Genomic DNA, 57,362 nt, shown 5'->3' on the forward strand with positions numbered 1-57,362 from the left:
CGATCAAACCTGTTCAGGTTTCAATCGAAGGTCTGGCTCGACATGCGTTGCACTGCATGCCCAGCAAGCCGGAAGTGTGAACTTCGTAATGACGACTTGCTGAACGTCTGGCGGCGGGAGGGTCCCGATGCGGCCGGACGAGGGAGTTACTCCCCTTCGGAAGCGCATATTTGACAACAAATTGCAAGTTTTTGCAAAAGTTGGCGCGGCGCGGCCCGAAAAAAGCCCGGTGCACGGGATGGGCGCAGGCTTGGCCTATCATTCATGGCCCAGCCGGAAATGGCTTTCCCCGTCACCAGCGGCGGCCCGGTTTCTGCCCCTTTTTCTTTTCCGAATCGCAAAGCCCGCATGCCTGGCATCCACATCACCGACATTGAAGCCGCCATCAACTACTGGCGCGAGAAAAAACCGTCGCCCGATGGCGTCACGCTGGCGCCGGAGCTGCGGGCGCTGGCCGAGGTCTATGCGCTGATGGTTTTCTACCATGAGGACGAGGCCGACGAGGCGGGTTTTCCGATCAAGGCCATGGCGGCCTGGCGCGCCTGGTACGACAGCACCGCCGACACCCCCTGCATTGCGATCTGCTCGACCAGCCAGGGCGATGACCTGTGCAAGGGCTGTGGCCGCACCTTTGAAGAGGTGCAGCACTGGCCCGAGATGAGCCCGGCCGCCAAGCGCAGCACCTGGCGGCGTATCACCCAGGAAGACACGGCCTGGCGTTTTGGCCGTTACGCCGACCGCGCGCTGGAGAAAAAGGATGCGCCGCCAGATTCGGCTTGACCGTCAGACTTCCAAGCCTTTTCGGCCTTCGGCCCATATCAGGCGGGCGTATGCAGCTATCAATTCAGGAGTAAACTGGACGTATGCTCCGACTTGCCCGCGCGCCCAACATCGCGATTGCCGCACTGTGGGCTGATGCCTTGCAGCAGGCCGGCTTCTCGGCCAGCGTGCAGCGCTACTTCCTCGGCAGCGTTGCCGGCGAGTTGCCGCCCGACCAGTGTCAGCCAGAAATCTGGCTGGCCCATGACCATGAAAAACCGCGCGCGGAACTGCTACTGAGCAGCCTGCAGAACCCGCCGCAGCGGCACTGGTTATGCGCCTGCGGCGAAATGGTCGAAGGCGGTTTCGAAGAGTGCTGGGCCTGCGGCGCCGGCATGCCGGCGCCAGCCTGAAAGCGTTCGCTCATACGGCGGACCTCTTAATCAAGCCGGGGCCGCGGATCTGGCTCTGCCAGTCCGCACGCGCAGCGCCCCCTCGGGGGGCAGAGAGCGACACGCAGTGCGCGAACGTGGGGGCTAAATCCTCTTGGCCAGTTCGGCCGCCTTACCGGTGTAACTGCCCGGCGTCATCGCCAGCAGCCGGTCCTTCTCGGTCTGGGGAATCTCCAGCGAGCGGATCAGCCCGTGCAGGGCCTCGGCTGTCACGGTTTTGCCGCGCGTAACTTCCTTGAGCTTTTCATAGGCGCCCTGCACGCCATAACGCCGCATCACGGTCTGTATCGGCTCGGCCAGCACTTCCCAGGCGCTGTCGAGGTCATCGTCCAGCGCTTCGCTGTTGAGCTCCAACTTGCCCAGGCCCACGCTCAGCGAGCTGTAGGCCAGCACGGCATAACCGAAGGCCACGCCCATGTTGCGCAGCACGGTGCTGTCGGTCAGGTCGCGTTGCCAGCGGCTGATCGGCAGCTTTTCGCTGAGGTGGCGCAGCAGCGCATTGGCCAGGCCGAGGTTGCCTTCGGCGTTTTCAAAGTCAATCGGGTTGACCTTGTGCGGCATGGTGCTCGATCCAATCTCACCGGCCTTCAGGCGCTGCTTGAAGTAGCCGACGCTGACATAACCCCAGACGTCGCGCGCAAAGTCGATCAGGATGGTGTTGGTGCGGGCGACCGCGTCGAACAGCTCGGCCATGTAGTCGTGCGGCTCGATCTGGATGCTGTAGGGCTGAAAAGTCAGGCCCAGGCCCAGCGGTTCGGGCGACTCGATCACGCGCCGGCTCAGCGCTTCCCAGTCGAAGTCGGGCCAGGCCGACAGATGCGCGTTGTAGTTGCCAACGGCGCCGTTCATCTTGGCCATCAGCTGCACACCGGCGATACGTTCACGCGCCACCACCAGGCGGGCCACCACATTGGCGATTTCCTTTCCGACGGTGGTCGGGCTGGCGGTCTGGCCGTGGGTGCGGCTCAGCATGGGCTGCTCGGCATACCGGTGCGCCATCTCGCGTAACTGGCTGATGACCTTGTCGAGCGCTGGCAACAGCACCTGCTCGCGGCTGCTTTTGAGCTGTAGCGCATGGCTGGTGTTGTTGATGTCCTCGCTGGTGCAGGCGAAATGCACGAACTCGCTGGCGCCTTCGAGCTCGGGCCTGGCCTCGAACTTCGACTTGATCCAGTACTCCACGGCCTTGACGTCGTGGTTGGTGGTTTTTTCGATCTCTTTGATGGCCGCCGCGTCGGTTTCGGAAAAATGTTTGACCAGGCCCAGCAAGTAAGTGCGTGCTCCGGGCGTGAGCGGTTTGAATTCTGCAAAACCGGCGTCCGACAGCGCGATGAACCAGGCCACTTCGACCTGGACGCGGCGGTGCATGTAACCGAGCTCCGACATCAGCGGCCGCAGGGGTGCCAGTTTGGCGGCATAACGCCCGTCAAGCGGGGACAGGGCGGTGATGGTGAAGCTGGTGGACGGGTTCATGCCCCAATTGTAGGCGGCTCGCTTGTGCATCTACGCGACGGTTTGGCCAGTTTCAGCGGCTAACGCTTACCGGCTGGGGCTTACTCGATAGAATGCAAAAGACGCCAGAATTCGGCCCCACGCTTGGAAAATCACATCTATGAAACTCATCGGATCCAACGGCAGTCCCTATGTGCGCAAGGTGCGCATTGTGATGGCCGAAAAAAAACTCGACTACCAGTTCGTCATTGAAGACGTCTGGGCGGCCGGCACCGGCATGTCCGAGTCCAACCCGCTGGGCAAGGTGCCCTGCCTGGTAATGGAAGGCTCCAACGGCTCCGAGGAAGCGGTGTTCGACTCGCGCGTGATCGTCGAGTACCTCGACACCCTGTCGCCGGTCGGCAAGCTGATCCCGGTGCAGGGCCGCGAACGCGCCGAAGTGAAAACCTGGGAGGCGCTTGCCGATGGCCTGATGGACGCGGCCATTCTGGCGCGGCTGGAAGCCACCTGGTCCGGCCGCAACGACAAGCAGCGCAGCCAGGCCTGGATCGACCGCCAGATGAAAAAAATTGACGACACCGTGCAGGCCATGAGCACCGGCCTGGGCGACAAGCCGTTTTGCAGCGGCATCCACCTGAGCCTGTCCGACATCGCCGTCGGATGTGCGCTCGGCTACCTGGATTTCCGTTTTGCCCAGATCGACTGGCGCACGCCGCACCCGAACCTGGCCCGGCTGTATGACAAGCTGGCGCAACGCCCCAGCTTCGTCGACACCCTGCCATCCTGAGTTTCAGGGGTCAAAACGCGCCCTGGCCCATGCCTGATGGGCGCAGGCAGCTATCAAATCAGTAGTGACTGCGCTGAAATACCCGGCCCATCGGGGAGTGTGCAAGTTATGATCCAGCTCGTTTTTTGAGCCAGCGCATCACACTGCCCACCAGCGGCAATTTTTCGTAGAGTTCTTCCGCTGCGTCCCAGTAGTCGCGGTGGTAGTTGACCAGGCCCGCCTCGTTGAACTTCAGGTGAGAGCTGCCGCGAATGGTCTGCATCGCAGCCGGCTGCTTCTTGAAGTAAAACTCGAAGTCCCAGGTCAGGAAACATTGCCCTCCCTCAGACACCTGGCTGGTCACCACAAAACGCGGCTTGTCCAGCGCGACGTACATGTGGCTGAAAATCTGCTGCACCTGCGCCAGCGTGTACACTTCATTGAACGGGTCCTTGAAGTACACGTCGCTGGTGTACACCTCGCCCAGCCGCGCAACGTTTCCCGGATCCAGGGCTTCAAAAAAATCCACAAAACGGGTGATGGCGGGTGTCATGGCGGGTGGTGGGGCGGGCTCACAGACCGGTGAATTTGCGGACCGCCGGAAAGTACAGCGCATACGGCAGCACGCGCAAGGTTTTCATCCAGAGGGTAAAGCGTTTGGGGAAATGGATTTCAAATTCCCCGCGCGCCCAGCCGCCCAGAATTTCGGTGGCCGCCTGCGCCGGGCTGATCAGCGCCGGCATGCTGAATTCGTTTTGCGCGGTCAGCGGTGTTTCCACAAAACCCGGGTTCACGATGCTCACGCCGACGCCGCTGGGCTTCAGGTCCACATGCAGGGTTTCGGCCAGATTGATCAATGCGGCTTTGGTCGGGCCATAGGCCAGGCTTTTTGGCAAGCCGCGGTAGCCGGCGACGCTGCCGACCAGACTGATGTGACCGCTGCCGCACTGCAGCAGTGCTGGCAGCACCGCATCGATCAGGTAGAGCGCGCCGGTGTAATTGACCTGCTGGTGCTTGAGCATCTCCGTCAGGTCAAACTCGGTGGCGCGCAACTCGCGGTAATAAGCTGCGCAGTACATCAGCAGGTCAAGAGGACCGAGGGCCAGCACGGTTTGCGCGGCTGCTTTTACCGCCGCTGGATCGGACGCATCCAGCGGCACGGCCAGTGCCCCGCTGTGGTCGCGCACAAAGTCGTCAAGTGCCTGTGCATTGCGGGCCGACACCACCACCCGCGCGCCGCGCGCATGCAGCGCGTGGGCGGTGGCCTGGCCGATGCCGCTGGAAGCGCCGACCAGCCACACGGTTTTGCCGTGCCAGTCTTTCTGGGGTGGGTTGTGGGACATGGTGTATTTGTTATAAAAATGATAGCTGCTTGCGCTTGCTCGATAAGGGCTACAGACCTTTTTGCTTGGAAATCGACGGTGCAGTGTCAGCGCTTGACGAAAGACAGCGTGACCTCGCCGAGCTTGAAGCCGAACTTGCTCATGACCGCCTTGTTGAGCATGACTTTTTCGTTCATCAAATACATCCAGTCGTCGAACTGCACCTCGATCACCCGGCCATCGACGGGCAGCTTGAGTGTGTAGCCCCAGCGGAAGGTGTTGCCTTTTTCCTCGCCGAGGGCCTGTCCTGCCACGTCGGCGGCGGTGCCGGTGTATTTGCCGTCGGGCGTGCGCTTGAGCGTCCAGATCCGGCGATCGGTGGTTCCGTCCGAGTAGCTGAACACTTCATCGAGCACGCCGGTCTCTGCGCCTGCCGGGCCCTGCCAGTTGCAGGTCATGACCACGGTAAAACGCTTGACCACCTTGCCGGAGCGGTCGGTGAACACGCCGTACGCGTCGACGGTGCCGTTGAAATACTGGCGCATGTCGAGCACCGGCTTTTCGGCAGCGTAGTCGCTGATTTGCGGACCGGCGCAGCCCGCCAGCAGGCCGGTGCACAGCGCCAGGGCAGCGGCGCTCTTGAGGAGAAAATGATTCACGGCTGGACCTTTTGCGGCTGTTTGATGATCAGAAAATAAAGGCAGGCGGCGGCCGCCAGCTTGAGCAGGCAGGGCAAGACGCAATACGCCACCAGCAAGGCGTCCAGGGCCTGGGCGTCGCGCGCGCCGGGGGCGTAACCGAACAGGGCCAGCGCCGGCAGCGCCAGCCCGGCGGCCAGCGCCAGATTGAGCTTGATCGCAAAATTCCACCAGCCGAAGTAGGCGCCCTCGGCGCGCCCTGACTGACCATTGGCCTGGATCACGCCGGCCAGGAGCGCGCCCGGCAGCGCCAGGTCGGTGCCCAGCGCGATGCCCGACAGCGCGCAGACGATCACAAAGGCGGTGGTCTGGCCGGCGCCCACTTGCGTGGCCCAGCCGAAGGTGGCAATCGCCAGCCCCATGCCCAGCAGCCAGGCCGGCGCCAGGCCGACGCGTTTGACCACCGCCAGCCACAGCGGAATCGACAGCGCGGCGCACAGAAAGTAGCTGCCCAGGAACAGCGGCTCCATCTTCTGTGGCGCCTGCAGCCGGTCCTGGATAAAAAACAGCACCAGCGTGGCCGGCACGGCGCTGGCGGTGCCGTTGAGCATGAAAACGGTCAACAGGCGGCGAAAGCCCGCATGCTGAAACGGCAGCCAGATCGACGTGCCTTGGCCGGCGTGCAGAGCGGGTTGTGGCAAGGGGCGCTCAGCGCGTGTCCAGGCCAGCCAGCCCAGCGCCAGCGCGCCAAAAAACAGCGCGGTGGTAACCGGCAGGCCGAAAGCCACCGGCGTGACCGAGGCCAGCACCACGCCGATCAGGCCCAGGCCTTCGCGCCAGGCCACGATGCGGCTGCGCTGGCGCTCGTCGCCGCCCAGCATCGCGCCCCAGGACTGGTGTGACACGCTCAGCGCGCTGTAGCCGGCATAAGTCAGCATCAGCATCAGGCTGGCCCAGAGCACCAGCGCAGACGGGGTGCTCACCAGAGGGAAGAACAGCAGCGCAAAACCGACCGCCAGCAGCAGCGCTGCGATCGCGCCCATGCCAAGCACGGCGCTGGGTGAGCGTGCAAACAAGCGGTCACTGAGGCGGCCCAGCAGCGGATCGATCAGCGCATCGAACAGTCGTGCGCCCAGCAGCACCGCGCCCAATGTGGCCAGCGGCACGCCGAACTCGCGCGCATAGTGGTTGGGCAAAATCACATAGAGCGGCAGCGCCACGAAAGCCAGCGGCAGGCCCAGCAAGCCGTAAGCCAGTCCGTTGCGCGTGCCAAACGGATTGCGGGCACCAGGTTTCAAGGGGCTGCCCCGGCCAGCAGCGCGGTGCGCAGGCGGGGCTCCGACGTGGTGGGTGCCAGCCAGATGCCGAAAAACAGGCGCGCAAATTCGGTATCGCGGATCTCGCCGAGGGGCTTGCCGTTCATCCAGAACGAGGCGCCCACGCCAGGGCGGTGCACGCCCATCACGCGGTCGCCTTTTTTGACATCCGGCAGCACCCGCGCCATGGCGGCCATCCATTTGTCGGCCTGCTCGTCGCTGATGGTGGCAGACCGCCGCATTTCGGTGATTGAACGCTCGGCCACAGCCTGGCTCTCAAAACCGCGCAGGTAGGCAAGCTCCAGTGCCAGCGGCTGGGCCGTGAAGCTGCTGGCCCCAAAACCGGGGTTGGCCCAGAGGCGGGCGTCATACACCTGGAAACCCCAGACCGTCAGACGCCCCTTGCCGACGAGCTGCGCCTGCGGAAGGACTTGCTGCAATTCAGCGCGCGTGTCGTCGGCCGCAGGCTGCGCCAAGGCCGCACCAGCGATGCACAGGCAAATCGCCAGCGCCGTGGTCAGGGTTTGCGCAGCGTGTACTGCACGACGTCGGTATTGGCCTGGGTAAAAGCCGCTTCGCAGTAGGCCAGATAGAACTCCCATATGCGCATAAACCTTTTGTCAAACCCGAGTTGGAGCACCCGTGACTCTTGTGCCATGAATTCTTCGCGCCACAATTGAAGGGTGCGGGCGTAATCCTGGCCGAACGAAAACTCATCAACCACTTCCAGCCCGGCAGCAAGCGCCTGGGCCCGGAATTCTTTCGGGCACGGCAGGCAACCGCCCGGAAAGATGTACTGCTGGATGAAGTCGGTCGACGCGATGTAGCGCTCAAACAGGTTGTCGGCAATGACGATGCTCTGGATGCAGGCGCGCCCGCCCGGCTTGAGCAGGCGTGCGACGGTCTGAAAGTACTCGGGCCAATACTCGCGTCCCACGGCCTCGACCATCTCGATCGAGCAAATCGCGTCAAAGGTTTCGCCGTTGCCGGTTTTGCCGATGTCGCGGTAGTCCTGCAGACGCAAGTCTGCTTTGTCGGCTGCGCCCAGGCGGGCCAGGCGCTGCTGGGCCCAGGCCAGTTGTTCGGTGCTCAGCGTGACACCGACGATGGAAGCGTCGAATTCGGTGGCGGCCATTTCGGCCAGCGCGCCCCAGCCGCAGCCGATCTCAAGCACGCGGTCGCCGGCCTTCGCACCGGCCTGCTGCAGCGCGCGGCGCACCTTGGCATCCTGCGCGTCCTTCATCGAGGTCTCGGGCGTGGCAAAAATCGCCGACGAATAGTTCATCGTGCCGTCCAGCCACAGCGCATAAAAAGCATTGCCCAGGTCGTAATGCGCGTGGATGTTTTTCTGGCTGTTGGTTTTGGTGTTGCGGTTCAGCAGGTGCTTGATGCGGTAGGCAAAACGTCCGAGCCAGGTGCCGTAAATCACGTCCTCGACTTCCTGGCGGTTGCGGATCAGCACACTGAGCAGGTCACTGAGGTTGTGCGTGGTCCAGTCCCCGGCGATGAAACTTTCGGCAAACCCGATGTCGCCCGACTTCAAGGCCGCGCCGCAGACGTTCCAGTTGTGCAGGCGCAAGCTGGCTACCGGGGCTTCGCCCGAGCCGAAATGCCGGGTCGAGCCGTCCGGCAGCTGCACATGCAGCGTCCCGTGTTTCAGGCGCGTCAGCAACTGCAGCACGGTGCGTGCGGCGGCCGGGGCGCCGCCCGGCAGGGCCAGCGACGACAGCGTTGAGGACACACACGAAGCGGTGGAGGAAGAAGGGTTGCTGGCTGTATTCATCGGGTGACAAAGCGTTGGGGGGGCTCGGGTTTTCGGACAAAGGGGACACGCTTGCACCACAGCCTGAAGGCCTGCCAGTGAATGCGCGCGACGACGCCGAAGGTCATGGCCGGGTGGCGCCACAGGGCACGGCGCAGGCTTTCGGCGCTGACCGGAACCAGCGTGCCGCTGACGCTGGTTTCCAGCAGGGGTCCGTCAGCGTCGTCATAGTCGATGCGGGCAACGGTTTTCTGCAGGCCGTCGCTGTTGATGCGCATGAAACGAAAGCGGTAACGTCCTTCAAGTGTGCAGAAGGGCGAGACATGAAACACCTTGTCGGCGCTGAGTTCCTGGCCATAGTGCGGACGGTCCAGCAAATAACAGTGGCGCTCGCCAAAGGTGTTGTTGACCTCCACCACGATGGCGCGCAAGCTGCCGTCGATGTGGTGGCAGTACCAGAAGCTCACCGGCTTGAAGGTGTGACCGAAAATGCGCGGATAGGTGTGCAGCCAGAGCTCGCCATCGGCATCGCTGATGCCTTCCTTGTGCAGCAGCTCGTCGAGCCAGCTCACGCAGTCGGCGCGGCCATCGCCGTGGTCGCTGTCAAAAAAACTCAGTGCGCTGCGCCGATTACGCGCCAGCGTGCCATTGCCGTGGGCCTGCATGCTGCGCAGCGGCAGCATCAAAAAATAGGTGGGGTAGGCAAAGGCGTTGCGGGCTGGCTTCAAGCGCGTGTGACGCACCTGGCCGAACCCAATGAGTGGTGCCCCCACGCTTTTCACTTCGTGTAATGCGCTGCCCCTTGCACGAGAGGTGGGGGCTGTGCTTGCCAGCGTGTTCATGCGGCGATCCCTGCGCAGTCGCCCAGCACCAGGCGCGCTGCTGCGAGACCGGACTTGAGGCCATCCTCATGAAAACCGTAGCCGGCCCAGGCGCCGCAAAAATAACTGTGCTGCCGGCCTTGCAAGCCGGGCAGAGCCTGCTGGGCGCGTATGGCGGCGGCGTCAAACACCGGATGTGCGTAATCAAATTCACCCATCACCAGATTACGCGCTATCGCCTGCACCGGATTCAGTGACACCACCACCGGTTGCTCGAAGGGCAGGGGTTGCAGCATGTTGAGCAGGTAGTGCAGGCAGACCTGCGTCGATTCGCGCCGGCCATCCCGCGCACGTTCGTAGTTCCATGCCGCCCAGGCCAGCTTGTTGGCCGGAAGCACCGAGGTGTCGGTGTGCAGCACCGCGCGGTTGGGCTGGTAGCTGATCGCGCCCAGCACGGCGCGTTCGTCCGGGGCGGCATCGGCCAGCAGCGCCAGCGACTGGTCAGCGTGCGCCGCCAGCACCACCTTGTCAAAGGTTTCGGCCTGACCCTTGGCGACAATCCGCACGCCGCCGCGCAGCAGGCCGGCATCGCGCTCAATGCGTTCCACGGGCGTGTTCAGGCGTTTGTCGGCGATGTTGGCGATGATTTTCTCAACGTAATTTCGCGCGCCACCGGTCACTGTCCACCACTGCGGCCGGTTGGCCACCTGGATCAGCCCGTGGTTGTGGCAAAAGCGGATCATGGTGGCAACCGGAAACTGCAGCATCTGGTCGGTCGGGCAGGACCAGATGCAACCCAGCATGGGCAGGAAGTACCAGTCGCGAAATTCGTCTGAAAACCTGCCTTCCCTGAGAAAGTCCCCCAGCGGCTGCAACATGGCGGCCTCGGCGTGGTTTTCGGCCAGTGCACTGGCCTGGCGGTTGAAGCGCATGATGTCGCGCAACATGCGCAAGAATTTCCAGCTCAGCAGATTGCCGCGCTGTGCGAACACCGTGTTGAGGCTGGAGCCGCTCCATTCGAGTGCGCGTCCCCCGCGGGCACCCGGCACCTTGACCGAAAACGACATGTCCGATTTGGCGGTCGCCACGCCCAGCTCTGTAAACAGGCGAATCAGGTTGGGGTAGGTGCGTTCGTTGAACACCAGAAAGCCGGTGTCCACGCCATGGGTGACCAGGCCTTGTGATGTGGGCAGGGTGACATCGACCGTGTGGGTGTGGCCGCCGAAATAGTCGCCGGCTTCAAACAGGGTGATGTCAGCCTGGCCCTGAAGGGCATGGGCCACCGCCAGGCCAGAGATACCGGAACCGACGATGGCGACCCGTGGGCGGGCGGGAGAAGAGACGCCGGTCAAAGCCATCTCAGTCGCCTGAAGATAAAAATGCTGCGAAGCGCCCCGACGCGAACAAGGGAGGGAGGGAGGAGGAGGAGAACCGCCCCGGGATTGCATCCTGGCCGCAAGGGCCTGGAAGTCTTCGCAACAAAAAAACGGTGAGGTCAGAACGGCCTTGTTGGCGCAGTCCCGATGTCAGTCTGAGCTGTTTCATATGTGCACGGTTCCCCAACAATGCAAACAGCATCGCGTAAAGATTTGTTAAGGAAAGCGTTGGCACGGCGTAAAAACAGCTGGGTAAAAAGAAGTCGGAACTCCGAAATAAAGGGAAAACGATACCTGTTGGTCGAATTATTACCGATTAGTAATTATTTTGCCAGCAACTTTTTCTCGATGTCCCTCAAAAAGGCGGAATTGCCGGGATCGACGCTGGTGGCGAAGCTGCTGACTTCCTGACCATCGCGGGAGATCAGGTATTTATGGAAATTCCAGCGCGGCGCGCTGCCCGTCCACTCGGCCAGCTGTTTGAACAGGGGGTTGGCGGTTTTGCCGCTGACGCTGGACTTGGTAAACATCGGGAATTTCACGCCGAAGGTGTTTTCGCAAAAATCAGCGATTTCCTTGTTGCTGCCGGTTTCCTGGGAGAAGTCGTTGGAAGGAAAACCCAGCACCACCAGGCCTTTGTCGCGGTATTTGGCATGCAGCGCTTCCAGGCCCTTGTATTGGGCGGTGAAGCCGCAGAAGCTCGCGGTGTTGACCACCAGCAGTACTTTGCCGCTGTATTGACACAGGGTTTGGGGCTTTTCATCCTGAAGCCGCAAAAAGTTGTGCTGCAGCAGAGGCGCACAGGGGGCTGCCGCTGCGGCGCCCGGCTTGGGTGAAGCCGTCGCTGCATGCGCCGGTGTCAAAAAGGCACACCCCAGCACGGCCGTGCCCAGCATGGATTTGAATGAAGCAGTGTTCATGGCGTTGTCACCGTTGAAAAGGCGCGGCGTAGATAAAGGAAGCGAGTAAAAAATACGCGGCGTTCGCCTGATCAGATTCACCGGGCACGTGGCCTGCGTGAGCGGGAAGTTGGCTGATACCCAAGCCGCCGCAAACCGTGTAAAACAATTAAAGAGGCTAAACAGCGATCAATCCGCAGGAAGTGGCAGCAAAAACCATTTTGGGCGATTTGTCATATTCACCGCCTAAAATCGGCCTGAATCTAAGTCGGCGAGTGCCGCGTAAAGGAGTCTTATGCTTTACCCAGAACTTTTCAAACAGCTTGAGTCCGTTCGTTGGGACATGGACAAGGATATTCCCTGGGCCAGTTTTGACGCGTCCAAGCTCACCGACGAACAGGCGCAGACGATCAAGATGAACGCCATCACCGAGTGGTCGGCCTTGCCCGCCACCGAGATGTTTTTGCGCGACAACAAGGACGACAGCGATTTTTCCGCCTTCATGTCGATCTGGTTTTTTGAAGAGCAAAAACATTCGCTGGTGCTGATGGAATACCTGCGGCGCTTCCGTCCCGATCTGGCGCCGACTGAAAAGGAATTGCACGAAGTGCGTTTCGAGTTTGAACCGGCCCCGGCGCTGGAAACCCTGATGCTGCATTTCTGCGGAGAGATCCGGCTCAACCACTGGTACCGGCGCGCCAGCGAGTGGCACACCGAGCCCGTCATCAAGCAGATTTACACCCAGCTCAGCCAGGACGAGGCGCGCCACGGCGGCGCCTATCTGCGCTACATGAAACGCGCCATCAACAACTTCGGCAACGATGCCCGAGCCGCTTTCACCAAGGTGGGTGTGCTGATGGCCAGCGCGCGCCGTACCGCGCAGGCCTTGCACCCGACCAATTTGCACGTCAACAAGGACCTGTTCCCGCGCGACACCATCCAGTCGCGCCTGCCCAACCCCGAGTGGCTGGAACACTGGCTGGACAAGCAGATCAACTTTGACGCCGTCTGGGAAGGCAAGGTGGTTGAACGTATCCTGCACAACATGAGCCTGCTGATGAACCAGAGTTTCAAGACGGTGCAGGAGCTCAACCGCTACCGCAAGGAGTTGAGCCGGGAAATCGCTACGACCATCGCGGCCAAGGCGGCACCCACGGTTATTTGATGCAACACACCCGCTGGCCAGGTGATCTGGCCCCGGGGGTGGCCATCTCCTTCCGTTAAAGTGGCGTGATGCCCAGCGCACCTTCCCCTCCGCCAGCCCTTTCCCATTTCACCGAAAAAATAGTCGCGCGGGCGCAAGCCGCCCAGCGACTCGCCGCCTTGCCACGTCCGCTGGTGTTTACCAACGGCGTGTTCGACGTGCTGCACCGCGGCCATGCCACCTACCTGGCGGCTGCGCGCGCGCTGGGCGCCAGCCTGGTGGTCGGCCTGAACACCGACGCCTCGGCCCGGCGCCTGGGCAAGGGGCCGAATCGGCCGCTGAACAATCAGGAAGATCGCGCCGTGATGATGGCTTCCATGGAAGCGGTGAGCCTGGTGACCTGGTTTGACGAGGACACGCCGCTGGCGCTTGTCGACGAACTGCGGCCCGACATCCTGGTCAAGGGCGGTGACTACGACATGCGCACGCTGGCCGAGACAGCGCTGGTGGAAAGTTATGGCGGCAAGGCGCTGGCGCTGGCCTTTGTTGATGGTTACTCGACGACGGCACTGGTGCAGAAGATCCGGCAGGCCCCCTGAGTCGAGGCGACCACCGCATCGTCAGACGGACGTACGCTATTAAATCAGTAGCTGCATACGCAATAACGACTTGGGCTGAGGGCGTATTTCTCCCTTAAACCGGACGAACGTCCGTCTCCATCCGCAAGTCTGGCTCCGCACTTGAAACGGGTGTCTTGTGCCGACGCAGCCTGGCCAGCGCCCGTTTGAAGCCCTGCTCCAGATCATCCACATAGGTAAACACCGCCGGAATGACCAGCAGGCTCAGGAAGGTGGATGTGATCAGGCCGCCAATCACGGCCACTGCCATCGGTGAACGAAAGCTGCTGTCGGCCGAGCCCCAGCTCAGCGCAATTGGCAACATGCCCGCACCCATCGCAATCGTGGTCATGACAATCGGGCGCGCCCGTTTGTGACAAGCGTCGAGTAGCGCCTCCAGGCGCGTCATGGGCGCTTGCGCGGGCTGGCTTTCGGTGGCTGCGCGCCCGCGCCGTGCCTCGATCGCGTACTCCACCAGCAGGATCGAATTTTTCGTGGCCACGCCCATCAACATGATCAGGCCAATCAGCGAAGGCATGGAAAACGACTTGTCCGCCAGCAACAGGCCGACAAAGGCGCCGCCCAACGACAAGGGCAGTGCGGCCAGAATCGTCACCGGGTGCAGGAAGTTCCTGAACAGCAGCACCAATACGATGTAAATGCAAAGCACACCGGTGAGCATGGCCAGGCCGAAACTGGCAAACAATTCACCCATCACTTCGGCGTCGCCAATGACGACCTGTTTCACGCCGGCAGGCAGGTTCACGATGGCAGGCAGTTTTTCCACGGCTTTGCTCACGTCACCGAGCGCCAGGCCGGAGAGTTCGACTTCAAACTGCACATTGCGCGAGCGGTTGAATCGGTCAATCACGGCCGGGCCGCCGGCCATCTCGACCTTGGCCACCTGGCCCAGCATGACGGGCCCGACACCCGGTTTGGTGCTGGGCACCATCAGGCGCTCGAGTGTGGCCAGGTCGGCTTTGGCATCGTCGGCCAGCCGGACCACGATGGGGACCTGGCGCTGCGACAGGTTGAGCTTGGGCAGCGCGGCGTTGTAGTCGCCTACCGTGGCGATGCGCAGCGTCTCGCCAATCGCCGAACTGGTCACGCCCAGATCGGCCATGCGTGCAAAGTCAGGCCGCACGGTCACTTCGGGGCGGACCAGCGAGGCACTGGAGGCGACCGAACCGAGGCCGGGAATGGTGCGCAGGTCTTTTTCCAGTGCCGCCGCTGCGCTGGCCAGCGCCACCGCGTCTTCGCCGGTCAGCGCCAGAATGTACTTTTCACCGGAACCGCCGAGACCGACTTTGCTGCGTACGCCCGGCAGGTTTTCCAGTGCCTTGCGGATGTCGTTTTCAATCCCCTGTTTGCGCGGCCGCTCGCCACGCTCGGTCAGCAAGATGGTGAGTGTGGCTTTGCGCGTTTCGGCAGCGCCGCCGGGGGCAAACGGGTCACTGCCGGCGGCGCCGCCGCCTATGGTGGTGTACACGCTTTTGACATTGGGGACGCTGGCAATCAGCGCACGTGCCCGCTCGGCGGCCACTTTGGTTTCGGCCAGCCGGGTGCCGGGCGGCAACTCCAGATAGACCTGGGTTTGCGAGTTGTCATCGGGCGGCACAAAACCGGTGGGCAGCAAGGGGATCAGCATCAGGGAGCCGATGAAGAAGGCGCCGGCAGCCAGACTGGTGATCAGCCGGTGCTGGATGCACCAGCTGCTGGCGCGCATGTACCAGCGCATCACCGCACCGTCGTTCTCCACATAGTTGACGATGGGTTTGAGGATGTAGGCCGCCATCATGGGGGTGAGCATGCGCGCCACCACCAGCGAGGCAAACACGGCCAGTGCCGCGGTCCAGCCGAACTGCTTGAAGAACTTGCCGGCGATGCCGCTCATGAAGGCGGTGGGTAAAAACACCGCAATCAGGGTGAAGGTTGTGGCGATCACGGCCAGGCCGATCTCATCGGCAGCTTCCATCGCCGCCTGATACGGCGTCTTGCCCATGCGCAGATGCCGCACGATGTTTTCCACCTCCACAATCGCGTCATCGACCAGAATGCCAATCACCAGGCTGAGCGCCAGCAGGGTCACGATGTTGATCGAAAACCCGAGGTAGTTCATGCCGATAAAGGCCGGAATCACCGACAGCGGCAGGGCGACCGCCGAGACAAAGGTGGCGCGCCAGTCACGCAAAAACAGCCAGACTACCAGCACCGCCAGCAGACCGCCTTCAATCAGCAAGGTCAGCGAGGCGCTGTACTCCTCTTCGACCGGGGTCACAAAGTCAAAGGCTTCGGTCAGCTCGATGTCGGGGTGGCTCAATTGCAGGGTTTTCAGCGCGGCGCGCACGCCGCGGCCGGCTTCGACCTCGCTGGCGCCCTTGCTGCGCGCGACTTCAAAACCCACCACGGGCACGCCGTTGAGCAGGGCGGTCGAGCGTTGCTCGGCAACAGTGTCCTGCACATCGGCGACTTGGCCCAGGCGCACCTTGCGGCCGTCGCCCACCGCCAGCTCCAGCAAGGCCAGCTCGGCCGCCGATTTGACGGTGGCCAGCGTGCGCACCGGTTGCTCGCTGGTACCCAGGTCGGTGCGGCCACCGGCGGTGTCCATTTGCACCTGGCTGAGCTGGCGCGAAATGGTGGAAGCACTGACGCCGAGCGCAGCCATCTTGGCGGTGTCCAGCGCGATACGCACCTCGCGGGAGACGCCGCCCACACGGGTGACGGCACCCACACCGGGCACGGCCAGCAGGCGGCGCGTCAGGGTGTCATCGACAAACCAGGACAGGGCCTCATCGTCCATCGCCTTGCTGCGGATGGTGTAGGCCAGCACCGGAGACGCCGCCAGATTGACTTTGCTGACGATGGGGTCGCGCACGTCGGAAGGCAGGTCGGCCCGCACCTGCTGCACCGCCGAGCGCACTTCATCAAGCGCTTCCTGGGTCGATTTTTCCAGGCGAAACTCGGCCGTGATGGTGGCCGCGCCGTCCTGCACCTTGGTGTAGATGTTCTTCAGGCCCTGCAAGGAGGCGATGGCGTTTTCGATCTTGCGGGCGACATCGGTCTCAAGTTGCGCCGGCGATGCGCCCGGCAAGCTGGCCGAGATCACGATGTTGGGCACATCGAGATCCGGAAAGTTCTGCACCTTCATGTTCTGGTAGCTGAGCACCCCAGCAAAACACAGCATCACAAAAAACATGATCGCGGGAATCGGGTTGCGGATGCACCAGGCGGAAACATTCATGCTTTTCTCCGGCAATTTGCTATTTATTTTGTAGCTGCTTGCGCAGGAGGGGTAGGGGCTGAGGCCTTGTTGGGCTCTGCCGCCGCGACCAGCGCCACGGTGTCGCCGTCTGCCAGAAAGGCCGCGCCACCGGCTACATAACGCTCACCGGTCTGGGCCCCCTGGGTGATCTCCACGGCGTCGCCGAGACGGCGGCCGGTTTGCAGCTTGACCTGCGTGACCTTGTTGCCGGGCTCAATGCGCATCGCGTAGGTGAAGCCGTCGCGCAGCACCAGGGCCTGCTGCGGCAGTGTCAGGGCATCGGTCGCGCCCAGTTCAAACTCGCCCTGTGCAAACATGCCCGCCTTGACAGCAGGGCTTCGCGCCAGATCCACGTACACCAGCGCGTTGCGGGTCAGCGGGTCGACCGTGGGCGCCACCATGCGCACCGTGCCTCGCACCTGGGCGCCGCTGGCGGCTGTCACCAGCGCGTTGGCGCCCGGCTTGATGCGGATCACCTCGTCGCTGGTAACCTCGGCGCGCCACTCCAGCCGGCCGCCGCGGATCATGCGAAACAGCTCAGTGCCTGCGCCGACCACCGCGCCCACGGTGGCGTTGCGTGCCGAGATCACGCCGTTGTCGGGCGCCAGCACCTGGGTGTTGCCGCCGCGCAGTTGCTGCGCGTCCAGCACCGCTTGCGCGGCGGCCACGCGTGCCCTGGCAGTCTGTTCACTGGTGTTGTACTGGTTGATCTGCTGCGTGCTGAGCGCGCCGGAGTTTTGCAGGCTGCGGGCGCGCTCGGCATTGCCTGCAGCATCGGCCGCCGTGGCCTGGGCCTCGACCAGGCTGGCGCGCGCCTGCGCCACATCGGCCAACACGCTGTCGCCTGAAAAACGCGCCAGCACCTGCCCGGCCCTGACCGTGTCGCCAACATTGACCAGCACCTGCGTCAGGCGCAGGTTGCTCGATTCGGAGCCGATGATGGCCTCCTGCCAGGCCACGATGTTGCCGTTCGCGCCCAGTTTGATGGGCAGCCGGGTTTGCGTGGGCTGGACCGCCGTCACCGTCAGCGCCGCTTTGGGCGCGGCTGCTGCGGGCTCGGCCTTGTCCCCGGATTTGGAGGAAAAAAGGGCAACAGCCCCTGCCACCAGGGTGAGACCAGCTATCAAAATAATAGCGGCCGGTTTGAGCTTGAATTTTTTCATGATGTTGTTGTGGATTCAAAGGTGAGGCGATTCAGGGCTGCCGTGACGGGCTGCCTGTGGCAACGGCGGGCCCTCCCGGTCCCTCCAGATCACGCGACCAGCCGCCGCCCATGGCGCGGTACAGCGCGACCCAGGCCGAGGCGCGTTCGCGCTGCAGGCTCAAGAGGGCGGTTTCAGCGGCCAGTTGGGTGCGCCGGCTGTCTTCCAGGTCGACCAGGCTGGCCAGGCCGTTTTTGTACAGCGCCTCGGTGCCGGCAAACGACGCGCGGTAACCCTCGGCCGCCACACGTGCGTCCTCGCTGCGGGCCGCGGTGCTTTGCAGATTGACCAGGGCTTCCTCGACCTCGCGCACCGCCTGCCGGACCCGGCCCCGGTAGACGGCGGCAGCTTCCTCGTAACGCGCTTGCGCGGCGTCCGCATCGGCGGCGCGCCGGCCGCCATCGAACAGCGGCAGGCTCAGCGCCAGCGGACCGATGGACCAGGTGGTGAAGTCGGTGCTCCTGCCGCCGCTGCGGAAGTTGTTGGCCGCGACCGAGCCGCTGAGCGTCAGGCGTGGGTAACGCGCGGCCTGGGCGCTGCCGACATCGGCGCTGGCGGCAGCGACTTCGCGCTCGGCAGTCAAGACGTCGGGGCGCTGCGCGAGCGCCTGCGCAGGCACACTTGCTATCGAAATAATAGCTGTTTGCGCAGGACCGACAGGGGCTAAGGCCAGTTTTTGTCTCAAATCCGGCTCCGACATGCCGCTCAGCGCCACCAGTGCCTTGATGTCCAGTTCACACAGTGCCGCCTGCTGGGTGGCGCGGCTGTTGGCGTCGGCGGCACTGGCGCGGCCCAGCGCGGCCGTGGCCGGCGCGGTGAAGCCGGCGTCGGCGCTGAGCTGCGCCAGCCGCCCGGTCTCCGCGCGGGATGCGGCGTCGGCGCGCGCCACCCGCAGCAATTGCCCGCAGGTCCGCAAACTGTAGTACTGGTTGGCTGTTTCGGCCGCCACCAGCACACGTGCGTCATGCCACTGGGCCTGCGCGCCCTCGTAGCGCAGTTGGGCCGCATCGCGGCTGTCACGCCGGCCGCCGAACAGGTCGAGCTCCCAGGCGGTTTGCAGACCGAGCTGGGAACTGGTGCCTACCGGCGCGGGCGTCGCCGTCACCGGCTGGGTGCGGCCGCGGCTGACACCGGCCGATGCATCGAGCGAAGGCAGCAGTGCGGCGCCGGCCGCCACTCGCGTGGCGCGCGACTGCTCAATGCGCGAACGCGCGCTGGCGACCGAGGGGCTGACCGCCTGGGCGGCGTTGATCAACTCGACCAGCAAGGGGTCGCCCTGCTGCTCCCACCAGCGGCTCAGGTCGGTCAGCGTGCCCTGATGGGGCAGGCCGGCCGCCGGCTGGCCGTCGGGCAGTGGCGCAAACCACCGGGTGGGCGGATGTGTGGAGACGGCTGACGGCGGCGATTGCAGCGCGCAGGCCGACAGCAGCAGCGGCGTCAGGGCCAAAGGGATCAAACGAAGGTTTTTCATGCGCTTTTCTTCTTCCTGGCAGCCGGATGCCGGCGCCGTGCAATTTCGACGGCGATCATGGCCTCGGCAAAATCCGCCAGGCGGGCGGCCCACAGGTCGATGGCTTTCGGGGTGGCGATCAGCTGGGGACGCACGTTGTCAATCACATCGCGGCTGATGAACATCTGCATCGCCAGCGCGGCGATGGAAAAAGCCAGCCGGTGTACATCGTCATCGATTTTCGTGACACCCAGATGGCGGCCCAGCACTTCAACCAGCGCGGCGTGGGCCGGCTTGATGTTGTTGTTGATCTGTTCGGCCCACAGGCCGGTCGGCTCCAGCATCTCGCGAAAATGCAGGCGGGTGATTTGCTGCGCCAGGTCGCCCTGCTTGAGCGGTTCGAGAAAGCCGGCGATAAATCCTTCCAGGGCCTCACGCAAGCTCAGGTGTGCCGGATGGTATCTTGAGATGTCGTCGCAAGGCACGCCCAGCGGCTCGGTGAACACGCTGCGGTAAAGCCCGGCCTTGTCACCAAAGTAGTAACTGATGGCCGCCACATTGGCCCCGGCCGCCTGCGCAATCTCGCGCGTGGAGGTTTTGGCAAACCCTTTTTCAGCAAACAGCCGCAAGGCCGCCAGCAGCAGGTGAACCCGCGCCTCGGCGCCGTCGGAGCGCTGCTTGCGGTTTTGGTGCAGCAACGGCGCAGTAGCCGGCCGCGGCGGGCGGGACGTGGTTTTCATTCGCCCGATTAGAGCATATCAACTCAAACGTTTGATTTAACTAGATCAAATGTTTCAACTAGACGCAACTGGTGTGCGCGGGGTACGCCGCGCTGGTGGAGTGCGTGTGATGGGACCAAGTTTTACGGTGCGTTTATACCCTGGGCGGTTTAATCGGGTAATGATCCAGACTCTGCGCTTGAAGGACGTTCTGTCATCGGAGCGTGTGTTGTTGGGCGCATCGGTGACCGCCATGCAGCAGGCATTCGAAGTCCTTGGGCAGCTGGCACGCGAGCCCGGCGGGCCCCAGTCGGCCGAGATCGCCCGGCGCTTGCTGGGGCGCGAGCGCCACAGCAGCACTGCGCTGGGTTACGGGGTGGCCATTCCTCATGCGCAGGTGACCGGGCTGCGGCGACCGGTGGCGGCGTTCTTGCGCTCCAGCGCGCCGCTGGCTTTTAATGCGCCGGATGGTCGACCCGTGTTCGACATGCTGGGCATTCTTGTCCCCAAACCGGCGGTTCCGTACCACTTCGCCCTGCTTGGCGACGCTCGGCACCTGCTGGGTGACCGGGACTTCCGCCAGGCGCTGGCGGCTTGTGGCGATGCACTCGGTGTCTGGCAACTGTTTGAACAGTGGCCGCATTACCGCAGCCCTGTGGCGACGGAGCCCACGGCGGCGTCCACCGTACCCATGCGCGTGCAACAATCGAACGTCAGTCCCTGACCACCCGATTGCCCATGTCTGTCCATCGCATTGTTGACGCGGCGCCGCGCGAGGCGGGACAGAAAGCGCCACGCCGACTGCTGCTGCACCCGCTGCTGCTCGGGGCCAGCCCGGTGCAAAGACATGGATGGGCCTATGCGCTCGCGGTGGTGTTCGCCTGCACCGGCATTTGCGCGCTGATGACGCCATATTTTGATCTGGCCAATCTGATCATGGTGTATCTGGCCGGCGTGGTTTACGCGGCCCTGCGTTTCGGTCAGTCGGCTTCGGTCGTCGCCGTGTTGTCCAGTGTGTTCCTGTTTGATCTGATCTTCGTTCCGCCGCGCTGGTCCTTGAACCCGACCAATACGCAGCATGTCTTCACCATGGCGGTGATGCTGCTGGTCGGGCTGTTGATCAGCCGTCTTGTCGCGCACGCACGCGATCAGGCGCTGGTCGCCGAAGAACGGGCCGGAAGGGAACATGCCCTCAATGAGCTCGCCCGCCAGCTCGCGATTGCGCGTTCACCGGAAGCGGTGGCCGCCGGTTTGCAGGTGGCGGTGCGCTCCACTTTCGGCGCGTCGAGTGCCCTGCTGCTTCCCGACGCCGGAGGCCAACTTTGCGACCCTGCCGGGTTTTGTCTGCAGGCGGGAACGGCATTGCCGGGCCCGGCACCAGACCTGCATTCGCCGCTGGCGCTGGCTCAAGCGGCGATGGACCAGGACCCTCATTCCAAGGGTGCCGGGTGGGAGGGAACGGCCCTGTCGGACACGTTTTACATCCCGCTGCGTGGTGTCAGCCGTTCGCTCGGCGTTTTGGCCATCCATTGCCAGCCGGGCCGCTTTCACGCCCCCCACCAGTCCGACCTCCTCAAGGCCTTTGCCAACCAGGCTGCGTTGGCCCTGGAGCGCTCGGTTTTCGAGCGCAAGAGTGCTGAGGCTGCGGTCGAGGTTGAAACCGAACGCCTTCGCAGCACCTTGCTGTCCGGCATCTCGCATGATTTCCGCACGCCGCTGACGACGATTGTGGGTGCCGCGACCAGTCTGCTGCGGCAGGACCGCCTGCTCGACAACAACAAGCGGTGTGCACTGACGCAGTCCATCCTCGATGAGGCGCGGCGCATGCATGCCCTGGTCAGTGACCTGCTTGACCTGACCCGCATGGAGGAAGGCGGTGTCCAGCCTGCCTATGAGTGGTGCCCCGCCGACGAGTTGATAGAAGAAGCCAGAAAAACTGTCGGCGACCGGCTGCTGACCCACAGGTTGCAAACGAGGGTTGGCCCGGACGCGGTGGTCTGGTGTGATCCGCGCCTGCTGGTGCAGGCCATGAGCAACCTGCTGGACAATGCGGTGCGTTACACCCCGGTCGGCAGCACCATCGTGGTCGAGGTGGAGGTGATGGCTGACCACTGGCAACTCACCGTGTCCGACAACGGGCCTGGCTTGCCGGTGGGCCACGAGCGGGATGTTTTCAAAAAGTTCTACCGCGGCCGGCCCGAGCCTGCCGGCGCCGGCACCGGTCTGGGTTTGGCCATTTGTGCGGCGGTGGCTCGCCTGCACCAGGGCAGCATTGAGGGCGTCAACCACAACGGTGCCCGGTTTGCCCTTTGCCTGCCGCAGCCGGCCCATCAGGGCCTGCCGCCGGACGAGGTCATCGGATGACCGCGGGCGCACTGGTGATGCGGGTCCTGCTGGTCGAGGACGAGGAGCCGATCCGGCGTTTCCTGGTCACCACATTGGAGGCAGAAGGGTACGAGGTGTTTGCGGCTGCGACCGCGCAGGAGGGAGAGATACTCGCGGGCAATCGGCGAATTGATGTTTTTCTGATCGATCTGGGGCTTCCCGACCGTGACGGCGTCGAGTTGATCCGGCAACTGCGCGGCTGGACACAGCGACCCATCATCGTGTTGTCGGCGCGCTCTCAGGAGCGGCACAAGGTGGACGCTCTCGACGCAGGGGCCGATGACTACCTGAGCAAACCATTTGGTGTTGATGAATTGCATGCACGCCTCAGGGTTGCGCTGCGCCATGCGGCCCAGACCACCCAGGCGGGAAAATCGACTCTGAATCTGGGAGATGTGCGGATTGATCTGGAAACCCGAACGGTTCTTCGTGCCGGCCAGGTGGTGCGCCTGACGGCCACCGAATGGCGTTTGCTGGCAGCGCTGGCAAAACGGGCCGACCGGGTTGTCACGTCGCGCCAGCTGCTTCAGGAGGTGTGGGGTCCCGGCCATGCCGAGCAGGGCCACTACTTGCGCATTTATATCCGCCAGTTGCGCCAGAAACTGGAGCCGCAGCCAGCCCGACCGGTGTTGTTGTTGACCGAAACCAGCGTGGGTTACCGACTGCTGGTGCCTTTGGCTGATGCGGTGCCCGAACCCGGCACGTTTGCCTGACCTCCCCCCAGCTGCTTTCCGGCTGTCAGCTCCCCGTCAGGGCCGGGAGGGATTTTTTATAAGCTCTTTACATGCTCGTCGCTAGAGTTCAGCAGCCCTTTCCCGACAGGCTCTGGAGGTTCCCGCATTGAAGACGCTTCTTTTCCTCGCCCATCTGATCGACTGGGTCAATGACCGTTTTGCCACGATAGCCAAGTGGGCGGTCATCCTTGCATGCGTGATCAGTGCTGGCAATGCCATCCTGCGCTACAGCTTCGACCTCAGCTCCAACGCCTGGCTCGAGATCCAGTGGTACCTGTTTGCTGCGTGTGTGATGCTGGGTGCTGCCCAGGTGCTGCGCGTGAATGAGCATGTGCGGGTCGACGTGATCTACGGGCAGTTCCCCAGCCGTGGGCAGGTCTGGATCGACCTGTTCGGCCTGGTGTTTTTTCTGCTGCCGGTGATGGCCTTGATGATCTATTACTCTGCGCCCCTGTTTGTGCGTACCTTTGTCTCGCAGGAAATGTCCAACAACGCCGGCGGACTGATGCGCTGGCCGGTCATTTTGATGATGCCGCTGGGCTTTGCACTGGTCATGTTGCAGGGCCTGTCCGAGATCGTCAAGCGCGTTGGCTGGCTCATGCATGTGCATGAGATGGACCTCCACTACGAGAGGCCTCTTCAATGACTTTCCTCGCTGAGCCACGTTTCCCGCGCCGAGCGGCGGCCTGCGTCACCCTGCAGGAAGGGAGGACGGCATGAACATGCAGGACTTTGCGCCCTTGATGTTTGGCGGGCTGATTCTCGTCATGCTGATCGGTTTCCCAGTGGCGTTTTCGCTTTCGGCCCTGGGCCTGTTGTGCGGCTTCATTGCCATTGAAATGGGATGGTTCCCTGCGGCCTTCATGGCCAACCTTCCTTTCAATGTGTTTGGCATCCTGTCCAACGAGCTGCTGCTTGCGATTCCATTTTTCACGCTGATGGGCTCCATCCTCGAGAAGTGCGGTCTGGCTGAAGACATGCTCGATTCGATGGGCCAGCTATTTGGCCCCGCGCGTGGCGGCCTGGGTTATTCAGTCATCATCGTCGGCTTTATCCTCGGGGCCATAACCGGAACCGTGGCCGGACAGGTGATTGCGATGGCGATGATCTCGCTGCCGGTGATGATGCGTTATGGCTACAACATGCGTTATGCCACGGGCGTGCTGGCCGCCTCGGGAACCATCACCCAGTTGGTGCCACCTTCGCTGGTGCTGGTGGTCATGGCCGATCAGCTGGGACAACCCGTCGGCGACATGTACAAGGGCGCTTGGGGACCTTCCATTCTGCAAGTGTTGATTTTTGCCCTGTATACCTTTTGTTTGACGCGCCTTCGACCCGCCTACCTTCCCGGCGTACCGGCTTCTGCGCGGACGCTGGACGGTTGGGCCTTGTGGAAAAAATGTCTGCGAGGAATCATCCCGTCGGCCGTTCTGATTTTTGCGGTGCTCGGCAGCATGGGCGGCTTGCCTGGCATCAACACTGCGATTGCAACGCCTACCGAAGCCGGCGCCATGGGTGCGGTGGGGGCCTTTCTCCTCGCGGCGCTTCACCGCCGCCTGTCGTGGCCCATGATCAAGGAAGGCATGACTGGCACCATGCGCATCACGGCGATGGTGGTGTTTATCCTGATCGGTTCACGGGTATTTTCGCTGGTGTTTCAGGGGGTCGATGGCGCCGTCTGGGTTGAGCACATGCTGACCGGACTGCCGGGCGGGCAGACCGGGTTCCTGATTGCTGTCAACATCTTCATTTTCTTCCTGGCCTTTTTCCTCGACTTCTTTGAGATCGCCTTCATCATCTTGCCGATGCTGGGGCCGGTCGCCGAGAAGATGGGCATCAACATGATCTGGTTCGGTGTGCTGATTTGCGTCAATATGCAAACCAGCTTCATGCACCCGCCGTTTGGCTTCGCCCTGTTTTATTTGCGAGGCATTTCGGACACCTTGTTCAAGGCCGGTGCGATTCCGGTCAAGGTGGAGTCCAAAGACATTTATCTTGGCGCCATTCCTTGGGTGTTGCTGCAATTGGTGCTGGTGGTGGTTGTGATTTTTGTGCCTCAGACCGTGACCGTGTTCCTGGACAAGAAGGAGAGCATTGACACCGACAAGGTACAAATTGAGATGCCGGTCGAGGAAGAAAACAATGCGACCGCCGAGGACGAGCAGAAAGCCGTCGATGAACTTTTCAGGAACGCCGACAGCCCCGGCGCCGCAGCCCCCGCGTCGGCGCCCGGCGGCGCTCCAAAATAACATGTGCGCAAACCAGCTGCTGCAGAGCAAGGACGTCGCGGAAGGGGCGGCTTTTCCCCTGACGGTCAAGGTGCTCGCCAGCTTGCTGATCGCGGCGTTGGCATTCTGGGGTGTGCAGGCGTTCGACCAGATGACAGGCGCCGGGTGGTCCACCGCTGCCGCCGTGTTCATGGGCGTGACCCTGTGTGTGATCGGACTTTGTTACTACTGGATCTTGCGCAGCCGAACGTCCATTGATGCAGACAGCATTCGCCAGACCTGGCTGTGGCCGAAACAAGTGGCGCTGGCCGATATCACCCAGGCCAAATTCTTTTATGTGCCCTATTTGCAGTGGTTGATTGCGCCGCGGCTGATGGTTCGTGCGCGCGGGCGTGGGCTGTTCGTGTTTCATGCGGCCGATCCGCAGGTATTGCAGTGTTTTGCTCACCTGAGTCTGGGACTTGGGAGCGTTGCGGTGGAACCGGCGCGGGCGGACAAGTAGAAAAATCTGCAGCGGCTCAGGCACCGAACACAGCGCGCCACACGGCCAGAATGGCGTCGCGCTCGGCGCGCAGCGCCGGTGGCCGGACCTGGGTCGGCTCCTCATTGAGCCTTGCCTGGTGCTGCACCCGTCGCAGTTCGCGGTAGGCATGCGCTCCCGCCTGGCCGACGCCGGGCGCCAGCAGGCCAGCCGCCTCGGCGCGCTGCAGCAGTGCGATGTTGCCGACGTTGTCAATCAGTTCCGGATGCCTGCCGGACTGCGACAGCACCAGGAACTGCACCACAAACTCCGCGTCCACCATGCCACCGGGGCTGTGCTTGACGTCAAATTTTTCTCCCGTCTTTTCGCCTTTGATCGGGTGCGCCAAGCGCACCTTCTCGCGCATCGCAACAATTTCGCGGGCCAGCGCGCGGGTTTCGCGGGCTGCGCTGATCACGGCGAGCCGAACCTCGTCGAAGCGCCGGCCCAGTGAGACATCGCCCAGTACAAAACGCGCCCGGGTCATGGCCTGGTGTTCCCAGGTCCAGGCGGTGTTGCTGCCGCGCTGCTGCTGGTACCTGGCATAGGCCGCAAAGTTGGTGACCAGCAGGCCCGAGTTGCCGTTGGGCCGCAGTGCCGTGTCGATCTCGAACAGGTCGCCCTCGGCGGTCTTGATGGTCAGCCAGTTGATCAGCTTGCGCACAAAGGCGGCATACACCTCGGAGGCCTGCTCGTCGTCGTCCTCAAAAACAAACACGATGTCCAGGTCGCTGCCGTAACCGAGCTCCTTGCCGCCGAGCTTGCCGTAGGCAATGATGGCAAATTGCGGCGTCTCGCGATGCCGGTTTTTCAGGCGCTGCCAGCACCAGTCTGTGGTGACCTTGAGCACGGTCTCAGCCAGTGCACTCAAATCGTCGGCCACCTGCTCCACCGTCAACTGGCCCTCGACATCGCGCGCCAGTGTACGGAACACTTCGGCATGGTGGGCGCGGCGAAGCAGGTTCAGGCAGCTTTCCTCGTCGTCCTCGCCCGTGCGGCGCAAGGCGGCCAGGCGTTGCTGCAGTTCCTGGGTGAAGACAGTGGCATCAAAACGCTCATGCAGCATCGCATCGCTGGCCAGTTCGTCGATCACGCCCGGATGCTGCAGCAGATAACGCGCAGGCCATTTGGCGGCGCCCAGCAGGCGCAGCAGGCGCTCATGCACGGCTGGGCGTTCCAGCAGCAGCGCCAGGTAACTTTCGCGGCGCAGCAGCGGCTCGATCCAGTCGATGATGCGCACTGCGGCTTCTTCGCCGGCCTTGCCTTCAACCAGCCACTGTGCGGTGCGTTGCACCAGGCGTGTCAGGCGCGCGCGCGCGTCCTCGCGCAGGCCAAGCACGCGCGGGTGCCCGCGCCACAGCTCCAGTCGCGCGCGAAAATTGTCGGGCCACTGGCCTGCCAGCTTTTCGAGCAGTTCATCAAGATCCTGCGGCGCGACCGGTGCCGATTTGCCGCAACCCTTGCAGTCGGTTTTCTGGCCCAGCAGGGTGTCGAATTCCTGGGCGACCAGCTCGCGGTGCGCGTCGAGCTCGCTCAAAAACGGGCAGCAACTGCTGTAGCCCATGGTCTGCGCGATCCAGGCCAGGTCATCGTCGCGCGTTGGCAGTACATGGGTTTGCTGGTCGTCCAGGTACTGGATACGGTGTTCGACCCGGCGCAGGAAGTCGTAGGCGCGTGCCAGGGCATCGGCGGTGGTTTGTGCCATCAGCCCGGCGCTGGCCACGCGTTGCAGCGCATCAAGGGTGGGGCGGGTACGCAGTTCGGGGAACTGCCCACCGCGCACGACCTGAAGCAATTGCACCGTGAATTCGATCTCGCGAATGCCGCCGCGCGACATCTTGACGTCGTTGGCGCGCTCGGGGTGGCCGGCGGCGCGTTTGGCCGCGTGTTCGCGGATCTGCCGGTGTAACACGCGCAGCGCGTCGAACACGTTGTAGTCGAGGTAACGCCGGAACACAAAGGGCAGCACCGATCCGCGCAAGGCCTGGGCCGAGCCGCTTTGTATACATTCCAGCGGCGCCACCACGCGGCTCTTGAGCCACGCAAAGCGCTCCCACTCGCGACCCTGGGCCTGGAAATATTCCTCCAGCGCATTGAGCGAGACCGCCGCCGGCCCTGAGTTGCCGTTGGGCCGCAGCGCCAGGTCCACCCGGAACACAAAGCCGTGCTCCGTGGTATCGCCGATCAGGGTGTGGATGGCCTTGACCTGCTGCGCAAAATATTCGTGGTTGGAGATGACGCCCCGGCCGTCCTCGCGGCCGGCCGTCTCGCCATCATGGTCGTAGACATAAATCAGGTCGATGTCGCTGGAGACATTGAGTTCGCGCGCACCGAGTTTGCCCATGCCGATCACCCAGAGCTGCGCGCGCTCCGCTGGCGCACCTTCCGATGCCGGGGCCTGCGGCGGGCCATACAGCGCGTCCAGCGCCGGGCGCGATTCGCAGATGGCGATATCGAGCGCGAGTTCGGCGAGCTCGGTCATGGCGCGTGTCACCACCGCCAACGGAACGCCCGCCCCCTCGGGGGGCAGCGAACCCCGCGAAGTGGGGAGCGTGGGGGTCTGATTTTCCGACGGGCCGCCCCTAGGAAAATGCGCCCCCTCGGGGGGCAGCGAACCACACGAAGTGGGGAGCGCGGGGGCGATATCACAGTCCAGCACCACCAGCCGTTCCAGCACAAGCTGACGCAGAATGCGCAGCCGAACCCCGGTATCGGCTTCAAGGGGCTGCAGGGCTTCGTAGGCGGCCTGCATGGTGGCGCGCACCGGCGCACCGGCCGGCAGCAATGCCAGCTGGCTGGCATAACGCCGGCGTATGCGCTGGACAAAACGGGAGTGGTCCGATGCGGCCATGAGGGAAGTTGAGGGGGCAGGCATCACACTAGCTAACAAAAACTTCCCTGTGGGGCGTGGAACGGATGCGGGCGCTGAAGGTCATAATTCTCATGTCAATGGATCAATCGACCCCCTCCCCGTCCGTGCTTCCCACCCGACGTCTGAAAATTGCCGCCATGGCCGCACGCCTGGCGCTGGGGCTGGCACTGGCTTTCTGGGTCCTGTTCGGTGCGGCCTGGGCCGTGCTCCACGGCTGGATTGTGCCGCGAATCGCCGACTTCCGCCCGCGCCTGGAAACGGCGGCCACCGAGGCACTGGGGGTGCCGGTGCGTATCGGCCAGATCACAGCCCGTTCGGGCGGCCTGATCCCCTCCTTCGAGCTGCGCGACGTCACCCTGCTCGATAGCCAGGGGCGGGCGGCGCTGAGCTTGCCGCGCGTACTCGCTGCCGTCTCGCCTTCGTCCCTGTGGCGGCTGGGGTTTGAGCAGATTTACATTGACCAGCCCGAGCTGGACGTCCGGCGGACTGCGGACGGAAAGATATACGTCGCCGGCCTGGATGTCCTGCACAAGCGCAGGGATGGCAAGGCCGGCGCTGACTGGTTTTTTTCCCAGACAGAATTTGTGATCCGCGGCGGCACGGTGCGCTGGAGTGACGAGTTGCGGCAGGCGCCGGTGCTGGCCCTCACCGAGGTCGACTGGACTTCGCGCAACCCAGGCAAGCGCCACCTGATGCGTCTGGATGCAACGCCGCCGCCAGCCTGGGGCGAGCGCTTCAGTTTGCGCGGGGTGTTCCGCGAACCGTTTTTGTCCGGCGGTGCCGGGCAGTGGCAGCGATGGGCCGGTCAGCTTTATGCCGAATTCAGCCGCGTTGATGCCTCCGAGGTCAAACGTTACGTCAGCATGGACCGCCTCGGCATTGATGTGAAGGCCGGTTCCGGCGCCTTGCGCGCCTGGATGGACGTGCAGGACGGTCAGTTCACCGGGGGCACCGCAGACCTGGCCTTGCTGGAAGTTGATGCGACGCTGGGTCGGGCGCTGGAGCCGCTGGCACTGCAGGCTGTGACTGGCCGTATCGGGGGCAGGCATCTGGCCAATGGTTTTGATGTGGCCACGGAAAACCTGCAGTTCCGTACCCGCGACGGGCTGCAGTGGCCGGGCGGCAACGCCGCGATCGTCTATACCGGCGCCGAAGGCAAGTTGCCAGCGCGCGGTGAAGTCAAGGCAAACAAACTGGACCTCGCGGCGCTGGCCTTGATTGCCAACCGGCTGCCACTGGGCCTCGCCACCCACAGACTGATCGCTGCGCTGGCGCCCAAAGGACTGGTGGAAACGCTCGAAGCGAACTGGCAGGGTGCGCTCGATGCACCCACTGCCTATGCGGCCAAAGGTCGCGTGGCCGGGCTGGCGCTGGCGTCGCGGGCGGCGCCCCCCGGCGCGGGAGGACCGGGCAGCCAGGCGTCTATCGGGCGGCCTGGTGTGCGCGGCGCGCTGGTTGACTTTGACCTGACCCAGCAGGGCGGGCAGGCCAAGGTCAGGATCAACAACGGCGAGCTGGACCTGCCCGGCATTTTTGAGAATCCCCGCCTGTTGTTCGAGCAGTTCTCCACCGATGCCCAGTGGAAGCTGGCCGGTTCGAAGATCGACGTTCAACTGCGCAACATGGTGTTTGCCAATGCCGATGCCCAGGGCACGGCGCAAGCAGGCTGGCAGACGGCCGATGTGGCTGCGGCTGGCGTGGCAGGCGCCGGGCGCGACCACCGCTTCCCCGGCGTGCTCGATCTGCAGGGCGCTCTCAGTCGCGGTGATGCCAGCAAGGTGCATCGTTACCTGCCGCTGGTCTTGCCGGACGAGGTTCGTCACTATGTGCGTGATGCCGTGTTGGCGGGAGCGCTCACGAATGTCCGGTTCAAAGTCAAAGGCAACTTGAACGACTTGCCATTTGCCGACCCGAAACTCGGTGAATTTCGGGTGTCCGCCAAAGTCGCCAATGCGGCCTTCGCGTATGTACCGAAGTCCATTCAGCCGCGTGAAAGCAGCGCCTGGCCGGCCTTGAGTGACCTGGCCGGCGAGCTGGTGTTTGACCGCGCGTCGCTGCAGGTCAATGGCGCCACCGGACGGGTGGCGGGTCTGCCCGGTCTGCAAATCATCAAGTCCGACGCGCGTATTGCTGATTTGATGCATTCAGCCGCCGTGCAGGTCAACGCGGAGATCAAGGGCCCGCTTGCTGACGCCCTGGGCTTCGTCAATGCTTCGCCGCTGGCCGAAATGACGGGCAAGGCCTTGAGCAAAACCGTGGCGAGCGGCGCCGCCGACTACAAAATCCAGCTGACCCTGCCGCTCGCCAAGCTGGACAACACGCGTGTGCAGGGGACGGTCAGCCTGCCAGGCAACGATGTCCAGTTCACGCCCGACACGCCGCAATTGACGCGGCTCAAGGGGCTGGTCAGCTTCAGCGAAAGCGGGTTTGCGATTTCCGGGGGCCAGGCGCGCATGCTGGGTGGGGACATTCGGCTGGAAGGCGGCACCCGTGGCGCGCCATCCGGCGCAGCGCGTGCCGTGGCCGGCATCCAGGAATTCCCGGACGCTGCCGTGGTGATTCGCGTGCAGGGCACGCTCAGCGCCGAGGGCTTGCGCCAGGCCAGGGAGCTCGGCCTGGCCGCGCGCCTGGGTGCCTATGCCAGCGGCGCGACAGCCTACTCCGCCAGTCTGGGGTTCAGGAAAGGCATGACCGAGATCAGCGTGGCCAGCAACCTGCAAGGCATGGCCCTGAGTCTGCCGGCGCCCCTGACAAAAAGCGCCGAGAGCCTGCTGCCGCTGCGCTTTGACAACACGGCCGTGCGCGAACCCAGCGGCGCCGCAGGCCCGCCGACCCAGGACCAGTTGTCGCTCAGCGTGGGAAGACTGGCATCGGTCATCTATGTGCGTGACATCAGCGGCGCCGAGGCACGGGTGCTGCGCGGCGCCATGGCCATCGGCCTGGAGGCCGGCGAAAGCGCGCCGCTGCCCGACAGCGGGGTCACAGCCAACATCAATCTGGCGCGCGTGGACATTGATGCCTGGGCGAAGGTGCTGGACGCCTCCAGCGACACGGGTCGGACAGCGGTCTCTGGCGACCTGACGCCAGCCAGCGCCGTGCTCAGCTACCTGCCGACCAGCATGGCGATACGCGCCAGGGAACTGCTGCTGCAGGGGCGCACACTGCACAACGTGGTGCTCGGCGGATCGCGCGAGGGCCTGACGTGGCGCGCCAACATCGATGCGACCGAACTCAACGGTTATGTCGATTTCCGCCAGTCTGGCGGCGCCGGCGCGGGCCGGCTGTATGGGCGTCTGGCGCGTTTGAGCCTGGGCCAGGGAACCGCCAGCGAGGTCGAGGCCATCCTGGACGAGCAACCTGCCAATATCCCGGCGCTCGACATTGTGGTTGAAGACCTGGAACTGCGCGGTAAAAAACTCGGGCGGGTAGAGATTGAGGCACTCAACCGTGGAGCCGGTACGGTCTCCCGCGAGGGCGGTGTGCGGGAGTGGCGACTCAACAAACTCAACATCATCATGCCGGAGGCCACCTTGACGGCCAGCGGGAACTGGGCGGCCGTCAATGCGCAACAGGCTGCCGTGGTGACCCGTGGCCGCGCGCCGGTCGAAAGGCGCCGCACGGTGATGAACTTCCGGCTGGATATCGATGATTCAGGCGAGTTGCTCAGGCGATTCGGCATGGCCGATGTCATCCGCCGCGGCAAGGGCCGGCTGGAAGGCCAGATCGCCTGGATCGGCTCACCCCTGAGCCTGGATTATCCGAGCCTGAACGGCCAGTTCAATGTGAACGTGGCCTCGGGCCAGTTCCTCAAGGCCGAGCCGGGCATTGCCAAGCTGCTCGGCGTGCTCAGTCTGCAAGCCCTGCCGAGACGCCTGACGCTGGATTTTCGCGATGTGTTTTCTGAGGGCTTCTCGTTTGACTTTGTGCGCGGCGATGTCAGCATCACCCAGGGCCTGGCCTTCACCAACAACCTGCAGATGAAAGGCGTCAATGCCGCCGTGTTGATGGAAGGGACCGCCGACATTGCAAAAGAAACGCAGAACCTCACGGTGGTGGTGGTGCCGGAGATCAATGCGGGAACGGCCTCGCTGATCGCGACCGTGATCAACCCGGCGATAGGCATCGGCACCTTTCTGGCGCAGTATTTCCTGCGGCGTCCGCTCACGCAGGCGGCTACCCAGGAGTTCCACATCGACGGCACCTGGACCAACCCGAAAATCACCAGGACGGAACGCAAATCCGTGGTCGGCGCGAAGACCAGCGAAGACACCGGAGAGAAATAAACATGCATGTCGCTGCGATTCAAATGGTGTCCGGCACCCATGTTCAGGCCAACCTGGATGCGGCCAGGCAACTGCTTGAACAAGCGGCAGCGCAAGGGGCCGAGCTGGCGGTGTTGCCAGAATATTTTTGCCTGATGGGCTGGAAAGACAGTGACAAACTGGCTGTCCAGGAAACGCCCGGTCAGGGCGCCATCCAGGATTTTCTGGCGCAGTCGGCGCGTGAGCTCAAGCTCTGGATTGTCGGCGGCACCGTGCCACTTCGCGCCAGCGACAGTCAGCATGTCCGCAACAGCGCACTGGTGTACGCACCGACGGGTCACTGTGTGGCGCGTTACGACAAGATCCATCTTTTCATGTTCGACAATGGGCGGGAGCATTACGACGAGTCGCGTGTCATCGAACGTGGCGCGCTGCCGGTGACGTTTGAGCTGCCGTCCACCGACGGCCATCGCTACCGGGTTGGCTTGAGCATCTGTTATGACCTGCGTTTTCCGGAACTCTACCGTGCAATGAAGGCCGATCTGCTGCTGGTGCCCAGCGCCTTTACCTACACCACCGGACAGGCGCATTGGGAAACATTGCTGCGCGCGCGGGCGATTGAAAACCTGGCGTATGTGGTGGCGGCTGCCCAGGGCGGCGTGCATGAGAACCAGCGGCGCACCTGGGGTCAGAGCCTCATCGCCGATCCTTGGGGGCAAGTACTTGCGCAGCACGACCAGGGCCCGGCAGTGATTATGGCCGAGTTGCGGGCCGAGCGACTGAGCGCCGTACGCGTGCAGCTTCCCGCGCTGAAGCACGGGGTACTGTGACCCCGCTGTCAAAGGTGTTCAACAGACGCGCAGGCCGGCGCTGGAGCCGACGCTGGGCGCTGTGGACCCTGCTGGTTGCCTTGCTTGCCGGCTTGTTGTCCACCCTGGTCTGGCTCGCGGGCCGGTATGAAGCCAGTCAGGTACAAAGCCGGCTGGAGCAGGATGCAGCGCAGATGGTCACCGACATTCGCGCGGAGCTGACGCGCAACGTGCAGAGTTTGCAGGCCCTGCAGGCCAAAAGCCCAAGCACGCAGGCCTGGCGCAGCCCTGCGGCCGAACTCCTGCACGAGAACCGCGAGATCATGCGTCTGGAATGGCGCGACCTGACGCTGGGCTCGCTGTCTTTCGTCGAGACCCCTTATCGGACCTCGGTGTTCGAGCGCCTGGGCCGGGACGGCACGCAGACCGATGTCGGCTTTGCCTGCGCCGCCGCGCGGCGTTTCAGCGGCCCGGCGTATTCGATCAGCTATTTTCTGCCGCAGGCCGACGGCCTGGGCCTGGAGGTGCTGGACATGTGTGTCCCGGTGCTGACTGCCGGCCGACTCGCGGGCTACCTGGTGGCGACCTACTCACTGCCCGATATCCTGTCGGAGATGGTCGGTCGGCAGGTGGCGCGCGGTCAGGGCCTGGCCTTCACCGAAGCCGATGGCACTCGGCTGGCGATGTATGGCAACCCAACGCGCGGCAACCAGGCGCATGTAGCGCAGCAACTGCTTGACCTGCCAGGAAACACCCTGGTTCTTCGGCTGGAGAGTCGACGCGGAACACCCGACCTGTTTCCCAACCTGCTGACCGCCCTTGTCACAGCCATGTCGGTGGCGCTGGTGGCGGTGCTGGCTTTGCTGGGTCGCGACATGCGGCGACGGCTCAGGGTGGAACACGACCTGGCCGACGCACTGGCTTTTCGAAAGGCGATGGAGGACTCGCTGGTCACCGGCATGCGCGCCCGCGACCTGCAGGGGCGGGTGACCTATGTGAATCCGGCTTTCTGCCAGATGGTGGGTCTGGAGGCCGGCGAGTTGCTCAATCGGGACATGCCCCCGCCCTACTGGCCACCCGAACAGGTTGAGGAATATGGGCAGCGTCAGGCCAGCCGCCTGGCCATAGGCGCGCATTTGCCGCGTGAAGGCTTCGAGTCGGTATTCATGCGACGCGATGGTTCGCGTTTCCCGGTGCTGATCATCGAGGCGCCGCTGATCAACGCGGTGGGCAAGCAGACCGGCTGGATGAGCGCCATCCTCGATGTCAGCGAGCAGCGACGCATTGAGGAATTGTCGCGCGCCAGCCAGGACCGTCTGCAGGCGACGGCGCGCCTGGCCACGGTCGGCGAGATGGCCTCGCTGCTCAGCCACGAGTTGAACCAGCCGCTGGCGGCGATTTCCAGCTACGCCACGGGCTCACTGAACCTGTTGCAAAGCGCTGCCGCCGATGCGCAGCAGCCCTCCAGCAGCGAGGACTTGCAACTGGCCATGCGCCGCATTGCCGAGCAGGCCGAGCGGGCCGGCAAGGTCATCAAAAGTGTGCATGACTTCGTGCGCCGCCGCGATCAGGTGCGCGAACCGATTGCACCACGCGCGCTGCTTGATGCGGTGATGCCGCTGGTCAGCCTGCAGGCGCGCAAGCTCGGCGTGCGCGTGCTCATCGAGGTGGACGTGAGTTGCGGACCGGTGCTGTGCGACCGGACCATGGTCGAACAGGTGCTGCTTAATCTGGCGCGCAATGGCATGCAGGCCATGCAGGGGCTGGACAAAAGAAGCCGTACCGAAAAAGTACTGACTTTGCGCGTCAGGCCGGCCGCGTCCAACGCCTGGAACCGCTGGGTAGAGTTCGCCGTGATTGACTATGGCGAGGGCATCTCGGAAAAGGTGGCCAAGCAACTGTTCACGCCGTTTTTCACCACCAAGGCCGAAGGCATGGGGCTGGGCCTGAGCCTGTGCCGCACGGTGATCGAGCAGCACGGCGGCTTCCTGGGTTTTGAGGCGGGTTTGCCTCAAGGTACGATTTTTACTTTCACCCTGCCGGTGGCGGTCAGCATCGCCGAATCGCCTGAACGGGCCGCCCTGACGGTCGGGGCCTCATAAAGGACTTGTCATGGAACCGATCCAGAATGCCACGGTCTACATCGTCGACGACGATGCCAGTGTGCGCGAGGCCCTGGCCTGGCTGCTGCGTTCGCGGCGCCTGCCCAGTGAGTCCTTCGACAGCGCGGAGGCCTTCGACGAGCGTCTGTCCAGTGCTTTTCAGGTCACTTCGCCCTCGTGTGTGCTGCTCGACGTGCGGATGAGCGGTATGAGTGGTCTGGCGATGTTTGAAAAATTGATTGCCTGCGGCCTGCTGCCCACGCTGCCCGTGATCTTTCTGACCGGCCATGCCGATGTGCCGACCGCCGTTGATGCGGTTAAACGCGGCGCCTTTGACTTTTGCGAGAAGCCGTTTTCTGACAATGTGCTGGTGGACCGTATCGAGCAGGCGCTGGCGCAGTCGGCGGCGGCGCTGGCCCAGCGCAGCGAGCACACCGGCCTGCGCGCGCGTCTCGACGGCCTGACCGAACGCGAGCGTGATGTGATGCGACTGGTGGTGGAGGGTTTGCCGAACAAGCTGGTCGCCGACCAGCTCGACATCAGCGTGCGCACGGTGGAAGTTCACCGTGCGCGTGTTTTTGACAAAATGAGCGTAAAGTCGGCGGTAGAGCTCGCTAACTTGCTACGTAATTTATAGCATCAGGACGGATCTCGGGGCTTGTTGCTTGTCGTCTCGGGCTCGGCGTCTTTCTTCAGTTCACCATTCTTGCGACCGGAAAACATGGTCCACCAGACAATGAACACCAGTATCAGCAAGGCCCCCAGGGCTTCAAGTAAAAGTAAGGTCATGACTGTTTTTTCCCGGGCAACACACGCCGCCGCCATTATCGCTTTCGTGGGGCTGCTCGCTTCCTGCGCCACCGCGCCGTCCCCGCGGGTACCGTCTGCGCCGCCGCCCGTTGCGGATACGCCGCGCCCCGGCGACAGCACCGCTTTGCCGCCGCCAAGAATCCAGGGAAAAAGCCGCTGGGTGGCCGTGCCCTGGTCGGAGTTACCGGGTTTTGAAAGCGATGCGCTGTTCGAGGCCTGGAATGCCTGGCTGAAAAGCTGCGAGCGTCCACGGCCTGCGTTTGCCAACCTGTGCGGCGAGGTGCGGCGACTGAGCATTGCCAGCGGCGAGGAGCAACGCGCCTGGATGATGAACCGGCTGCAGCCCTACCGCGTCGAAAGCCCGCAAGGCCAGGCGGAAGGCCTGTTGACCAGTTACTACGAGCCGGTACTCAGGGCCAGCCGCCAGAGCGGCAACGGCTATACCGTGCCGCTGTACCAGCCGCCTGCCGGGCTGGCCTCCCGCAAACCGTGGTTCACGCGGCAGGAAATCGACACCCTGCCGGAAGCGCAGGCCGCGCTGCGTGGCCGGGAGATTGCCTGGCTCGCCGACCCCATCGACGCGATGTCCCTGCATATCCAGGGGTCTGGCCGCCTGTCCATCACGGAGCCCAACGGCGCGCAGCGAACGGTGCGGGTGGCATTTGCGGGCTCCAATGAGCAGCCGTTTCGCAGCATCACCCAATGGCTGGCGGAGCAGGGCCAGGGTCGCATGACAGCACCGTGGACCGAGTCCACCAAGGTCTGGGTGTCCCAAAATCCGCAGCGCCTCCCGCAACTGCTGTGGAGCAACCCGCGCTACATTTTTTTCCGCGAGGAGGCGCTCGGTGAGCAGGATGCTTCTTACGGACCGCGCGGTGCCGAAGGTGTGGCATTGACGCCTGGGCGCTCCATCGCGGTGGACCGCGAGAGTATTCCCTATGGCACACCGGTCTGGCTCGCATCCCGCAGCGCGTCGCTGGACCTGCAAAAACTGGTGATGGCGCAGGACACCGGCAGCGCCATCGTCGGGGCGGTGCGCGCAGACTATTTTGCGGGGACGGGACCCGAGGCCGGGCTGCTGGCCAGCCGGGTCAACCAGCCCCTGCGTTTGTGGGCGCTGTGGCCCAAATGAGCCCGGCGCGCCGCCTGGCTTATTCGATCTTGGCGCCCGAGGCCTTGACCACGTCGGCCATGCGTTTGTAGTCCACCGCCAGCAGCTTGCCGAAGTCGGCATTGCTCATGGCCTTGGGTTCGATGCCCTGCTTGTCCAGCCGTTCCAGAATCACCGGGTCTTTCAGCAGCCTGGCCATGGCGGTGTTGATGCGTGCAGCTTCGGCTGGCGGTGTTGCGGCCGGGCCGAGCAGGCCAAACCAGGAGTCGAAGGCATACCCAGGCAGGCCGCTTTCGGCAATGGTCGGCAGCTCGGGCAGGTACTTGCTGCGCTGCGGCGAGGTGACGCCCAGCAGGCGGATGCGGCTGTCCTTGGCAAAAGCCAGCGCACCAATGCTGGCGGCAATCACGGCGTGGGCGCGGCCCGAGATCACCTCATTGATGGCTTCGCCGGTAGCCTTGAGTGGCACATGCACCAGGTCGATGCCGGCCAGGCCGTTGAAGTAGGCCATCGACAGGTGAGTTGCGCTGCCCATGCCGGCGGTGGCGTAGTTCATCTTGCCGGGGTTGGCCTTGGCATAACGGATGAACTCGGCCACGTTTTTGGCGGGCACGTCGGGATGGATCATCAACACATAACCGGCCGTGCCGATGTGGGCCAGCGGCGCAAAGTCTTTTTGCGGGTCGTAAGCCAGCTTGGTGTAGAGCGAACCGGCAATGTTGTGGCTGGCTGCGGCCATCACCATGGTGCTGCCGTCCGGCTCCGACTTGGCGACAAAACCGGTGCCTATGGTGCCGCCCGCACCGGCCCGGTTCTCCACAATCACGGTCTGGCCCAAGGCTGTGCCCAGCTCGCCGTTCATGGCGCGCGCCAGGATGTCCTGCACACCGCCGGCCGCGAAAGGCACAACGACACGCACGGTTTTGCCGCTGGCCTGTGCCCAGGCGGGCACGGCGCTCACGCCGCCCAGGGCAGCCAGTCCGGTGGCGATGGCTGCGCCCAGCAGGGTTCTACGTTTGATCATGGGATATTTCCTTGGTGTAGTGACGGTTTCAGTGAATGCAGATCTCGTCGGCCAGCCGGCGCATGAAACGCTCGCACCAGGCCAGTTGTTCGAGCGTGACCCATTCATTGGGCTGGTGGGCCTGCGCAATGTGGCCGGGTCCGCAGACGATGGTCGGCACGCCGACCTGGTGGAACAATGCAGCTTCCGTGCCAAACGACACCTTGCCGGCGCCGGATGACGCATCCACCCCGGCGCATTTGAAACACAGGCGCGCGATATCGCTGTCGGCATCGGTGGCAAAACCGGGCAGCACAGAATTCAGTGTGTGCGTGATGCCGGTGTCAGGCGCCACCGCTTGCATGGCCGGGATAAGGCTGTCGGCGAACTCTTTCGCCTCATTGAACAGCAGCTCCGGCGAGTTCATGTGGTGGTGGCGGATCTCCCAGGTCACCTCGCAGTCGCGCGGGATGATGTTGAGTGCCGTACCGCCGGCGATCACGCCGGTGTGGATCGTGGTGTGCGGCACGTCGTAGATCGGGTCGAACGGCCCTTCGGCGACGAGGCGGCGGTGCATGGACCGGAGTTTGGTGACAAATTCGCAAGCGATCTCGACCGCGTTGACACCCTGCGGGGTCAGCGAGGAATGCGCCTCGAAGCCACGCACCGAGGTTTTGTAGGCATGTTTGCCCTTGTGGGCGATCACCACCTGCATACCGGTCGGCTCGCCGACGATGCAGCCGGCCGGCTTGTAGCCACGTTCGACCATGTCGGCGATCAGGCGGCGCACGCCGATGCAGCCGACCTCCTCGTCGTAGCTGAAGGCCAGGTGCACCGGACGTTTGAGTTTGCGTTTGAGCAGCTCCGGCACCATCATCAGTGCGGTGGCGCCATAACTTTTCATGTCGGTGACGCCGCGGCCGTACAACCGGTCGCCGACAACCTGCGCGGCAAAGGGGTCGGTGTCCCAGGGCTGGCCATCGACCGGCACCACGTCGGTGTGGCCCGACAGCACCAGGCCGCCGGTTTTGGTTTCACCGTCGGCGGCAGGCAGGGTGGCCCAGAGATTGGCCTTTTTGCCGCTGTCGTCATATGTCAGGTGGCATTCAATGCCCTGAGCTTCGAGCAGCGTACGTGTCCATTCGATGATGGGCAGGTTGCTGTCGCGCGAGACCGAGGCAAACGAGACCCATTTTTCAATCAGTGGCAGCGCGGCCAGATCGGCGGCCTGCACGGCGCGCAGGGTGGTGGTGGGCAGGGGGGCGTTCATGAGGAACCTTTGCAAAGAGCCTTGAAATGAAGGCGTGTCAGGACGATGTCACAAAATTGTAGGGCAGAGCCTGTCTGCTATGAATAATATAGCAACTGACCTATGTCCGACATGGGTTGAAGGCCAATTTGATGCATAAATGGCCGTTCCGCCACAGTCCGGCATGCTGTTCGTCAGTTGCGCTTGCCGGCCGCGAGGTGGTCCAGCGGCAGCGCGCTGCTGGCCTTGACCTCGCCCAACGAGAAGCTGGTGTGCATGTCCTTCACGTTCGGCAGATTCAACAGGCTTTTCAGTGCAAAGCGGGAAAAGCTGTCCAGGTCCTGCGCCACCACCTGCAGCTCGAAGGTGCCGGTGCCGCTGATGTAGTGGCAGGCAATGATTTCGGGCAGCTTGCGGATGGCTTCCTCCATCGTGCTGGTGGCGTCGCCGGTGTTGCGGTCGGCGTCCAGCCGCACAAAGGCCAGCACGCCGAGGCCGATCTTGTGGCGGTCGATCTCGGCCCGGTATCCCTTGATGAAGCCACTTTCCTCCAGCGTCCGCACGCGCCGCCAGCAAGGCGCGGCGCTGAGGCCGACGCGCGCGCTGAGTTCGGCATTGCTAAGACGCCCATCACTTTGCAATTCGTTCAGGATCGCGATGTCAAACTTGTCGAGTGTTTCCATAAGCTGTCATTATGAGCAAGAATCTTTCTCTTAGCCAAAGAAACAGGGCATAAAAAGCAAAGACTTATCTGTTCATCGCGCCTACACTTTGCTCATACATAGAGGCGCCACCCTATCCGGGTGGTCAGCTTCTTCCCCGCCCACGAGGCGAATTCAGCCCCACGACTGGAGACAAGATGAACGCCCCCCTGCCTGAACATATACGCAAGGCTCTCGAAACGGTGACCTTGGACGACAAATACTCGCTTGATTTTGGGCAGGCGTTTATGAGCGGCGTTCAGGCGCTCGTCAAGCTGCCCATGCTGCAGCGGCAGCGCGACGCCCTGCAAGGCAAAAACACCGCCGGATTTATCAGCGGTTACCGCGGCTCTCCGCTGGGCGGTTACGACCAGGCACTGATGAAAGCCGCGCCTTACCTGAAGGCGCAGAACATCGTGTTCCAGCCGGGTGTCAATGAAGAACTGGCCGCCACCGCGCTGTGGGGCACGCAGCAACTCGGTTTTTCGCCGCCCGGCACCAACAAGTTCGATGGTGTGTTTGGCATCTGGTACGGCAAGGGCCCGGGGGTGGACCGCTGTTCTGACGTGTTTAAACACGCCAACATGGCCGGCACCACGCCGTTCGGTGGCGTGATCGCGGTGGCCGGCGATGACCATGTGGCGAAAAGCTCGACCGCCGCACACCAGAGCGACCACATCTTCAAGGCCTGTGGCTTGCCCGTGTTTTTTCCGGCCAATGTGCAGGAAATCCTGGATCTGGGCGTACACGCGTTTGCGATGAGCCGTTTTTCCGGCGTCTGGGCCGGTATGAAAACCATCCAGGAGATTGTTGAGTCGAGCGCTACCGCGATCATCGATCCCGAGCGTGTGCAGATCAAGCTGCCGACCGACTTCCAGATGCCGCCCGGCGGCGTGCACATCCGCTGGCCGGATGCCGCGCTGGAACAGGAGGCGCGCCTGTTCGACTACAAGTGGTATGCCGCGCTGGCCTACATCCGCGCCAACCGGCTCAACTACAACGTGATTGAAGGGCCGAATGACCGCTTCGGCATCATCGCCAGCGGCAAGGCCTACAACGACACGCGCCAGGCCCTGATCGACCTCGGGCTGGACAACGCCACCTGCCGCCAGCTCGGCATCCGCTTGCACAAGGTGGGTGTGGTCTGGCCTTTGGAAGCGCAAGGCACGCGTGAGTTTGCGACCGGCCTGCGCGAAATTCTGGTGGTCGAGGAAAAGCGCCAGGTCATCGAATACCAGCTCAAGGAAGAGCTCTACAACTGGCGCGCCGACGTGCGCCCCAACATTTACGGCAAGTTCAATGAGGTCGATGGCGATTTCAGCGGCGGCGAATGGTCGATGCCGAATCCTGCGGCCAACACCCTGCTGCGCGCCAATGCCGACCTGTCACCTTCACTGATTGCCAAGGCGATCGCCCAGCGCGTGCGAAAGCTGGGCCTGGACGGCGACATGACGGCGCGCCTCGATGCGCAGCTCGCGATCCTGCAGGCCAAGGAGCGCTCGCTGCAGGTGCTGGAGATCAAGGCTGACCGTCAGCCCTGGTTTTGTTCCGGCTGTCCGCACAACACCTCGACCAAGGTGCCCGAAGGTTCACGCGCCATGGCCGGCATCGGCTGCCACTTCATGGCCTTGTGGATGGACCGTAGTACCTCGGGCTTCACCCAGATGGGCGGCGAGGGTGTGCCCTGGGTCGGCCAGCAGCCTTTCACCACAGACCAGCATATTTTTGCCAACCTCGGTGATGGCACCTATTTCCACAGCGGCTCGCTGGCGGTGCGCCAGTCGATTGCCGCGGGTGTCAACATCACCTACAAGATCCTCTACAACGACGCGGTCGCCATGACCGGCGGCCAGCAGGTCGGCGAGCGCCCCGAAGGCCATTCGGTGGTGCAGATTGCCCAGTCCATGCGTGCCGAAGGCGCAGCGAAAATTGTGGTGGTGACCGACGAGCCGGAAAAATATGACGGCGTGGCGCTGGTGGAAGGCGTCGCAGTGCAGCATCGTGACGAACTCGACGCCATCCAGCGCCAGTTCCGCGAAATCAAGGGCACCACTGTCATCATTTATGACCAGACCTGCGCCACCGAAAAGCGCCGCCGCCGCAAGCGCGGCAGCCTGGTTGATCCGGCAAGGCGCGTGGTGATTAACGAGCTGGTCTGCGAAGGCTGTGGCGACTGCGGCGTGCAGTCCAACTGCCTGAGCGTGGAGCCGCTGGAAACCGAATTCGGCCGCAAGCGCCAGATCAACCAGTCCACCTGCAACAAGGACATGTCTTGTCTGAAGGGATTCTGTCCAAGCTTCGTGACAGTTGAAGGCGGCCAGCTCAAGAAAAAGGCCAAAGGCAAGGCCGCCTCTCCCTTCGAGATGGGCGCGCTGCCTGAACCGCACATCCCCGCCACCAAAAGCGTGGACGGCAAGGTCTGGGGCATCGTGGTCGCCGGTGTCGGCGGCACCGGGGTCATCACCATCGGTCAGTTGCTGGGCATGGCCGGCCACATCGAAGGCAAGGGCATCGTCACGCAGGATGCCGGCGGCCTGGCGCAAAAAGGCGGCGCGACCTGGAGCCATGTGCTGATAGGCGCGACGCAGGACGACATCCGCACCACCCGCGTCGGCATGGCCGGCGCCGACCTGATCATCGGCTGCGACCCGATCGTGGCGGCCGGCAAGGAGACCGTGCTGCGCATGCGCGAGGGCCGCACCCATGTGGCCCTCAATTCCTACAGCACGCCGACGGCGGCTTTTGTGCACAACGCCAACTGGCAGAACCCGGCCGAGGCCTGCGCCGCTGAAATTGTCAAGGCGGTGGGCGTGGATGGTATTGGCGCCTTTAATGCCGACGCGGCGTCCACGAAACTGATGGGCGACAGCATCTACACCAACCCGATGATGCTGGGCTACGCCTGGCAAAAGGGCTGGATTCCGCTGGAATACGCCTCGCTGATGCGTGCCATCGAGCTCAACGCCGTGGCCGTGGACAACAACAAGACGGCGTTCGAATGGGGGCGTCGCGCCGCCCACGACCCGGCATCCGTGGAAAAGCTGTTTGTCTCTGCGCAAGTCATCAGCATGCCGGCGCCGCGCCAGGGCCTGGCCGCGCTGGTGGCGCGCCGCGTGGTTTTCCTCACGGACTACCAGAATGCCGCTTATGCCAACCGTTATGAACGCTTGGTGAACCGGGTTCAGCAGGCCGAGTCGGCGCTGGGCAAGACACAACTGACCGAGGCGGTGGCGCGCTACCTGTTCAAGCTGATGGCTTACAAGGACGAGTACGAGGTCGCGCGCCTGCACACCGACCGCAGCTTCCATGACAAAGTGGGCGCGATGTTCGAAGGCGATTTCAAGCTCAATTACCACCTGGCCCCGCCCGTGATCGCCAAAAGCAATGACAAGGGCGAATTGCAAAAGCAGAAGTTCGGTCCCTGGATGCTCGGTGTATTCAAAGTGCTGGCCCGACTCAAGGGCCTGCGCGGCACGGCGATCGACCCGTTCGGCCGGACCGACGAGCGCCGCATGGAGCGTGCGCTGATTGCCCAGTACGAGGGCAGCATTGAAGAAATCCTCAAGAGCCTGGATGCCGGTCATCATGCGGCGGCTGTGGAAGTGGCGCGCATCCCGGAGCTGATCAGGGGTTATGGCCATGTGAAGGCGCGTAATGTCGTGCTGGCACAGCAACAATGGGCACTGGCGCTGGCGGCGTTCCGGCAGCCGGCGTCCGACGGGCAGCAACTGGCCGCTTGAGCCGGCGAACCGTGGCTCGGCATTGCGCCAAAAAACGCTGATTTCTGCTGGCATGGCCGGATGCCGCGCGCAGAGTCCCCGCCAAGCCACGGGTTACAACTTTTACCCGCGGCCGGCCGCATACAATCAGACCTTCCGCGCCCCGCGGTAAGACGCGGGGTGCCCGATTATTGTTGTGGAGTCTGCCGTGTTTATTTCTTCCGCGTTTGCCCAAACCGCCCCTGCCGCTGCTGCTGAAGGCGGCATGATGTCCTCCTTGACCAGCATGCTGCCGCTGGTGCTGATGTTTGTGGTCCTTTACTTCGTGATGATCCGCCCGCAGATGAAAAAGCAGAAGGAGCATCGGGCCATGATTGATGCGCTGGCCAAGGGCGACGAGGTCGTGACGGCAGGCGGCCTGCTGGGCAAGGTCACCAAAATGGGTGAAGCCTACCTGGGCGTTGAAGTCGCCACGGGTGTTGAAATCCAGTTGCAGCGCAGCGCCATCGTCCAAGTCCTGCCCAAAGGCAGCATCAAGTAAGCAGAAGACGGTTTTTCGCAGGGCCGGCCCGCGCCGGTCCGCCCAGTCACTTCGTTTCCCAGGAACAGCACGCTCATGAATCGTTATCCGGTCTGGAAGTACGCGATCATCGTCGTCGCCTTGTTGATTGCCGCGTTGTACACGCTGCCCAATTTTTTTGGCGAGGCTCCGGCCGTTCAGGTGTCCAGCGCCAAACCCAGTGTGAAGATTGACAGCACCACCGTCACGCGCGTGGAGCAGGCCTTGAAAGATGCTGGCATCACCCCTGATGCGGTGGCTTTTGACGCTACCTCGATCAAGGCCCGGTTCGGAGACACCGACACGCAGCTCAAGGCCAAGGATGCCATTGAAAGGGCGCTGTCTCCCGATCCGGCCTCGCCTTCCTACATCGTGGCCCTCAACTTGTTGTCGCGCTCACCCGCCTGGCTGACCGCGCTGAACGCACGCCCCATGTACCTGGGACTGGATTTGCGCGGCGGCGTGCATTTCATGTTGCAGGTGGACATGCAGGCGGCGTTAACCAAGAAAGCGGAATCGCTTGCCGGCGATTTGCGACTGGTGCTGCGCGAGAAAAACATCCGGCACGGCGGCATCAACCGCAACGGCCAGACCATCGAACTCAAATTCCGGGACGCGGCCACGCTGGAAGCGGCCAAGCGGATTTTCCAGGACCAGTTTGCAGACCTGCAAACGGTTGATTCACCGGACGGTGCCGAGTACAAGGTGGTCGCGCGCATCAAGCCGGAGGCGGCCCGGCTGGTGCAGGAGCAGGCGCTCAAGCAGAACATGGTGACCTTGCACAACCGCATCAACGAACTGGGTGTCGCAGAACCCGTGATCCAGCAGCAAGGCCTGGACCGCATTGTGGTGCAACTGCCTGGCGTGCAGGACACGGCCAAGGCCAAGGACATTCTGGGCCGCACGGCCACACTGGAAATGCGTCTGGTTGACGAAAGCAGCGAAGGCCGCGCCGCCGAGCTGGGTTCCGGGACCGTGCCTTTCGGTTCCGAGCGTTTTCTGGAGCGTGATGGCCGTGCCGTGATTGTCAAAAAGCAGGTGATCATCACTGGCGAGAGCCTGACCGACGCCCAGCCCGGCTTTGACTCGCAAAGTCAGCAGCCCAAGGTGGACCTGACGGTGGATGCCAAGGGTGGGCGCATCATGCGCGACACCAGCCGCGAAAACGTGAAAAAACGCATGGCCATTGTGCTGTTTGAAAAAGGCAAGGGCGAGGTGCTGACAGCCCCTGTCATTCAGAGCGAGTTGGGCAACCGCTTCCAGATTTCCGGCTCGATGACCGTGGTTGAAGCCAACGACCTGGCGCTGTTGCTGCGGGCGGGCTCGTTGGCCGCACCCATGGAAATCATCGAGGAGCGCACCATCGGCCCCAGCCTGGGCGCGGAAAACATTGCCAAGGGTTTTAGCAGCGTGGCCTGGGGTTTCCTGGTCATCGTGGCGTTCATGGCGGGTTATTACATGCTGTTCGGGCTATTTTCGGGTTTGGCCCTGGCCGTGAATTTGCTGTTGCTGGTCGCTATTTTGTCGATGCTGCAGGCGACGCTGACCTTGCCCGGCATGGCGGCGATGGCGCTGGCGCTGGGCATGGCGATCGACTCCAACGTGCTGATCAACGAGCGGGTCCGTGAGGAGTTGCGCAACGGCGCGTCGGCGCAGGCCGCCATTCATACCGGTTATGAACGCGCCTGGGCCACCATTCTTGACTCCAACATCACGACGCTGATTGCCGGCCTGGCTTTGCTGGCTTTTGGCTCCGGGCCGGTGCGCGGTTTTGCCGTGGTGCATGTGATCGGCATCCTGACCAGCATGTTCTCAGCGGTATTTTTCTCGCGCGGGCTGGTCAATCTCTGGTACGGTCGGCAAAAGAAGCTCAAGTCCGTGTCGATTGGCACGGTCTGGCGGCCGGCCGGTAACGCGGGGGTTCCTGCCAAGTCCGGCACGTCTGCGCCTTCGGCCTAGACAAAGAACAGAAGAAGAAGGAGAGGACTTATGGAATTTTTCAAGATCCGCAAGGACATCCCGTTCATGCGGCATGCCCTGATCTTCAATGTGATTTCGTTCACCACCTTTGTGCTGGCGGTGTTTTTCCTGTTCTCGCGCGGCCTGCACCTTTCAGTGGAGTTCACGGGGGGCACGGTGATGGAGGTCAGCTATTCGCAGCCAGCCGATGTTGAGAAGGTTCGCGGCACTGTGGCGGGCCTCGGATTCACAGACGTTCAGGTGCAAAATTTCGGCACTGCGCGTGATGTGATTATTCGCCTGCCCGCGCAAAAAGGCGTGACAACCGCGCAACAAAGCGACAAGGTGATGGAGGCCCTGAAGGCCGGGGACCCCCAGATTGTGCTGCGCCGAACGGAATTTGTGGGCCCTCAGGTGGGGGAGGAACTGGCTCAGGATGGTCTGAAAGCGCTTGCCATGGTGGTGGTCGGCATCATGATTTACCTGGCTTTCCGCTTCGAGTGGAAGTATGCGGTGGCCGCCATCATTGCCAATTTGCATGATGTGATCATCATCCTGGGATTCTTTGCATTTTTCCAATGGGAGTTTTCGCTCTCGGTGCTGGCAGCAGTGCTGGCTGTCCTGGGATATTCGGTCAATGAATCCGTGGTGATTTTTGACCGTATCCGTGAAAACTTCCGTCGTTTCCGCAAGATGGACACGACCCAGATCATTGACAACGCGATCACCTCAACCATCAGCCGAACCATCATCACGCACGGTTCTACACAGATCATGGTGCTGTCGATGCTTCTGTTTGGCGGGCCGACACTGTTTTATTTTGCGTTGGCGCTGACCATCGGCATTTTGTTCGGTATCTATTCGTCGGTGTTTGTGGCCGCAGCCATTGCCATGTGGCTGGGCATCAAGCGCGAGGACCTGGTCAAGCCTGCTGCCGGCAAAAAGGACGAGAATCCGAACGATCCCAATGCCGGAGCGACGGTGTAATCAGCCTGCCTCACAACGGACCCGGCTGTGGCTGCAAATAACAAACAGGATCTCCGTCTGGCTCGCCAGGCGCGCGAGCAGTTTGTTTTCCATGCCGCCGGTGTGATGCCAGCGCTGGCTGCAGACATCAAGACCCGCTTGTCCGCCGCAATGGATACCGCCGGGAATGCCCGCGAGATGCAAGACCGCCGCGATGGCTGGATGTCGTTCCAGGAAAACGAAACCATCTGGGTCAACGCCACGATGGCGGCCTGGAAAAAAGCGCTGGTGGCACCCGTCGCAACGGCCTCCATGCCGCTGGACAGCGGGAAATTCGAGTTGATGGGCAACGAGGTGATGGAAAACAAAATCCTTGCCTCGCGTCTGGCCCTGCGTCTGCTGGACAGCGCCAGTTGGGAGCTCAATGATCTGCGACTTCGTATTCAGGGGCTGGAAGGTGTTGCCGAACTGGCCAAGGAAGATATTTTGCGGCCCGAAGTGCTGTCGCAAAACCTGGTTGAACAATGGACGCTGGCGCCCTTGTCGCGCGAGCTCTGGCTCACGGTGCAGGACCTGATCCAGCAACGCCTGACCGACCATCTGCTGGAGGCTTACCGGTCTGTCAACGAATTCCTGATCAAGGAAAATGTCATGGTGGACATTGACCGCCGGGCACTGGTCAAACGCACCCCTTCTGCGGTTCCCAACACGCCTGCCGCCAAGCTGTCCCGGCCTGCCGGATTGGCGTCAGGCGAGCGGACCGCCGCGTCCTCCGCCGCCGGCCGGCAAGCCGGTGACAAATCAGGATTTGGCAGGTTGGGAGGCTCCGGCGGTTCTGAGACCGGGTGGGGCAACGCGAGTGATTTTGACTTGGCTCCCGGCGCACCGGACACAGGGCGTGCGGGTGGCCTGGGGTCGTCTTTCGGTGCGGGCGCTTCCAGGGGCAGCTCGGCGGAGTTCAGCGCGGGCGCGGGTGGTGCAAGCGGCGGCGGCGCTTCAAGCGGTCGCGGCGGAGGCAGTGCAGGCGGCGGAGGTCGGATCGCTCAGGCAGGCCGCGAGGGCGGGCGCTCGGAGATGGCGGCGGGCAGGAACGACATCCACGATGAGACGCGTATGCAAACCGGCACCTCGCCGCTGGCGCGGGCGCGGATGCGGGCGCAGGGCGTCATGGGCCACCTCAAGCGTTTGTTGTCCGACCATGCTGTCGAGTTCGATCAGACCCAGGCCCATCAGCCTTCGCCGCAATTGGCGCAGGCGCTGGCCCGTACGCCATCCGGTGGTGGCGATGGCGGCAACAGTTACGAAGGCACCATGGTCGAGGCGCCGGACCAGATTTATGGTGTGGCGCAGGTGGAGCAGGCGGTGGGCGCCTTGCGCCAGCGCACCACGGTGCTCAAACAGGCGGCATCCACTTCCAGCGAGAAAGCCACTATCGAAATTGTGGCGTTGATGTTTCAGAGTATCTTGGCGGAGGACCGGATTCCTCCCGCGGTCCGGGTATGGTTTGCCCGGCTGCAGATGCCGGTGTTGCGTGTGGCCATTTCGGAGCCCGAATTCTTCGGCTCCCTGCAACACCCCGCACGCCGTCTGATTGACCGAATGGGCTCCTGCGTGCTCGGCTTTGACGCGACGGTGTCGGGCAGTGCGCTTGAAACTGAAGTCAAGCGGGTGGTGCAGGTGATCGAACAATACCCCGAGACCGGTCGTCGTGTGTTTCAGTTGGTCTACGACGAATTTCAGAAATTCCTGTCGAAGTTTCTCTCCGAGCAGGGCAGCGCCGCGCGTGTGGTGACGGTGGCCCAGCAACTGGAGCAAAAAGAGACCATGGCCATCCAGTACACCATTGAGATGCGCAACATGCTCAATGACATGCCGGTGCGGGAAGAAATCCGCGAATTCCTGTTCAAGATGTGGGCTGAAGTGCTGGCCATTGCGGCCATGAAAAATGGCCCCCAGCACGAGGACACGATCACGCTCAAGCAGGCCGCGGCCGATCTGGTCTGGGCCGCCAGCGCTAAGCCGAACCGCAATGACCGGGCGCGCGTGATTGCCGATTTGCCCAAGCTGCTTCAGTTGCTGCGACGGGGCATGACCATGCTGGGCCTGGCCACGCCGGTGCAGGACCAGCACCTCAAGATCATCAGCGAGACTCTGGCTGACGCCTTCATGTCCAAAACCGATGCCATCTCACTTGAGCGCATCGATGAGATGGCCAAGCGGCTTGCCAACCTGGAAGACTATCTGTCGGAGGAGGATGTGGGCGACCTGCCGCTGGACACCGAAAACCTGGTCATGATGATTGGCATCGATGCGTCCGACCTGGCGGTGATTGCCGATGGCGGCAGCCGGCCCAGTGAAGCCATGCGGGCGTGGGCGCAGGAGCTTCAAGTCGGCGCGTGGTTCAGCCTGGACCACAATGGGCAGGTCAGCCATGTGCAGTTCGCCTGGCGCAGTGACCGCAAGCAGTTGCATTTGTTTGCGTCTGCCGATGGCCGCAATTTCCTGATCCAGGCGCGCCGCCTGGCGGCCTACCTGCAGGCCGGCCTGCTGGTGCCGACAGAGGACGAGGCGCTGACCGTGCGCGCCACCCGCGATGCGCTCGCCAAGCTCGATGCGAATCCGGAGCGCTTACTGGGCTGATTGCCCGCGCGCAGGCTGCGCACCCTTGGGGCTGGAGCCGCGGGCTCCAGAAGCGAAGCCTCCGGCGAGCGGCGGCCTGCAAGGTGCAGCGAACCACACGAAGTGGGAAGCGTGGGGGCCATGTTTTTCCGCAGGGTTTCCCGAGGAAAAATGCGCCCCCTTGGGGGGCAGCGAACCACACGAAGTGGGAAGCGTGGGGGGCGTTATTTAATGCGCAACGCGGAAGTCCGCGTCGTCACAGAGCTCGTCCAGCACCAGGGCGTCCGGCTCCTCGCCGAAGCTCCAGTAGACCATCAGCACAATGATCTTGAGGTCGTCCAGCGCAAGTGGATCGCCGGGCGCAGCCATGGCGCGGTCCATGACAATTTCGCGCATGTGGGGCGGCAACACACCAGAGGATTCGAGGAAACTCACGAAGCCCAGGGCTTGCGCGCCCAGGTGCTCCTGCTCGGCCACCGAATACACGCGCAGGCTGGCAGCAGACTGCGGCTGAAAACCTGATGAGGCGGGGGTCGCCGTCACTGGCTTGCCTGCCACGTCGGCTTCGGCCGGCAGGCCAATCTGGGTGTTCTGGGCGGCAATGTTCAAGCCATTGAGCCAGACCAGCGCCGCCTGGATCTCTTCGGCTTCAAAGCCGACCGCCGTCAGTTTGCGGCTCAGTTGGTGCAACTCGGGGCAGGCGTCGCCCTGCCAATAATTTTCGTAAACATACACCAGCACTTCAAACATGCGTCCAATATAACGCAGTTCAGCGCCGCCCCCCCGGTTCGCCCAGCCCGTTCGGCTTCAGCCCAGGGAGATACGCTGAAACAGGCCGCCGGGCAGGCGCGCGATCGCATCGGTCAGCTCCAGTTCCAGCAACTGGCCCTGCAATTCGGACGTGGGCAGGCCGGTGCGTGCCTGCAGCGCGTCCAGGCTGACCGGCTCAAAACCCATGGCGGACAGCAGCGCCGTCTCCTCCGGGCCGCCATCGCTTTCCTGGTCGGCGTTTACAGTGCTTGCAGCATAGGGCAGACGGAGTTCTTCCAGAACGTCCTGCGCCGATTCGACCAGCTTGGCCCCCTGCTTGATCAGCGCGTGGCAGCCGCGCGACTGCGGGGAGTGAATGGAGCCCGGAATCGCAAACACATCCTTGCCCTGTTCGGCGGCCAGCCGCGCGGTAATCAGCGAGCCCGACTTCAGGGCCGCCTCGACCACCAGCGTTCCCTGGGACAAACCGGAAATAATGCGGTTGCGCTTGGGAAAGTTCGCAGTCAGCGGCGGCGTGCCCAGCGGGAACTCGCTGATGATCAGGCCGTCCTGTGCAATCCGGTGCGCCAGGTCCCGGTGTTGTTTCGGGTACACGCGGTCCAGACCGGTACCGACAACCGCAATCGTGGTGCCGTCGCCCAGCAAGGCGCCATCGTGGGCCGCGCCGTCCACGCCCAGCGCCAGGCCGGACACCACACACAGATCGGCCGCGCCGAACACCCTGGCAAACTGACGTGCGTTGTTCTCGCCTTGGGGTGTGGGGTTGCGGCTACCCACCATGGCCAGGCAAAGCGCTCTGTTTTTGATAGCTGCTTGCGCCCGTGTACCATGGGCTCCAAGCATATAAAGCATGGAAGGCGGGTCTTCGATATCGAGCAGTGATGCGGGGTAGCCGGGGTCCCCCAGCGTGACCACCTGCCGGTTGTCGCCCGCCTGCAGCCACGCCAGCGTAGCCTGCAACTGGTCGCCCAGGGTCTCAGGCTCGGTCTGCAGGGCATCAGCCAGTTTGTCGGAGCCCAGCTGGCGCAGGGTGCTGGCGGATTGCTCAAAAATCGCTTGTGCTGACCCAAAAACCGCCAGCAGCTTGCGTGATGCGATGTTGCCCAGACCGGGTGTCAGCGCCAGGCGCAACCAGGCGCCAAGTTCAGCGGCTTCCATGGCGAGGCGGCTCCGGGCCCAGGTACCGATCTGCGTCAGTTCGGATTGATGAAGCGGTCACCCACTTTTGCGCCGTCGCTGACCTGAAGTACCAGGGCATAGGACAGTTTCTCGAATGTACGGAATACGATCAGCAAGCCATTGCGTTCGTTCGGTAGCCGGATCTGGCTGCGTGCCGAGTCGGTTCGGTCCGTCATCTGGGCGCCGCTTTGTTGCAGCGCCATCACATGACCGCGTTCCAGACCGTCGCGGGCGCCACGATTGAGCACAACCACCTGGTTGCCGGCGGCAAACCTTACCGCACTGCCGTAGATCGAGACAATTTGCCCTTCGATCTGCGTGGTCGGCGCCCGCGGCACGTAACTCAACAATTCGCGGGGGGGCTCCGGGACCAGCCGGTCGCCGACGCGCATTTCTTCCTTGGCCACAACAATGTCAATGGTTGCAGGCACAATTTCTGTGGATACCTTGCCGTCCTTGCCGGTGATGTCGGCCGTGGTTTCCCCGCGAACCAGTTCGGCCTTGCCGACAAACTGGGCCTCGTAGCCCAGAATTTCACCGGTGCTCGGATCTTTCAAGGGCGTCGCATTGCGGAAAACCCGGTAGTCCACCGGTTCGCCTTTGGCCGTGCTCAGGGGTTTGCCGCCCTCCTTGCTGCTGTAAGCGCCACGGGCATAGGCACGGTCACCGCGGCTGAGCAACACGCGGCCTTCCTGGGTGGCCACGATGCGGGGCGCCAGGGCAAAGGCCGCTTCGTCAACAATCAGCGCTTCGGAAAGAAAGGGCTCGATGGCTTGCGGCGACAAGGTGGGAACCGCAGCGTCCGCCAGTGATTCATACCGCGTGCGAGGCGACACCCGCACCGTGCCGCCTGGGGTGCCGTCGGCACCCCGGCGGGTGCGCAGGGTGGCGCGGCCATTGGCCTTGTCCAGATACAGCTGCTGGCCGGGGTAGATGCGGTGCGGGTTGCGGATGTCCTCCAGGTTCATGCCCCAGAGTTCGGGCCAGCGCCATGGGCTTTTGAGAAACATGCCGGAGATGCCCCACAGGGTGTCGCCGCGTTTGACGGTGTACTCGTCAGGCGCATTGGGAACCAGGTCGGCCAATGGCACGCCGGTCTGGGCGACCTGATTGGCCGTGGCACGCTGGCCTGGCGTGATCGGGAAATTCTGGGCCTGCAAACCGGCCGTGCACGCCAGCAGGGCTGCCGCCATTGAAATTTGACTGAAACGACCAGACATAGTTTGCATCTTGTGGCCCTTGGGGCTGGCACGGCCTGCGGTGAAGGGGCCCGATGCCGTGTTTGTAACTTGATAAATCACTAGCGATTTTGTACTTAAGCCCTTGATTAGGCAACGAATATGCGATTTCGCAACGGCCCGAATGCCGAAAATTAGCGAAAATTAGCGAAAATAGCGACATCTGATTGTTTGCCACCATGACCCAACTGACCATTCTTCGTTACCCCGACCCGCGCCTGCATACCGTGGCCAAGCCAGTGCCTGCCGTCGATGCGCGCATCCGCGCCCTGGTGGACGATATGCTGGAAACGATGTATGCGGCCGAGGGCATCGGCCTGGCCGCCAGCCAGGTCAATGTGCATGAACGCGTCGTTGTCATTGATGTCAGTGAAGGGCGTGACCAGCCGCTGGTGTTGATCAACCCCGAGATTGTCTGGACCAGCCCCGAGACCCAGGTCAATGACGAGGGCTGCCTGTCGGTGCCCGGCATCTATGACGGCGTGGAGCGCGCCAGCGCGATCAAGGTCCAGGCGCTGGACCTGGACGGCAAGCAGCAAACCCACAGCGCCGAAGGCCTGCTGGCGGTGTGTGTACAGCACGAGATGGACCACCTGATGGGCAAGGTTTTTGTCGAGTACCTGTCGCCGCTCAAGCGCAACCGCATCAAGACCAAGATGATCAAGGCCAGGAAGGACGAAATGGCATAGCCCCACGCTTGTCACTTCGTGTACTGCGCTGCCCCCCCGAGGGGGCGCTGCGCCAGCGGCCCCGGCGAAGCCGGTTCCGCGGCCCCGGCTGGCAGGACTGAAACCGCGCAGCCGATCAATTGCATCCAGTCCTCGGCGAAAATCACCCGATGCGCATTATTTTTGCCGGTACCCCTGACTTCGCCCGCGTGGCGCTGGCGCAGCTCCATGCCGCCGGTTTCGAGATCGCCCTGGTTCTGAGCCAGCCGGACCGTCCTGCAGGGCGCGGCATGAAGCTGCAGGCCTCCAGCGTCAAGCAGTTTGCCCTCGACAACAACCTCCCCGTGGCGCAGCCGCGCAGCTTGCGGCTGGATGGCAAATATCCCGAGGACGCAGCCACGGCCCGTGAAGCCATCGAGGGCGCGCGCGCCGACGCCATGGTGGTGGCCGCCTATGGCTTGATCCTGCCGCAGTGGGTCCTCGACGTGCCTGCACGGGGATGCTTCAACATTCATGCCTCCTTGCTGCCGCGCTGGCGCGGTGCGGCGCCCATCCACCGCGCCATTGAGGCCGGCGACAGCGAGACCGGCATCAGCATCATGCAGATGGACGCGGGCCTAGACACCGGCGACATGCTGCTGGTGGAAAAACTCGCGATCCAGCCAGCCGACACCACGGCGACTTTGCATGACCGGCTGGCGGCGCTGGGCGGTCGCCTGATGGTCGAAGCGCTGGAGCTGGCCGCCTGCGGCGGGCTGACCCCTGTGAAGCAGCCGGCGCAGGGCATCAGCTACGCCCACAAGATCGAAAAACACGAGGCCGCCATCGACTGGACGCAAGGTGCGGCCGTGATTGAGCGTCGTATCCGTGCCTTCAACCCCTTTCCGGTGGCCGCCAGCCCGGTGACCGGTGACACCCTCAAGGTCTGGGCTGCGACTGTTCTGCCGGGGCGCGTGCCCGCGGGCGCTCGGCCGGGCCAGGTCCTGGCTGCGGGCGATCAGGGTGTGGATGTGGCTGCGGCAGATGGCGTGCTGCGCCTGACGAAGCTGCAAAAACCGGGCGGCAAGCCGCTGGACGCCGCCGAGTTTTTGCGCGGATTCCCACTGGCGCCCGGCGCGCTGTTTGGGGGCAATCCGGGGGCGGCGCCATGACCGCAGTCAAAGAGCCGCTCTGGCACCACCCCGAGTTTCGCCAGGGCGTGCGCGACATGGCGCCGATTGCCGCCGGCACGGCGGCCTGGGGCCTGATGACCGGTGTGGCCATGGTCAAGTCCGGGCTCAGCGTGTTCGAGTGTGTGCTGATGACGCTGGTGGTGTTTGCCGGCAGCTCGCAACTGGCGGCGGTGCCGCTGATGGTGGCCGGCGCGCCCATGTGGGTGATTTTGGCAACCGCTGCCTGCGTGAACCTGCGGTTTGTCGTATTCAGCGCCCACCTGCGCCCGTACATGATGCACCAGCCCTTGTGGCGCCGCATGGCCGGCGGTTACTTCACGACCGACCTCAGTTATGTGATGTTCACCGCGCGGCATCCCAAGCCAGTGCCGCCCGATGACCTGCCGACCCTGCGCGCGCAGGAGGCCAGCCTGGCCGGCAACTGCGCCGTCACCTGGGTCGCCTGGGTGGTGCCCAGCCTGATCGGCATCGCCATGGCCAATGCCGTGCCCGTGCACTGGGGTCTCGGTTTTGCAGGCATCCTCGCCTTGCTGGGCATCACGCTGTCGCTGGCCAGCAGCCGGCTGCGCCTGATCTCTGCCGGTGTGGCCGGCGCCGCAGCGGTGGCGGCCTTTGCGCTGCCGCTCAAGCTCAATATTTTGGTCGGCATTGCAGCGGCCGTGGCCGTCTGCCTGCTGCTTGAAAAGCCCAAATCCCGAAAGACGGCATGATGCAAACCGATGGCTGGACTGTCGTGACCATCCTGGGCCTGGCCGTGGTCACGGTCCTGACGCGATCCTTCTTTTTTCTGTCGAGCAAACCCTGGACCTTGCCGGACTGGGCCCAGCGCGGGCTGCACTACGCGCCAATTGCCGCGCTGGCGGCGGTGATCGTGCCCGAAATTGTCATGACGCAGGGCGCGCTGATCAGCAGCTGGCGCGACGCACGGGTGTTCGCCGCGTTGGCCGGCGCCGCCTGGTTTTTCTGGCGCCGCAGCGTGCTTGGCACCATCGTGGCCGGCATGGCGGTGTACCTGCCGCTGCATATTTACCTCGGCTGGTAGCCCTCACCGGGCCCGCTTCTACAATTGCCGCCTACCGATTTTCTTCTCCGTTTTCTTGCGAGCCCCCATGAAATTCATCCGTTTTTCCGATCTGTGTGCCCAGGGCCTCGTCAAGGGCCGTCGCGTGTTCATTCGCGCCGACCTCAACGTGCCGCAAGACGATGCGGGCCACATCACCGAAGACACGCGCATCCGCGCGTCGATTCCCTGCATTCAGATGGCGCTGGATGCTGGTGCCGCCGTGATGGTGACTTCGCATTTGGGGCGGCCCACCGAGGGCGCGTTCAAACCCGAAGACTCGCTGGCGCCGGTGGCCGAGCGCTTGGGCGACCTGATGGGGCGCGCGGTGCCCCTGAAGGCCGGCTGGGTCGATGGTGTGCAGGTGCAGCCCGGCGAGCTGGTGCTGCTGGAGAACTGCCGCACCAACAAGGGCGAGAAAAAAAACGACGAGGCACTGGCGCGCAAGATGGCCACGCTCTGCGACATTTTTGTGCACGACGCCTTCGGCACCGCGCACCGCGCCGAGGCTTCGACCTACGGCATCGCGCAGTTCGCCAACACCGCCTGCGCCGGTCCGCTGCTGGCTGCCGAGATGGACGCGATTTCCAAGGCGCTGGCCAATCCGAAACGCCCGCTGGTCGCCATCGTGGCCGGCAGCAAGGTCTCCACCAAACTGACCATCCTGAAAGCGCTGGCCGGCAAGGTCGACCAGTTGATCGTCGGCGGT

At 63.3% G+C, this 57,362-nt stretch carries 48 protein-coding genes (1 of these 48 running past the window's edge); 26 read left to right on the plus strand and 22 right to left on the minus strand.

Annotated elements, in window-relative coordinates; translation table 11 throughout:
- Nucleotides 1-348 precede the first annotated feature (348 nt).
- Both ACH2CW_RS14520 and ACH2CW_RS14525 read left to right on the plus strand, forming a co-directional pair.
- Entirely contained in the window at nt 349-780 is a 432-nt protein-coding gene (locus ACH2CW_RS14520) for a DUF3717 domain-containing protein (protein WP_395059361.1), read from the plus strand.
- 83 nt (nt 781-863) lie between these two features.
- Nucleotides 864-1,172: a DUF2007 domain-containing protein gene (locus tag ACH2CW_RS14525; RefSeq protein ID WP_395059363.1), complete on the plus strand. Its 309-nt coding sequence runs from the start codon at nt 864-866 to the stop codon at nt 1,170-1,172.
- 123 nt (nt 1,173-1,295) lie between these two features.
- On the opposite strand, the gene purB is transcribed toward ACH2CW_RS14525, so the two are convergent.
- Entirely contained in the window at nt 1,296-2,684 is a 1,389-nt protein-coding gene (purB, locus tag ACH2CW_RS14530; protein ID WP_395059365.1) for an adenylosuccinate lyase, read from the minus strand.
- A 139-nt stretch (nt 2,685-2,823) separates the two neighbouring features.
- On the opposite strand from purB, the gene ACH2CW_RS14535 reads away from it, so the two are divergent.
- On the plus strand, nt 2,824-3,450 hold the full coding sequence (locus tag ACH2CW_RS14535; RefSeq protein WP_395059367.1) for a glutathione S-transferase family protein: 627 nt from the start codon (nt 2,824-2,826) through the stop codon (nt 3,448-3,450).
- 106 nt (nt 3,451-3,556) lie between these two features.
- On the opposite strand, the gene ACH2CW_RS14540 is transcribed toward ACH2CW_RS14535, so the two are convergent.
- From ACH2CW_RS14540 to ACH2CW_RS14580, 9 genes are all read right to left on the minus strand, one after another.
- Nucleotides 3,557-3,982, minus strand: a complete 426-nt coding sequence (locus ACH2CW_RS14540) for a nuclear transport factor 2 family protein (RefSeq protein ID WP_395059369.1) — start codon at nt 3,980-3,982, stop codon at nt 3,557-3,559.
- Nucleotides 3,983-4,001: 19 nt separating this feature from the next.
- Nucleotides 4,002-4,772 (minus strand): SDR family NAD(P)-dependent oxidoreductase, encoded by a 771-nt coding sequence (locus ACH2CW_RS14545; protein ID WP_395059371.1) that lies wholly within the window; start codon nt 4,770-4,772, stop codon nt 4,002-4,004.
- Between the two features lie 86 nt (nt 4,773-4,858).
- A complete protein-coding gene (locus ACH2CW_RS14550; protein ID WP_395059373.1) occupies nt 4,859-5,410 on the minus strand; it encodes a DUF3833 domain-containing protein in 552 nt (183 codons plus the stop codon).
- The gene (locus ACH2CW_RS14555) at nt 5,407-6,687 is read right to left on the minus strand and encodes an MFS transporter (protein WP_395059375.1); all 1,281 of its coding nucleotides are present in this window, start codon (nt 6,685-6,687) and stop codon (nt 5,407-5,409) included. Before ACH2CW_RS14555 ends, ACH2CW_RS14550 begins: the two co-directional genes overlap by 4 nt.
- Entirely contained in the window at nt 6,684-7,181 is a 498-nt protein-coding gene (locus ACH2CW_RS14560; protein ID WP_395059377.1) for a chalcone isomerase family protein, read from the minus strand. Before ACH2CW_RS14560 ends, ACH2CW_RS14555 begins: the two co-directional genes overlap by 4 nt.
- 41 nt (nt 7,182-7,222) lie before the next feature.
- Entirely contained in the window at nt 7,223-8,488 is a 1,266-nt protein-coding gene (locus ACH2CW_RS14565; RefSeq protein ID WP_395059379.1) for a class I SAM-dependent methyltransferase, read from the minus strand.
- On the minus strand, nt 8,485-9,240 hold the full coding sequence (locus ACH2CW_RS14570) for a DUF1365 domain-containing protein (RefSeq protein WP_395059381.1): 756 nt from the start codon (nt 9,238-9,240) through the stop codon (nt 8,485-8,487). Before ACH2CW_RS14570 ends, ACH2CW_RS14565 begins: the two co-directional genes overlap by 4 nt.
- A gap of 65 nt (nt 9,241-9,305) precedes the next feature.
- The gene (locus ACH2CW_RS14575) at nt 9,306-10,646 is read right to left on the minus strand and encodes an NAD(P)/FAD-dependent oxidoreductase (protein ID WP_395059383.1); all 1,341 of its coding nucleotides are present in this window, start codon (nt 10,644-10,646) and stop codon (nt 9,306-9,308) included.
- A 341-nt stretch (nt 10,647-10,987) separates the two neighbouring features.
- A complete protein-coding gene (locus ACH2CW_RS14580) occupies nt 10,988-11,584 on the minus strand; it encodes a glutathione peroxidase (RefSeq protein WP_395059385.1) in 597 nt (198 codons plus the stop codon).
- A 274-nt stretch (nt 11,585-11,858) separates the two neighbouring features.
- Here ACH2CW_RS14580 and ACH2CW_RS14585 point away from each other — a divergent pair, with 274 nt between their 5' ends.
- Entirely contained in the window at nt 11,859-12,728 is an 870-nt protein-coding gene (locus ACH2CW_RS14585) for a ferritin-like domain-containing protein (RefSeq protein WP_395059387.1), read from the plus strand.
- Nucleotides 12,729-12,796: 68 nt separating this feature from the next.
- Nucleotides 12,797-13,306, plus strand: a complete 510-nt coding sequence (locus tag ACH2CW_RS14590) for an adenylyltransferase/cytidyltransferase family protein (protein WP_395059389.1) — start codon at nt 12,797-12,799, stop codon at nt 13,304-13,306.
- Nucleotides 13,307-13,400: 94 nt separating this feature from the next.
- Here ACH2CW_RS14590 and ACH2CW_RS14595 read toward each other — a convergent pair whose 3' ends face one another.
- The 4 genes from ACH2CW_RS14595 to ACH2CW_RS14610 are packed head-to-tail and all read right to left on the minus strand — an operon-like array spanning nt 13,401 to nt 19,978.
- Entirely contained in the window at nt 13,401-16,565 is a 3,165-nt protein-coding gene (locus tag ACH2CW_RS14595) for an efflux RND transporter permease subunit (protein WP_395059391.1), read from the minus strand.
- A 23-nt stretch (nt 16,566-16,588) separates the two neighbouring features.
- Complete coding sequence (locus tag ACH2CW_RS14600; protein ID WP_395059393.1) at nt 16,589-17,749, minus strand: efflux RND transporter periplasmic adaptor subunit; 1,161 nt, start codon at nt 17,747-17,749, stop codon at nt 16,589-16,591.
- A gap of 31 nt (nt 17,750-17,780) precedes the next feature.
- Nucleotides 17,781-19,259, minus strand: a complete 1,479-nt coding sequence (locus ACH2CW_RS14605; RefSeq protein WP_395059395.1) for an efflux transporter outer membrane subunit — start codon at nt 19,257-19,259, stop codon at nt 17,781-17,783.
- Nucleotides 19,256-19,978: a CerR family C-terminal domain-containing protein gene (locus ACH2CW_RS14610; RefSeq protein WP_395059397.1), complete on the minus strand. Its 723-nt coding sequence runs from the start codon at nt 19,976-19,978 to the stop codon at nt 19,256-19,258. Before ACH2CW_RS14610 ends, ACH2CW_RS14605 begins: the two co-directional genes overlap by 4 nt.
- Before the next feature lie 160 nt (nt 19,979-20,138).
- On the opposite strand from ACH2CW_RS14610, the gene ACH2CW_RS14615 reads away from it, so the two are divergent.
- From ACH2CW_RS14615 to ACH2CW_RS14640, 6 genes are all read left to right on the plus strand, one after another.
- Nucleotides 20,139-20,681, plus strand: a complete 543-nt coding sequence (locus tag ACH2CW_RS14615; RefSeq protein WP_395059399.1) for a PTS sugar transporter subunit IIA — start codon at nt 20,139-20,141, stop codon at nt 20,679-20,681.
- A gap of 14 nt (nt 20,682-20,695) precedes the next feature.
- Nucleotides 20,696-22,321: a DUF4118 domain-containing protein gene (locus ACH2CW_RS14620; RefSeq protein ID WP_395059401.1), complete on the plus strand. Its 1,626-nt coding sequence runs from the start codon at nt 20,696-20,698 to the stop codon at nt 22,319-22,321.
- Nucleotides 22,318-23,055, plus strand: coding sequence for a response regulator (locus tag ACH2CW_RS14625; RefSeq protein ID WP_395059403.1), 738 nt, complete (start codon nt 22,318-22,320; stop codon nt 23,053-23,055). Before ACH2CW_RS14620 ends, ACH2CW_RS14625 begins: the two co-directional genes overlap by 4 nt.
- Nucleotides 23,056-23,182: 127 nt before the next feature.
- Nucleotides 23,183-23,722 carry a TRAP transporter small permease subunit gene (locus tag ACH2CW_RS14630; RefSeq protein ID WP_395059405.1) on the plus strand — a complete coding sequence of 180 codons (540 nt, stop codon included), beginning with the start codon at nt 23,183-23,185 and terminating at the stop codon, nt 23,720-23,722.
- Between the two features lie 70 nt (nt 23,723-23,792).
- Complete coding sequence (locus tag ACH2CW_RS14635) at nt 23,793-25,325, plus strand: TRAP transporter large permease subunit (RefSeq protein ID WP_395059407.1); 1,533 nt, start codon at nt 23,793-23,795, stop codon at nt 25,323-25,325.
- A gap of 1 nt (nt 25,326) precedes the next feature.
- Nucleotides 25,327-25,806 carry a hypothetical protein gene (locus tag ACH2CW_RS14640; RefSeq protein ID WP_395059409.1) on the plus strand — a complete coding sequence of 160 codons (480 nt, stop codon included), beginning with the start codon at nt 25,327-25,329 and terminating at the stop codon, nt 25,804-25,806.
- Between the two features lie 16 nt (nt 25,807-25,822).
- On the opposite strand, the gene glnE is transcribed toward ACH2CW_RS14640, so the two are convergent.
- A complete protein-coding gene (gene glnE, locus ACH2CW_RS14645) occupies nt 25,823-28,675 on the minus strand; it encodes a bifunctional [glutamate--ammonia ligase]-adenylyl-L-tyrosine phosphorylase/[glutamate--ammonia-ligase] adenylyltransferase (protein ID WP_395059411.1) in 2,853 nt (950 codons plus the stop codon).
- 158 nt (nt 28,676-28,833) lie between these two features.
- Between glnE and ACH2CW_RS14650 the strand changes: the two genes are divergently transcribed.
- Genes ACH2CW_RS14650 through ACH2CW_RS14665 form a run of 4 tightly spaced genes read left to right on the plus strand, consistent with a single transcriptional unit; the run spans nt 28,834 to nt 36,506 of the window.
- Nucleotides 28,834-32,979, plus strand: a complete 4,146-nt coding sequence (locus tag ACH2CW_RS14650; RefSeq protein ID WP_395059413.1) for a YhdP family protein — start codon at nt 28,834-28,836, stop codon at nt 32,977-32,979.
- 2 nt (nt 32,980-32,981) lie between these two features.
- Complete coding sequence (locus ACH2CW_RS14655; RefSeq protein ID WP_395059415.1) at nt 32,982-33,788, plus strand: carbon-nitrogen hydrolase family protein; 807 nt, start codon at nt 32,982-32,984, stop codon at nt 33,786-33,788.
- A gap of 5 nt (nt 33,789-33,793) precedes the next feature.
- Complete coding sequence (locus ACH2CW_RS14660; protein ID WP_395059469.1) at nt 33,794-35,869, plus strand: PAS domain S-box protein; 2,076 nt, start codon at nt 33,794-33,796, stop codon at nt 35,867-35,869.
- 10 nt (nt 35,870-35,879) lie between these two features.
- Nucleotides 35,880-36,506 (plus strand): response regulator transcription factor, encoded by a 627-nt coding sequence (locus ACH2CW_RS14665; RefSeq protein ID WP_395059417.1) that lies wholly within the window; start codon nt 35,880-35,882, stop codon nt 36,504-36,506.
- Nucleotides 36,507-36,508: 2 nt separating this feature from the next.
- On the opposite strand, the gene ACH2CW_RS14670 is transcribed toward ACH2CW_RS14665, so the two are convergent.
- Complete coding sequence (locus ACH2CW_RS14670) at nt 36,509-36,658, minus strand: hypothetical protein (protein ID WP_395059419.1); 150 nt, start codon at nt 36,656-36,658, stop codon at nt 36,509-36,511.
- On the opposite strand from ACH2CW_RS14670, the gene ACH2CW_RS14675 reads away from it, so the two are divergent.
- Entirely contained in the window at nt 36,591-37,811 is a 1,221-nt protein-coding gene (locus ACH2CW_RS14675) for a murein transglycosylase A (protein ID WP_395059421.1), read from the plus strand. The two genes, ACH2CW_RS14670 and ACH2CW_RS14675, sit on opposite strands and share 68 nt — an antisense overlap.
- A 19-nt stretch (nt 37,812-37,830) precedes the next feature.
- Here the strand turns inward: ACH2CW_RS14675 and ACH2CW_RS14680 are convergent, their stop codons facing one another.
- From ACH2CW_RS14680 to ACH2CW_RS14690, 3 genes are all read right to left on the minus strand, one after another.
- Nucleotides 37,831-38,814 (minus strand): tripartite tricarboxylate transporter substrate-binding protein, encoded by a 984-nt coding sequence (locus ACH2CW_RS14680; protein WP_395059423.1) that lies wholly within the window; start codon nt 38,812-38,814, stop codon nt 37,831-37,833.
- Between the two features lie 28 nt (nt 38,815-38,842).
- On the minus strand, nt 38,843-40,063 hold the full coding sequence (gene argE, locus ACH2CW_RS14685) for an acetylornithine deacetylase (protein ID WP_395059425.1): 1,221 nt from the start codon (nt 40,061-40,063) through the stop codon (nt 38,843-38,845).
- Between the two features lie 173 nt (nt 40,064-40,236).
- Nucleotides 40,237-40,725, minus strand: a complete 489-nt coding sequence (locus ACH2CW_RS14690; protein ID WP_395059427.1) for an Lrp/AsnC family transcriptional regulator — start codon at nt 40,723-40,725, stop codon at nt 40,237-40,239.
- 176 nt (nt 40,726-40,901) lie between these two features.
- On the opposite strand from ACH2CW_RS14690, the gene ACH2CW_RS14695 reads away from it, so the two are divergent.
- The 5 genes from ACH2CW_RS14695 (at nt 40,902) to ACH2CW_RS14715 (ending at nt 50,586) form a co-directional block, all read left to right on the plus strand.
- Entirely contained in the window at nt 40,902-44,483 is a 3,582-nt protein-coding gene (locus tag ACH2CW_RS14695) for an indolepyruvate ferredoxin oxidoreductase family protein (protein ID WP_395059429.1), read from the plus strand.
- 187 nt (nt 44,484-44,670) lie between these two features.
- Nucleotides 44,671-45,003 (plus strand): preprotein translocase subunit YajC, encoded by a 333-nt coding sequence (gene yajC / locus ACH2CW_RS14700; RefSeq protein WP_395059431.1) that lies wholly within the window; start codon nt 44,671-44,673, stop codon nt 45,001-45,003.
- Between the two features lie 75 nt (nt 45,004-45,078).
- Entirely contained in the window at nt 45,079-46,980 is a 1,902-nt protein-coding gene (secD, locus tag ACH2CW_RS14705) for a protein translocase subunit SecD (RefSeq protein ID WP_395059433.1), read from the plus strand.
- A 30-nt stretch (nt 46,981-47,010) separates the two neighbouring features.
- Nucleotides 47,011-47,967: a protein translocase subunit SecF gene (secF, locus tag ACH2CW_RS14710; protein WP_395059435.1), complete on the plus strand. Its 957-nt coding sequence runs from the start codon at nt 47,011-47,013 to the stop codon at nt 47,965-47,967.
- Nucleotides 47,968-47,994: 27 nt separating this feature from the next.
- A complete protein-coding gene (locus tag ACH2CW_RS14715) occupies nt 47,995-50,586 on the plus strand; it encodes a DUF1631 family protein (RefSeq protein WP_395059437.1) in 2,592 nt (863 codons plus the stop codon).
- Nucleotides 50,587-50,793: 207 nt separating this feature from the next.
- On the opposite strand, the gene ACH2CW_RS14720 is transcribed toward ACH2CW_RS14715, so the two are convergent.
- The 3 genes from ACH2CW_RS14720 to ACH2CW_RS14730 are packed head-to-tail and all read right to left on the minus strand — an operon-like array spanning nt 50,794 to nt 53,744.
- Nucleotides 50,794-51,315: a DUF494 domain-containing protein gene (locus ACH2CW_RS14720; protein ID WP_395059439.1), complete on the minus strand. Its 522-nt coding sequence runs from the start codon at nt 51,313-51,315 to the stop codon at nt 50,794-50,796.
- 57 nt (nt 51,316-51,372) lie between these two features.
- Nucleotides 51,373-52,494, minus strand: a complete 1,122-nt coding sequence (gene dprA, locus ACH2CW_RS14725) for a DNA-processing protein DprA (protein WP_395059441.1) — start codon at nt 52,492-52,494, stop codon at nt 51,373-51,375.
- A gap of 35 nt (nt 52,495-52,529) precedes the next feature.
- On the minus strand, nt 52,530-53,744 hold the full coding sequence (locus tag ACH2CW_RS14730; RefSeq protein ID WP_395059443.1) for a LysM peptidoglycan-binding domain-containing protein: 1,215 nt from the start codon (nt 53,742-53,744) through the stop codon (nt 52,530-52,532).
- A 188-nt stretch (nt 53,745-53,932) separates the two neighbouring features.
- Between ACH2CW_RS14730 and def the strand changes: the two genes are divergently transcribed.
- The 5 genes from def to ACH2CW_RS14755 form a co-directional block, all read left to right on the plus strand.
- Nucleotides 53,933-54,442, plus strand: a complete 510-nt coding sequence (gene def / locus ACH2CW_RS14735) for a peptide deformylase (RefSeq protein ID WP_395059445.1) — start codon at nt 53,933-53,935, stop codon at nt 54,440-54,442.
- Nucleotides 54,443-54,591: 149 nt separating this feature from the next.
- Nucleotides 54,592-55,572 carry a methionyl-tRNA formyltransferase gene (gene fmt / locus ACH2CW_RS14740; RefSeq protein ID WP_395059447.1) on the plus strand — a complete coding sequence of 327 codons (981 nt, stop codon included), beginning with the start codon at nt 54,592-54,594 and terminating at the stop codon, nt 55,570-55,572.
- The gene (locus tag ACH2CW_RS14745) at nt 55,569-56,303 is read left to right on the plus strand and encodes an AzlC family ABC transporter permease (protein ID WP_395059449.1); all 735 of its coding nucleotides are present in this window, start codon (nt 55,569-55,571) and stop codon (nt 56,301-56,303) included. Before fmt ends, ACH2CW_RS14745 begins: the two co-directional genes overlap by 4 nt.
- Nucleotides 56,300-56,635, plus strand: a complete 336-nt coding sequence (locus ACH2CW_RS14750; protein WP_395059451.1) for an AzlD domain-containing protein — start codon at nt 56,300-56,302, stop codon at nt 56,633-56,635. Before ACH2CW_RS14745 ends, ACH2CW_RS14750 begins: the two co-directional genes overlap by 4 nt.
- A gap of 67 nt (nt 56,636-56,702) precedes the next feature.
- Nucleotides 56,703-57,362, plus strand: the 5' portion of a protein-coding gene (locus ACH2CW_RS14755) for a phosphoglycerate kinase (RefSeq protein WP_395059453.1). It continues 534 nt past the right edge of the window; the window shows 660 of its 1,194 coding nt (coding positions 1-660); it begins with the start codon at nt 56,703-56,705; the stop codon falls past the right edge of the window.

Source organism: Polaromonas sp. (assembly GCF_043778355.1).
Lineage (GTDB): Bacteria > Pseudomonadota > Gammaproteobacteria > Burkholderiales > Burkholderiaceae_C > Polaromonas.

What these genes read in the sequence shown, in the direction of transcription:
- ACH2CW_RS14520 (WP_395059361.1), top strand. Translation starts at nt 349, where the DNA reads ATGCCTGGCATCCACATCACCGACATTGAAGCCGCCATCAACTACTGG.
- ACH2CW_RS14525 (WP_395059363.1), top strand. Translation starts at nt 864, where the DNA reads ATGCTCCGACTTGCCCGCGCGCCCAACATCGCGATTGCCGCACTGTGG.
- purB (WP_395059365.1), bottom strand. Translation starts at nt 2,684, where the DNA reads ATGAACCCGTCCACCAGCTTCACCATCACCGCCCTGTCCCCGCTTGAC.
- ACH2CW_RS14535 (WP_395059367.1), top strand. Translation starts at nt 2,824, where the DNA reads ATGAAACTCATCGGATCCAACGGCAGTCCCTATGTGCGCAAGGTGCGC.
- ACH2CW_RS14540 (WP_395059369.1), bottom strand. Translation starts at nt 3,982, where the DNA reads ATGACACCCGCCATCACCCGTTTTGTGGATTTTTTTGAAGCCCTGGAT.
- ACH2CW_RS14545 (WP_395059371.1), bottom strand. Translation starts at nt 4,772, where the DNA reads ATGTCCCACAACCCACCCCAGAAAGACTGGCACGGCAAAACCGTGTGG.
- ACH2CW_RS14565 (WP_395059379.1), bottom strand. Translation starts at nt 8,488, where the DNA reads ATGAATACAGCCAGCAACCCTTCTTCCTCCACCGCTTCGTGTGTGTCC.
- ACH2CW_RS14575 (WP_395059383.1), bottom strand. Translation starts at nt 10,646, where the DNA reads ATGGCTTTGACCGGCGTCTCTTCTCCCGCCCGCCCACGGGTCGCCATC.
- ACH2CW_RS14580 (WP_395059385.1), bottom strand. Translation starts at nt 11,584, where the DNA reads ATGAACACTGCTTCATTCAAATCCATGCTGGGCACGGCCGTGCTGGGG.
- ACH2CW_RS14585 (WP_395059387.1), top strand. Translation starts at nt 11,859, where the DNA reads ATGCTTTACCCAGAACTTTTCAAACAGCTTGAGTCCGTTCGTTGGGAC.
- ACH2CW_RS14590 (WP_395059389.1), top strand. Translation starts at nt 12,797, where the DNA reads ATGCCCAGCGCACCTTCCCCTCCGCCAGCCCTTTCCCATTTCACCGAA.
- ACH2CW_RS14595 (WP_395059391.1), bottom strand. Translation starts at nt 16,565, where the DNA reads ATGAATGTTTCCGCCTGGTGCATCCGCAACCCGATTCCCGCGATCATG.
- ACH2CW_RS14600 (WP_395059393.1), bottom strand. Translation starts at nt 17,749, where the DNA reads ATGAAAAAATTCAAGCTCAAACCGGCCGCTATTATTTTGATAGCTGGT.
- ACH2CW_RS14605 (WP_395059395.1), bottom strand. Translation starts at nt 19,259, where the DNA reads ATGAAAAACCTTCGTTTGATCCCTTTGGCCCTGACGCCGCTGCTGCTG.
- ACH2CW_RS14610 (WP_395059397.1), bottom strand. Translation starts at nt 19,978, where the DNA reads ATGAAAACCACGTCCCGCCCGCCGCGGCCGGCTACTGCGCCGTTGCTG.
- ACH2CW_RS14615 (WP_395059399.1), top strand. Translation starts at nt 20,139, where the DNA reads ATGATCCAGACTCTGCGCTTGAAGGACGTTCTGTCATCGGAGCGTGTG.
- ACH2CW_RS14620 (WP_395059401.1), top strand. Translation starts at nt 20,696, where the DNA reads ATGTCTGTCCATCGCATTGTTGACGCGGCGCCGCGCGAGGCGGGACAG.
- ACH2CW_RS14625 (WP_395059403.1), top strand. Translation starts at nt 22,318, where the DNA reads ATGACCGCGGGCGCACTGGTGATGCGGGTCCTGCTGGTCGAGGACGAG.
- ACH2CW_RS14635 (WP_395059407.1), top strand. Translation starts at nt 23,793, where the DNA reads ATGAACATGCAGGACTTTGCGCCCTTGATGTTTGGCGGGCTGATTCTC.
- ACH2CW_RS14640 (WP_395059409.1), top strand. Translation starts at nt 25,327, where the DNA reads ATGTGCGCAAACCAGCTGCTGCAGAGCAAGGACGTCGCGGAAGGGGCG.
- glnE (WP_395059411.1), bottom strand. Translation starts at nt 28,675, where the DNA reads ATGGCCGCATCGGACCACTCCCGTTTTGTCCAGCGCATACGCCGGCGT.
- ACH2CW_RS14650 (WP_395059413.1), top strand. Translation starts at nt 28,834, where the DNA reads ATGGCCGCACGCCTGGCGCTGGGGCTGGCACTGGCTTTCTGGGTCCTG.
- ACH2CW_RS14655 (WP_395059415.1), top strand. Translation starts at nt 32,982, where the DNA reads ATGCATGTCGCTGCGATTCAAATGGTGTCCGGCACCCATGTTCAGGCC.
- ACH2CW_RS14665 (WP_395059417.1), top strand. Translation starts at nt 35,880, where the DNA reads ATGGAACCGATCCAGAATGCCACGGTCTACATCGTCGACGACGATGCC.
- ACH2CW_RS14675 (WP_395059421.1), top strand. Translation starts at nt 36,591, where the DNA reads ATGGTCCACCAGACAATGAACACCAGTATCAGCAAGGCCCCCAGGGCT.
- ACH2CW_RS14670 (WP_395059419.1), bottom strand. Translation starts at nt 36,658, where the DNA reads ATGACCTTACTTTTACTTGAAGCCCTGGGGGCCTTGCTGATACTGGTG.
- ACH2CW_RS14680 (WP_395059423.1), bottom strand. Translation starts at nt 38,814, where the DNA reads ATGATCAAACGTAGAACCCTGCTGGGCGCAGCCATCGCCACCGGACTG.
- argE (WP_395059425.1), bottom strand. Translation starts at nt 40,063, where the DNA reads ATGAACGCCCCCCTGCCCACCACCACCCTGCGCGCCGTGCAGGCCGCC.
- ACH2CW_RS14690 (WP_395059427.1), bottom strand. Translation starts at nt 40,725, where the DNA reads ATGGAAACACTCGACAAGTTTGACATCGCGATCCTGAACGAATTGCAA.
- ACH2CW_RS14695 (WP_395059429.1), top strand. Translation starts at nt 40,902, where the DNA reads ATGAACGCCCCCCTGCCTGAACATATACGCAAGGCTCTCGAAACGGTG.
- secD (WP_395059433.1), top strand. Translation starts at nt 45,079, where the DNA reads ATGAATCGTTATCCGGTCTGGAAGTACGCGATCATCGTCGTCGCCTTG.
- secF (WP_395059435.1), top strand. Translation starts at nt 47,011, where the DNA reads ATGGAATTTTTCAAGATCCGCAAGGACATCCCGTTCATGCGGCATGCC.
- ACH2CW_RS14720 (WP_395059439.1), bottom strand. Translation starts at nt 51,315, where the DNA reads ATGTTTGAAGTGCTGGTGTATGTTTACGAAAATTATTGGCAGGGCGAC.
- dprA (WP_395059441.1), bottom strand. Translation starts at nt 52,494, where the DNA reads ATGGAAGCCGCTGAACTTGGCGCCTGGTTGCGCCTGGCGCTGACACCC.
- ACH2CW_RS14730 (WP_395059443.1), bottom strand. Translation starts at nt 53,744, where the DNA reads ATGCAAACTATGTCTGGTCGTTTCAGTCAAATTTCAATGGCGGCAGCC.
- def (WP_395059445.1), top strand. Translation starts at nt 53,933, where the DNA reads ATGACCCAACTGACCATTCTTCGTTACCCCGACCCGCGCCTGCATACC.
- fmt (WP_395059447.1), top strand. Translation starts at nt 54,592, where the DNA reads ATGCGCATTATTTTTGCCGGTACCCCTGACTTCGCCCGCGTGGCGCTG.
- ACH2CW_RS14745 (WP_395059449.1), top strand. Translation starts at nt 55,569, where the DNA reads ATGACCGCAGTCAAAGAGCCGCTCTGGCACCACCCCGAGTTTCGCCAG.
- ACH2CW_RS14750 (WP_395059451.1), top strand. Translation starts at nt 56,300, where the DNA reads ATGATGCAAACCGATGGCTGGACTGTCGTGACCATCCTGGGCCTGGCC.